This is a genomic window from Nonomuraea sp. NPDC050404, from assembly GCF_040655495.1.
Lineage (GTDB): Bacteria > Actinomycetota > Actinomycetes > Streptosporangiales > Streptosporangiaceae > Nonomuraea.
The window spans coordinates 171,667-228,114 of record NZ_JBFAKB010000015.1 but is presented as its reverse complement, the minus strand read 5'-3'; the positions used below and the strand labels follow the sequence as shown (position 1 = coordinate 228,114).

Sequence of the window (56,448 nt, the reverse complement as noted above, 5' to 3'; positions counted from 1 at the left end):
GGCTTCGTGGCCGGAGCCTCCCGCGTGGTCATCCATCGAGCCCCTGGTCGCTCACGATAAAGGTTCGCGATGAAGGCTCGCGTCCAAGATTCGCGGCCAAGGTTCGCGGTGAAGGAGCAGCCGGGCGGCGCCGCCCGGGAGACGGGCAGGGCCACCCGGGGGACGGGCAGGGCCGCTGCGTGGGCCTGCCCGTCCGGGTGGTTCCCGTCAGAGGAAGAGCTCGATCACCGGCACCGCCACGTCCGGGCGCTGCACCGGCAGTTGCAGGGTGAGGGTGCCGGGCGGCAGGGCGCCCAGCTTCGTGTTGCCGGTGTCCCTGGCCGGGTCGGGGTTCAGGGGGCGGATCTCGGAGGCGTCGTTCAGCAGTTGCGCGTAACGCACCTTCCCGGCCAGCCCCGGCAGGTGCAGGTGCCGGTACGGCCAGGCGTACAGGTGCACGTAGAGCCGGTCGCCGCGCTGGGTGTAGCGGCAGTCCTGCGGCGCCTCGTACGTGCTGGGCCCGGCGCCGTAGATGGAACGGCCGTGCAGCCGCATCCACTCCCCGATGCCCCGCAGCGTCTCCAGCGCTCGCGGGTCGAGTTCGCCGCGCCCGTTGGGCCCCACGTTGAGCAGCAGGTTGCCGTTCTTGGAGACGGTGTCGACCAGCATGCGCACGAGCAGGTCCACGGACTTGTAGTCGAGGTTGTCCCGGTCGTAGCCCCAGCTTCCGTTGAGCGTCTGGCACGCCTCCCACACCTCGGCCGGCGGGGTGGGCGGCTGGTACTGCTCCGGCGTGACGAAGTCGCCCGGGATCTCCAGGCGATTGTTGATCAGCGCGTCCGGCTGCAGCCGGCGGACCAGCGCGGCCAGCTCTTCGGAGCGCCAGTCGGCCGCGCCCTTGCCACCGGGCGTGAGCTTGCCGTCCCTGATCCTGGTGGAGTAGGAGAAGTCAAACCACATGGTGTCGATCCGGCCGTAGCGGGTCAGCAGCTCTTCGACCTGGCCGTGCAGATACGCCCGGTAGACCTCGATGTTCCGGCCGTCCTCGGGCAACTCCCCGGTGAACGCCGGGTGCAGGCCGTCGATCGGGAAGTCGGGGTGGTGCCAGTCGATCAGGGAGTGGTAGAAGCCCACCCCCAGCCCGCGTGCCTTGAACGCGTCGACGATCGGCCCGACCAGGTCCTTGCCGTGCGGCGTGTTCGCGACCGAGTAGTCGGTCAGGGCCGAGTCCCACAGGCAGAACCCGTCGTGGTGCTTGGTGGTCAGGACCATGTACCGCATCCCGGCGTCCGAGGCTGCCCGCGCCCAGGCGTCCGGGTCGAACAGGTCGGGGTCGAAGTTGTCGAAGTAGGGCTGGTACTGCTCGTCGGTGAGGAGCTCGCGCTGCTTGACCCACTCGTGGCGGGCGGCGAGCGCGTACAGCCCCCAGTGGATGAACAGACCGAACCTTTGTTCCCGGAACTCGGTGAGTCGTGCGGCAGAGATCGGATGAATCGCCGAAGCTTGGGGCATGGCCGTACCGTAAACCGGACATTTATCTTCGTCAAGAATTGAATTGCGATGGCCACCCACCTAGGCTCAAGGCACTCCTAGGACAGCCGGGCACCGATTCGCAGACCTTGCCGTCGTCGGCACCGGGGACGCGAATTCCTCCTACCTCTTGGATGCAAGGAGGCAGTGAATTGGCACACGACCTCAGCAGGCGCGCGTTACTCGCGGACGGTGGAGCCCTGGCGCTGGCGGCGACCGCCGGCCCGGTGGGTGCGACGCCCGGCTGGCAGTCCCGGCTGGTGCACTACGACCGGCGCGGGCGGCTGGTCTACGAGCAGGACGCCGAGGGCAACCGCGTCCCCGACTTCAGCCACGCCGGATACCACAACGGCGAGCGGCCGATCCCGCACGTCCGCGTGGTCACGACGCTGCGGCCGGTCGAGGGCGACAACACCGCGCACACCCAGGCGGCACTGGACGCCGTCGGCGCGCTGCCCCGCGCGCGGCGCGGGGCCCTGCTCCTGCTGCCCGGCGTCTATCCGGTCGCGGGCACCCTGTACGTCCGCGCGAGCGGCACCGTCCTGCGGGGTTCCGGCGACGGCGCGGACCCGGCGCGCGACACCATCATCAAGGCGACCGGCAACAACCCGAAGGACCGCGACGTGATCGTGGCCGGCGGCGCGGCCGGGGGCGGCTGGACGGGCGAGGTGCCCGGCACCCGTACCGACATCACCACCGAGTTCGTGCAGGTGGGGTCGCGGCAGTTCGCGGTGGCGAACCCGGGCGCGCTGCGGCCGGGCGACAACATCGTCATCCGGCACCCCTGTACGGAGGAGTGGCTCAGGGCCATCGACTACGGCGGCCACGACGTGGGGCCGCCGTGGCGGGTGGACGAGCAGCCCATCAGCTACAACCGCTACATACGCGATATTTCGGGGAATGTCGTGAAGATCGATGTGCCGGTCTTCAACCACCTCAACCGCGCCCACTCCCCTTCCTTCCTCTACAAGTGGGACCGGGCCGGGCTCGTCACCGAGGTCGGCGTGGAACGATTGCGGGTGGACATCGAGTACCACGGCGATCCGGATCAGGACGAGGACCACGCCTACAACGCGATCGTGCTGCTGCGGACCGAGGACTCCTGGGTACGGGACTGCACCCTGCTGCACTTCACCCAGGCCGGGGTGGCCACCCAGGAGACCACCCGCGCCACGGTGCGGAACTGCCGCGCGATCGACCCGGTCAGCCTCGTCACGGGCAGCCGGCGCTACAACTTCAACACCTACACCTACTCCCAGCAGGTCCTCTTCCGCGACTGCCACGCCTACAAGGCCAGGCACGCGTTCGTCTCCAACGGCCACAGCACCGTGTCGGGGATCGTCTTCCTGCGCGGCACCGCGGAATACGCGCTCAACTCCAGCGAGGGCCATCGCCGCTGGTCACAGGGGCTGCTGTTCGACGGCCACAGGGACATCGACCCGCACTACGACTACACCCTGGGCCTGTACAACCGGGGCCGCTACGGCACCTCGCACGGCTGGTCCGCGGCCCACTCGGTGGCCTGGAACTGCGACGTGTCGACCAGCCGGCTCATCGTGCAGAAGCCGCCGACCGCGCAGAACTACGCCATCGGCTGCCACGGCACGGTGACCGGCGACGGCCCCTTCCAGCAGCCCACGGGCTACATCGAGGGGACCGGCCAGGCGGGCCTGCTGCCACCCTCGCTCTACCAGGCCCAGCTCCTGGACCGGCTGCGCGACGGGGCGGAAGCGCCGGCCCGGTGAAAACATTTCCAAGATCTCGTGCGTCTGAGTGACTATGAGGTCACTATCCGAACGTACGAGCAGCCGATACGCCATCCGGGCCGGCGCCGCCGCCCTGACCGCCGCCCTGACGACGGTCCTGACCGGAGGCGTCGCCGCCGCGGGCGCCGCGACCGACTGGGCGTCCGTGGTGGAACCGGAGCTGGGCTGCCTCGAACCCCGGCCGGGTGACGACTGGTACGTCGTGCGCGCCCGCGTCGCTGCCACCGGCGATCTCACCGGCGACGGCCGGCGCGAGACCGTCGTCGTGTCGTCGTGCCCGAGCCCGACGTCGAGCAACCCCCTGATCGCCTTCGTCTACGACGGAGCCGCCAAGTCCCCGGAGCCCCGCCTGCTCGGCAAGCTCGGCGAGAACCGCTACTTCAAGTCCATGAAGGTCACGCTCGGCGGCGGGCAGGTTCGCCTGCACGGCAAGGTGGTCAGCGACCGCGCCCCCAACTGCTGTCCCGATCTGACCGTCGAGCAGACCTACCGGTGGGACCGCGCCAAGTTCCGCATGACGGCGGAGCGGACGGCGTGAGCACCCGGCCTATCCGGACGCCCCCCCGGACGCCCGCCCCCGTCACTGGACGAGGTCGCACAGGAACGGCGTCAGCACGGCGGCGCCCGCGGCCGGCCCAGCCCAGCGGCGGGATCGGGCTGAGGGCGAGCAGCGCGCCGAGTGGCGGCGCCAGCGTGACCAGCGCCTGCAACGCGGCGGTGCCGGCGACGGCGAGCAGCACCGCCCGGCCCCGCCACCAGCCGCGCTCGAAGGTCCACCGCCGGGCCCTGGCCACGTAGGCGAGGGTGAGCCGGGCGAACACGAGGGTCAGCACGGCCGTCTCGTCCACCCGGGCGTCGGCGGGCACCCGGTCGCCCGCCGCCACCTCGATCACGTCTCCCGGCACCACCTCGGCCGCCGGGATCCGGTGCACGGCACCGCCGCGGCGGACCTTCGGCCCAACCCGGTGTCAAGGAGCCATGAGTGGCCGCTCGTACGGAAATAAGCTCATGGGCATGGCCGAATGCATTCTCGTACTCAACACGGGCTCCTCTTCCATCAAGTACGAGCTCGTGGACCCGCACACCCGTGAACGCTCGGCCAAGGGCCTGATCGAACGCATCGGGCAGGAGCAGGGGCGGCTCACGCACCACAGCGGCGACGAGCCGCCGTACGTCCGCGACCGGCCCTTCCCCGGCCACGGCGAGGGGCTGGCGGCGATGATGGAGGCGTTCGGCACGGCGGGACCGGAACTGGCCCCGGCCGCGGTCGGGCACCGGGTGGTGCACGGCGGCACGAGATTCACCGAGGCCGTGCTCATCGACGACGGGGTCATCGCCGCCATCGAGGAGCTGGCGCCGCTCGCGCCCCTGCACAACCCGGTCAACCTGACCGGGATCAGGCTCGCGCGCGAAGCGTTTCCCGGGGTGCCGCAGGTGGCCGTGTTCGACACCGCGTTCCACCGTACGCTGCCGCCCGAGGCGTACACGTACGCGGTGCCGCGCGAGTGGCGCGAGCTGGGCGTGCGGCGCTTCGGCTTCCACGGGACCTCGTGCGCCTACGTCTCCCGCCGCGCCGCGGCCGTCCTGGGCCGCGATCTGGCCGGGCTGAACCTGATCGTGCTGCACCTGGGCAACGGCGCCAGCGCCACCGCCGTCTCGGGCGGGCGCAGCGTGGACACCTCCATGGGCATGACGCCGCTGGAGGGGCTCGTCATGGGCACCCGCTCCGGCGACGTCGATCCCGCCATCGCCGGCTACCTCGGCCGCGCCGACGGCCTGGACGCCCAGCAGGTGGAGCACGCGCTCAGTCATCGGGGCGGCCTGCTCGCGCTGACGGGGTCGAGCGACATGCGCGAGGTACGCGGGCGCGACGACGATGAGGCCCGGCTGGCGCTGGCCGTCTACACGCGGCGGATCCGCAAGTACGTCGGCGCCTACTACGCGCTGCTCGGGCGGGTGGACGCGATCGTGTTCACCGGCGGGGTGGGCGAGCACGACGCCGCCACCCGAGCCGCCGCCCTGGCCGGCCTCGACCGGCTCGGCATCGTCGTGGACCCGGCACTCAACGAGAGCACTCCGGCCGAGACGCTCGACGAGAACTCGCCGGCCGACGCGCTCAACGAGAGCTCTCCGGCCGGGACGCCCAACGAGCACCCCCCGGCCAAGGCGCTCAACGGGAGCGCCTTGGCCGGGGAGCGCGCGGTGTCTCCTTCCGGCGCCGAGGTACCCGTCCTGGTCATCCCCACCGACGAGGAGTGGGAGATCGCCCGCGAAACCCTCCTGCTGCTCTGACCTAGCTCCGCGCCGTCTCCAGCAGCGTCTCGTCGAGGGGCGTCGGCTCGTCGTGCGCCTGCGCGGCCGTGACGGCGACGGTGGTGACGATGTCGGCCACGGTGGCGCCACGGGACAGGTCGTTGACCGGTTTGCGCAGCCCCTGCAGCACCGGCCCCACCGCGACCGCGCCCGCGCTGCGCTGGACGGCCTTGTACAGGTTGTTGCCGGTGTTCAGGTCGGGCACCACGAAGACGGTGGCGCGCCCGGCCACCTGGCTGCCGGGCATCTTGGTCCTGGCCACGGCGGGGTCCACCGCGGCGTCGTACTGGATCGGTCCTTCCACCTGCAGGCCGGGACGGAGCTCGCGGACCAGGTCGGTGGCGGCGCGTACCTTGTCGACGTCGTCGCCGGCGCCGGAGGAGCCGGTCGAGTACGACAACATGGCGATCCTGGGCTGGACGCCGAACCGCGCCGCGGTGCCGGCCGAGGCGATCGCGATGTCGGCGAGCTGCTCGGCGCTCGGGTCGGGGTTGACCGCGCAGTCGCCGTACACCAGCACCCGATCGGCCAGGCACATGAAGAACACGCTGGAGACCAGGCCCAGGCGCAGGATCTCGAACGCCGGCCTGATCGTGTGCGCGGTGGTGTGCGCCGCGCCCGAGACCATGCCGTCGGCCAGGCCGGTGTGCACCATCAGCGTGCCGAAGTAGGAGACGTCGGTGACGGTGTCGCGGGCCAGTTCGACGGTCATGCCGCGGTGCGCGCGGACACTGGCGTACTCGCGGGCGAACCGCTCGCGCAGCTCCGGGTCGAACGGGCTGAGCACCCTGGCCTCCGCCAGGTCCAGGCCGAGCTGCGCGGCCTGCACCCGGATGCGCTCCTCGTCGCCGAGCAGGGTGAGCTCGGCCACCCCGCGGCGCAGCAGGATGTCGGCCGCGCGCAGGATGCGCGGCTCCTCACCTTCGGGCAGTACGATGTGCCGGCGGCGGGCGCGGGCCCGGTCCAGCAGCTCGTACTCGAACATGAGCGGCGTGACGACGTCGGTCTTGGCGATGTCCAGCCGCTCCAGCAGCGTCCGGCCGTCCACGTGCTCGGCGAACAGCCGCAACGCCGTGTCGATCTTCCCGCCCGCCTCGGGCGTGAACCGGCCCTCCACCTGCGACAGGCGCATAGCGGTGGCGAAGGTGTCGTGGTCGGTGGCGATCACCGGCAGCGGGATCTCCATGCCGCGCAACAGCCGCTCCACCGGAGCCGGGAGATCCGTCCCCCCGGTCACCACCACCGCCGACAGGGCCGGGAAGGACGGCGACGAGTGCGCGGCGATCAGGCCGGGCAGCAGCGCGGCGGCCCGGTCGAACGGGATGATCACGGCGGCGCCCTCGGTGAGGCGGTCGAGGATGCCGGGCAGCGACATGGCTCCCACCATCAGCGCGCCGGCCTCCCGGCCGAACCCGTCGCGTTCGCCCAGGAAGAACCGGCCGTCGCACGCGTCAAGCAGGTCGGCCACGGTCGGTGCGCGCAGGGAGGGGGTCTCCGGCAACACGAACACCGGTGTCGGGTGCGCGTTCGTGAACGGCTCGGCGGCCCGGGTGACCACGACCGCGAGCTCGCGGGCATGATGCTGGGCCAGCTCCCTGGAGGACAGCTCGACCGCGGCGGCGACCTGTGACGCCGTCCTTTCCCTCCCGCTCACCACGTTGATCACGGGCGTGCCCAGGTCGGCCGCCAGCCGGGCGTTGAACCCGAACTCCGTCGGCGCCCCCACGTCCGTGTAGTCGGTGCCGATCACCACCACCGCGTCACACCGCGCGGCCAGGGCGCGGTAGCGGGCCACCACGTCCCCGGCCGCGCGCTCCACGTCGGTGTGCACCTCGTCATAGGTGACACCCGCGCAGGCTTCGTAGGGCAGGGCGAGCTGGAACCTGCTCCGGATAGTGTCGATCAGGGCGTCCTGCCGGCCCGCCCGCACCACCGGCCGGAACACCCCCACGGTCTCCACCTGCCGGGACAGCAGTTCCACCAGGCCCAGGGCTACCGTCGCCTTGTTGCTTCTCGCCTCACCTGCGGCGACGTACACAGCACGCGTCATACCCCCATTGTGGTCAGGCCACCGGGGTGGTCTGTGCCAGCGCGATCCGCCAGTCGCCGTCCTCCTTGACCAGCGCGAACGTCAGCGCTCCCGTCCGCCCGTCGTTGACGTGCTTGATCAGGTGGGCCAGCGCCACGTCCGGCCGCAGGAACGTCACGCCGAGCAGCTCGTTCCTGGTCAGCACGTCCTTCAGCGGGGTGCGCAGGGCCTTGGCCATCACCTCCTTGACCTGCTCACGGCCGCGCAACCGGATCCCGGTGAAGTTGACCAGCGCCACCTCCTCGGTCAGCAGCCCGGTGAAGCCGGCCACGTCGTTCTGCAGGTCCTCGGCGTCGCGGACGACCTGCTCGATCGCCTCGATGTCCGCGTTCATGTGCTTCTCCTTCATTAGCGGAGCGATTCGCTCCGCCAGAAACGTAACACCGGAGCGTTTCGCTCCGCAACTGGTAGGTTTGTGGCGATGAGCACTAGAAAAGACATCGCAGAACGCAACGACCGCGCGTTGCTCCAGGCCGCACGCGACGTGCTCGCCGAGGACGGCGTGCACGCCTCCGTCGCCGCCATCGCGGCCAGGGCGGGCGTCGGCATCGGCAGCCTCTACCGCCGCTACCAGACGAAGGAGGAGTTGTTCCAGCGGCTCAGCCTGCTCTCCCTCGACCACTGGAACGAGGCCGCCGAGCAGGGCCTGGCCGATCCGGACCCGTGGGCCGGGCTGGCCGGGTTCGTCCGCGGCTGCATCGAGTTCGGGCAGGGCTCACTGGGGCCCATCGCCGGCGCCATCGAGGTGACCGAGGAGATGAGCACGAAGTCCCGCCGCGGCGACGAACTCCTCGATGCGCTGGTACGGCGGGCGCACGAGTCCGGCGTCCTGCGCGCCGATGTGACCGCGCTGGACATCTCGCTGCTCATCGAGCAACTGGGGCGCTCCCCCGTGGTCGACCAGCTTCGCAAGCAGGGCAGGGACGACCTGCTTCCCGCCGCCGCCGGGGCCCGCCGGCGGCTGATCGCGATAGCGCTCGACGGGCTGCGACCGGGCCCAGGCCCGCTGCCCGGCGCGCCGCCGGACGAAATCCTCTTCACGGGCCGCTGGACGGATCGGCCGGACGCTTGAACAACAACCAATACATCTGTATAGACTGCTGAACGTGCGACCAATCACTGAAGAGGATCTGACAACGCGCGCCCGCATCCGCGACGCCGCGATGGCGCTGTTCGCCGAGCAGGGTGTCAAGGCCACCACGATCCGCGGGATCGCCGAGGCCGCCAAGGTCTCGCCCGGGCTGGTGCAGCACCACTTCGGCACCAAGGAGGCGCTGCGACAGTCCTGCGACGAGTACGTCCTCAGCTACCTGCGCGAGCAGGTCACCCTGGGCGTCACCGACCACAACCTGGGCAAGCCCGAATTCATCGAGAACGTCCAGCGAACCGCGCCGCCCCTGATGAAGTACCTCGGCCGCGCGCTCGTGGACGGCTCCCCCGCCGCCGCCGCGATGTTCGACGAACTGGTCAGGGTCACGGAGCAACATCTCGCCGACGACGAAGGCTCGGAGGCCGATCACCGCGCCCGCGCGACCGTGCTGACGGCCATGAAGCTGGGCATCACGGTGCTGCACGAGCACGTCTCCCGCGCGCTCGGCACGGACCTCTACGCCGCACAGGGCGCGACGCGCGTCGGCAGGGCCCAGCTCGACCTGATCAGACCCGAGTTCCTCGGCCGTGAGCTGTTCGACGAGGCGCGGACGGGCCTGGCGAAGGTGGAGGAGCGCCGATGAGCGCCGCGGTGCACGCCGACGGCCTGGTCAAGACCTTCGGCCGGACCAGGGCCCTGGACGGGCTCGACCTCACCGTCAGGGCGGGCGAGGTGCACGGCTTCCTCGGCCCCAACGGCGCGGGCAAGACCACTACGATCCGCATCCTGCTGGGCCAGATGCGCGCCGACGGCGGCCGGATCTCGTTACTGGGCGGCGACCCCTGGAACGAGGCCACCGAGCTGCACCGCAGGCTCGCCTACGTGCCCGGCGACGTGACCCTGTGGCCGTCGCTGACCGGCGGCGAGGTCATCGACCTGATGGGCAGGGTACGCGGCGGCCTGGACCCCGCCCGGCGCGCCGAGCTGCTCGAACGCTTCGAGCTCGACCCGCGCAAGAAGTGCCGCACCTACTCCAAGGGCAACCGGCAGAAGGTGGCGCTGGTGGCCGCCTTCGCCTCCGACGTCGAACTGCTGGTGCTGGACGAGCCGACCTCGGGCCTGGACCCGCTGATGGAGGCGGTCTTCAACGAGTGCGTCCTGCGGGAGAAGCGCGACGGCCGCACCGTGCTGCTGTCCAGCCACATCCTGTCGGAGGTGGAGACGTTGTGCGACCGCGTCAGCATCATCCGCGCCGGCCGTACCGTCGAGTCCGGCAGCCTGGCCGACCTGCGTCACCTCACCCGCACCTCGGTGAGCGCCGAGCTGATCGGGCCCGCGCCCGGCCTGGCCACGCTGCCCGGCGTGCACGACCTGACCACGGACGGCACGCGGGTGCGCTGCCAGGTGGACGCCGGCACGCTCACCGCGGTGCTCGCCGAGCTGGCCGGGGCGGGCGTGCGCACGCTGACCACGCAGCCGCCGACGCTGGAGGAGCTGTTCCTGCGCCACTACGAGGGGGCCGCCTGATGACCGGCACCTGGACACTCGTCCGGCTCATCCTGCGCAGGGACCGCGTGCTGCTGCCGGTGTGGATCGCGATCACCGCGTTCCTGCCGTCGAGCATCGCCTCCGCCACCGCCGGCCTGTACTCCGACCAGGCCGCCCGCGACGCCTTCGCGGCGGTCTCGGCGAGCAACCCCGCGCAGCTGGCCATGCGCGGCGCCATCTACGACGCGAGCGTCGGCGGCCTGACCGCCTGGACGCTCGGCTCGTCCCTCGCGCTGATCGGCGGGCTGATCAGCATCCTGCTGGTGATCAGGCACACCAGGGCCGAGGAGGAGACCGGCCGGCGCGAGCTGCTGGCCTCGGGCGTCATCGGCCGTCACGCCCCGCTGGCCGCCGCGCTCGCGGTCGTGCTGGCCGCCAACCTGCTGCTGGGCCTGCTGTCGGTGCCCGCCCTGGTCGCGGGTGGCCTGCCCGCGGGGTCCTCGCTGCTGTTCGGGTTGTCCACCGCCGCGGGCGGCTGGTCGTTCGCGGCCGTGGCCGCCGTCGCCGCGCAGCTCACCGCCTCATCCGGTACGGCGCGCGGGCTGGCCGTCGGCGCCGGCGGGCTGCTGTTCGCGGTGCGGGCGCTGGCCGACGCCGGCGGCATCGGCTGGGCGGCGTGGTTGTCGCCGTTCGGCTGGGTCCGGCTGACCAGGCCCTACGCCGGCGACCATTGGTGGGTGCTGGGGCTGAGCGTGGCATTCGTCGCCGCTCTGGCGGCGGCCGCGTTCGCGCTGTCCACGCGGCGTGATGTGGCCGGCGCTCTGACGCCCGCCCGTCCGGGACCCGCCGGCGGGACGCTGACGGGCCCCTTCGGCCTGGCCGCCCGCCTGCACCGGGGCACGCTCGCGGGCTTCGCGATCGGTTTCGGCTTCGTGGGCGCCCTGCTGGGCGTGGCCGCGCGCGGGCTGGACGCCCAGGTGGACACGCCGCAGTTCCGGGAACTGGCCGCGACCATCGGCGGCGCCGACGCCCGGATCTCCGACGTGTTCTTCACCTTCGTGATGTACGTGCTCAGCCAGCTCGTCGCCGGGGCGGCCCTCGTGTCGGCGCTGCGCGCCCGTGGCGAGGAGGGGGCGGGCCGGGCCGAGCTGCTGCTGTCCGCCCCTGTCGGCCGGCTGCGCTGGGCGCTGGGTCACCTGGTGTTCGCCATCGTGAGCCCGGCGCTGCTGCTGGCCGTGCTGGGCGCGGCGGCGGGGCTCACCTACGACGGCGACGTGGCCCGCGTCGTCGGGGCCACGCTGGCCTACCTGCCCGCGGTCTGGATCGTGGTCGGGATCGCGACGCTGCTGTTCGGGCTGCTGCCCCGGCTGGCGGCGGCCGTGAGCTGGACCGCGCTTGGCCTCTTCCTGGTCGTGGACCTGCTGGCGGAGTTCAAGCTGGCCACGGGGGCCGTCCTGGACCTTTCGCCGTTCGTGCACGTGCCGGCGCTGCTGCTGGGCGGCGGCGCCTCGTCGCCGGTCTTGCCGCTGCTGGGGCTGACCTTGGTGGCCGCCGTCCTGGCCGTGGCGGGGCTGGCGTCGCTGCGCCGCCGCGACCTGATGCCCTCTGCCTGAAACGGCCCGTCCCGATGGGGACATCACGGAGAATGGGAGGTATGGGGCAGGAGGGCGCGGGTGGGCTCCGGCAGGCGCTGACCTGGTTGCGGGCGCAGGCGGCGGGCAGGCCGCGGCGGTCGTCGCGAGATCGGGGCGAAGGGTGCCCGTACCAGGGGCTGCTGCCGTACGAGAGCGACCGGCACGAGCTGTTCTTCGGCCGCCGCCGGGCGGTACGGAACCTGCTGGACCGCCTCGAGCCGCGACTGGTGGACCATGGGTGCGTCCTGCTCGTGTCGGGCGCGTCCGGCGTGGGCAAGTCGTCGTTGTTGCGGGCCGGGCTGATACCGGCGCTGGAGGCGGGCCTGTTACCGATGGCCGGCTCGCGGGCGTGGCCGCGGCTGCTGCTCACGCCGACCGCCGACCCCCTGGGCGCGCTGGCCGGGGCGTGGGCGCGGGAGCACGGCGGCCAGGTGGAGACGGTGCGGGAGACGCTGCGTGACGACCCGGCGGCGGCGCTGGCGGGGGTCGGCCGGTTCGTCCTGGTGGTGGACCAGTTCGAGGAGTTATTCACGCTCGTGACCGACGAGCGGGAGCGCCAGGCGTACGTACGGGCCCTGCGGGCGATGGCCGAGGGGCCGCCGCGCGCGGCGGTGGTCATCGGGGTGCGCGCGGACTACTGGGACCGTTGCGCCGCCTACCCGCAGTTCGCCGAGGCCATCCAGGACGGCCAGGTGATCGTCGAGCCGATGACGGAGCCGGACCTGCGGCTGGCGATCACCGGCCCCGCCTCCGCGGCGGGGCTGGAGGTCGAACCCGGCCTGGTGGAGATCATCCTGAGTGATCTGCGCGCCGGCGACGGGTTCGAGCCCGCCGCGTTGCCGCTGCTGTCGCAGGCCCTGCTCAACACCTGGGAGTGGCGCGAGAACGGCCGGCTGACCATCCGCGGCTACGAGGAGTCCGGCCGGGTGCACGACTCCGTGTCGCGTACCGCCGACGAGGTGCTCGACGGGTTGACGCCGGAGGACCGCAAGGCCGCGCTGCGGATCTTCCGGCGGATGACGCTGATCACGGCGGGCGGCCGGCTGGCGCGGCGCAGGGTGACGGCGGCCGGGATCCACGCCGCCGCCTCCGCGCGGACGGCCGAGCGGCGCGCGCAGATCGAGGAGTTGCTGTCGGCGTTCGCCGATCGGCGGCTGCTCACCCTGCACGAGGACAGCGCCGAGATCGCCCACGACGCCCTGCTGACGGCCTGGCCCACGCTGCGGCAGTGGCTCGAACCCGACCTGTCGGCGCAGGTGGTGTACGACCAGGTCGTCGAGGACGCCGAGCGGTGGCTCGCGAACCATCGCGATCGTGCCTTCCTCTACCGCGGCGCCCGGCTGCTGGCCGTCCAGGACAGCCAATCCCGCTGGGACCGCGATCCCGGCAGCTTCCCGCCCCCGGGCCCCACGGTGACGGGGTTCGTCGCCGCGTCGGCCCGGGCGGCGCGGCGGGCCGGCCGCCGCAACGCCCTGGTCATGGCCGGTCTGGCGACGTTGTCGGTGCTCGCGCTGGTCGGCGCGGTAACCGCCGTCAACGCGGCCCGCAACGCCGACGACCAGCGGCGGCAGGTGCTCTCGCGCCATCTGGCCACCCAGAGCGGGATCGCCGACGACCCGGTGATGTCCGCGCTGCTGGCCGTGGCCGCCCAACGGATCCATGACACGCCCGACGCCAGGCTCCGCCTGCTGAACGCGGCGGCGAGCGCGGACCGGGGGGTCTTCTCCGCGCAGGACGGCGATTTCGCCGAGCTGCGGTTCAGCCCCGATGGCTCGACCCTCGCGACCGGGAGCACCGACGGCGTCGTGCGGCTGTGGGACAGGGCGTCCCGGCGGCAGCTCGGCGCCCCGATCAAGCATCCCGAGCTGTTGTGCGTCCTCGGCTTCCAGGCGGCCTTCAGCCCGGACGGCAAGGTCCTGGCCACGGCGTGCATCAAGCAGGTCGTGTTCTGGGACCTCGCCACCCGCCGGCGGCTGGGCTCCCCGACGGACGTCAAGGACGGGGTGGCGGCGATGGCCTTCAGCCCCGACGGCAGGACCTTCGCGACGTCCTCCACCGCCGGCACCGTACAGCTGTGGGACACCGCCACCCGCCGCCGGGCCGGCGGCGTCATCGGCCGGGCCGACCACAAGTCAATCCGCCGCCCCATCAAGGAGTTGGCCTTCACCCCGGACGGAAAGCACCTGATCACCGCCGGGGCGGGGGACACCGTGCGGATCTGGGACACCGCCACCCACCGCCAGGTCGGAAAGCCGCTCACCGGGCACACCGGCGACATCAACGGCATGTCCCTCAGCCCGGACGGAACGACGCTCGCGACGGTGAGCGCGGACAACACCATGCGGTTGTGGAACCTCGCCGACCACGAGCAGATCGGCGACGCGCTGCAGGCCCACGACATCGCCGCGGGGCTGGCGAGCGTCGCCTTCAGCCCCGACGGGAAGAGGTTCGCCACCGCCGGACGGGACGGTCTGACCAGGTTGTGGGACACCGCCACCCGCACTCTGGTGGGCGCCCCGCTGACGGGCAGGCGTTCAAGTGTGCGGAAGGTGGCGTTCAGCCCGGACGGGAGCACTCTCGCGGCCGGCGACATCGACGGCAGGGTCTGGCTGTGGGACCCGCGGGTGCACCAGCAGATCGGTCCCGCGCTGCCCTCCACGTACGACGTCGCCTTCAGCCCCGACGGCAGAACCCTGGCCTCCACCGATGGCGAGGTCGCCTTCAAGACCGGCGAGCCGGATACCGCCGTCCGGTTCTGGGACGTGGCCACCCAGCGCGAAGCCGCTCCCAGCCTGCGCCCCAAGGACGATCCGGCCCCCGACGACTTCGCCGCGGTCCGCCTGATCAGATACAGCCGTGACGGGAGGACGCTCACGACGGCGAGCACCGACGGCTCCGTGCGGCAGTGGGACACCGCCACCCGCCGGCAGATCGGCTCCTCGGCGATCCTCTCCGCGAGCGCGGAGCTGAGCTCCGACGGCATGCTCCTCACCGCCTGGGTGAAGGGCGGCTCCATGGGGATCTGGGACGTCGCCGGCCACCGTGAGGCCGGAGCCCGCATGAGGGTGCCCGGCCATACCGACTACGTTCCGGCGAAGTTGTTCAGCCCTCGGGGCGACATCCTCGCCGTGGCGGGCACCAACCGTACGGTGCGGCTCTTCGACCTGCGCACGCGGCGCCCGATCGGTGTTCCGCTGTCCGCCGACCTGGAGGGCAGGTCCGGCACTCTGGCCTTCAGCCCCGACGGCGGGACGCTCGCCACCTCGGGGGACGACAGCGTGGTGCAGTTGTGGAACGTCGCGGACCAGCGCCCGATCGGCGCGATCCCGACCGGCCACACCGACGCCGTCACCGCCATGGCCTTCAGCCCTGACGGGAAGTCCCTGGTCACCGGCTCCTGGGACCGCACTCTGCGGCTCTGGGACGTGCCCACCCTCCGGCAGATCGGCGCGCCGCTGACGGGCCACACGCAGGCGGTGGCCAGGATCGTCTACAGCCCCGACGGAACCATGATCGCCACGACGGGCGGCGACAAGACGCTGCGGTTGTGGGACGTCGCCCGCCCCGCCGACCCCGCCGCCACGGTGTGCGCCAACGCGGGCCGCTCCCTGACCCGCGCCGAGTGGCAACGCTACGTGTACGGGGAGGAGTACCGGCAGATCTGCCCATGACCCGGCGTGGAAATTTCATCGCGCGCTGGCCGACGAAAAGATCGTCCGGCCAGCTCAGCGTGCACGCGAGGGGTTCCGCCGGGGCGGCGCGGCTCGGACTGACTGTACGGGTGCCGCGGCTCTGCCTACATTTTCTCAAATGAGATCCGTGCCCTGGTTCGCCGCGGCCGGCGCCGCGCTGGTCGCCTCAGCCGTGTTGGTGTACGCCGTCATGCTCACCGGGATCCGGCCCGCGCACGCCGCCGTGGGGCTGCGCGTCAGCGGCACGGACATCGTCGAGGCCAACGGCCAGAAGTTCGTCATGCGCGGCGTCAACCACCCGCACGTCTGGTACACCGGCCAGACCGGCTCCTTCGCCGACATCAAGGCGCTCGGGGCCAACACCGTGCGCGTGGTGCTGGGCAGCGGCAAGCGGTGGGGCCCGTCCAATGACGTCGCCCAGGTGATCTCCCTGTGCAAGCAGAACCGGCTGATCTGCGTCCTTGAGGTGCACGACACCACCGGGTACGGCGAGGAGGGCGCCGCCGCGTCGCTGGACGAGGCGGTCAACTACTGGATCGGCCAGAAGAGCGCGCTCGTCGGCCAGGAGAACCACGTCGTCATCAACATCGGCAACGAACCGATCGGCAACACCAACGCCGGCCAGTGGACCGGCGCGACCACCGCCGCCATCCAGAAGATGCGCGCCAACGGCTTCGAGCACCTGCTCATGGTCGACGCGCCGAACTGGGGCCAGGACTGGCAGTACGTCATGCGGGACAACGCCCAGACCATCCTGAACGCCGACAGCCGGCGCAACACGGTGTTGTCCATCCACATGTACGCCGTGTTCAACACCGCCACGGCCATCACCGACTACCTCAACCGCTTCCGGGCCAACGGGTGGCCGCTGGTCATCGGCGAGTTCGGCTGGCGGTTCAACACCGGCGAGGTCGACCACGACACGCTGCTGTCCGAGGCGGACTCCCGGGGTCTCGGCTACCTCGGCTGGTCGTGGAGCGGCAACACCGACCCGATACTGGACATGGCCACGAGCTTCGACCGCACCCGGCTGACCACCTGGGGACAGCGGATCTTCAACGGCGCCAACGGCATCAAGGCCACGGCGCGGGAGGCCACCATCTACGGCGGCCCCACTCCTACCGTCACGCCCACCGTCACCCCCACCGTGACGCCGACGATCACGCCCACGCCTTCCGGCGGGTGCCGCGTGACGTACGAGATGAACGCCTGGAACAGCGGCTTCACCACGAACATCACGATCACCAACACCGGCGCGGCGGCGACCAGCGGGTGGCGGCTGGCGTTCGCGCTGCCCGCCGGTCAGGTCATCACCGGCGGCTGGGGCGCCACGTACACGCCGGCCAGTGGGCAGGTCACCGCCACCAACGCCGCCTGGAACGGCAATCTGGCGCCGGGCGGCTCGACCAGCGTGGGCTTCCAGGCCACCCACACCGGCAACACCGCCGAACCCGCCGCCTTCACCCTCAACGGAGCCGCCTGCCAGGTGGCCTGACCGTCAGAGCACCCTGCGGGCGCCCGGCAGGGCGCGCACCGCGTACGCCGCCGCCCAGCACAGCGGCAGCGCGAGGGCGGTGAGCAGCGCGGCCTTCGCGATCGCGGGCGCCTGCACGCCGCTGAGCGCGTGGTTCAGTGCGACCACCACGACCGGGTGGATGACGTAGACGGTGTAGGCGTGCGCCGACAGGAAGCGGCGGCGGGGTCCCTGGTGGCCGAAGCGCGCCCGGAAGAACGTCAGCAGGCCGAGGATGATGCCGACGGCGAACGCCGACTCGCAGATCGCCAGCAGCAGGGACGGCAGGGTTCCCCCGCCCAGGGCCGCCTCTTCGGCGGAGCCCACGACGAGCAGGAGCGCGACCGCGGCGACGGCCGCGATGCCGGACCCGACACGGCCGGCCGTCCTGGACAGGCCCTGTAGCCAGCCGCGCCGGGCCGCGATCAGGCCGACCGTGAACAGCGCCGCGTACTGCGGCAGGTAGGCGGGGCTGGGCAGGCCCAGCAACGATTCCCCCATCGGCACCGCGATGCGCCACAGATAGGTGACCAGGGCCAGCCCGGCGGTGAACCCGACGATCGCGACAGCGCCGGGCGCCCGGCCCGTGGCCGGAGGCGATACGACCGTGCGCCGGCCGTTGACGGGCAGGAGCCGCCAGAGCACGTAGAGCGCGCTGAAGACGAACAACACCTCGACGAACCACATCGGCCCCGGCGTGAACGACTGCAGGTAGAACTGCCAGTAGGGCAGCTCGGTCCCCTCCGCCGCGGCGGTGTACCTGCCGATGGTCACCAGGGGGCGGAGCAGCAGCAGCCAGAGCAGCAGCGGGACTCCCAGGCGCAGCAGCCGCTCGCGCAGGAACGGCCCGGCGCCCTTGCGGTCGTAGGAGCCCGGCACGAAGAGTGCCGAGATGAGGAAGAAGGCTCCCATGAAGAACGCCTGGTTGAACACGAGTAAGAGGTCCAGGATCGTCGCCGAGGAGTCGGCCGGCGGCTCGATGTAGTACCAGCTGGGAACGTTGCTGTAGGCGATCACGGAGTGGTGGATCACCACGAGCGCCATCAGGACGGTGCGCAGGTTGTCGACGTGCAGGAGCCGAGAGGACGTGGTGGGCGCCGCGGTCAGCTCGTTGGTGGATGGGGTCATCGCTCTGCCGTTTCTCCAGGGTGTCCGGTCCGGGCGGCGTGCTCGAACAGGTCCGCGAGCTCGTCCGCGTGCGCTTCCAGGTCGTGGTCGGGGTTGGCCACCCAGTAGGCGAACATGCCGTCGATCGCGGACTGCACGGCGACGGACATCACGCGAGGATTAAAGGAACGGAACTCGCCCTCCTGCTGGCCGCGCCGGAACAACTCCTCCCGCGCCTGATAGATCGGCTCGTTGAAGTCGACGCCGTAGCGCGGCTTGCCGTCGGGGGTACGGAAGTTGTTCCTGATCTCTCGCAGGGCGAGCAGCTGGGCGCGGCGGCCCCGCATGTACGCGGCGACCGCGCGGATGTTGGCCCGCAGCGAGCCGGCCGCCGTGCTCTCCTTCTCCGTCCGCGTGACGACGTACTGGGCGATGTCGAGGTAGATCTGCTCGACGATCCGCTCCACCAGCTCGTTCTTGTCGCCGAAGTGGTAGAGGATCACGCCCTTGCTGGTGCCGGCCCGCTCGGCGATGCGCGCCAGCGAGGCGCCGGCGTAGCCCATCTCCGTGAGCGTCTCGATGGCGCTCTCGATGATCTGGGTACGCCGGGCCTCCTCGATGAACGATCGCTTCTGACCATCCGGGCCGCTTTCTGACCGCATGGTAAAAAAATAATGCGACCGGTCAGAAATTCGCAACCCCTGCTAACCGGCGTCCATGGAACGAATGCTGGCGAAGCGCTCCAGGGCCTGCTCGAAGGCGGCGGGCGAGATCGTGACACCGCCACTGAACGGGAAGTCGAGCTGGTAGACCAGGAACAGCACCATGCCCACGAGCCCGCCGACCACGGCCGCCATGGTGATGTGCGCCCTGCGGACCGGGCCGCCGCACACGACCGCCGGCAGCACCGCGATGAGCCCGCACCCGGCCAGGGCGATCCACAACAGCGGCGGCACGCCGGTGTCGGCCATCTGCGCCCTGGCCCTGCGGGCGTCGAGCACGGCCTGCATGCGGCTCATGGCCTGGCCGTAGCGGGTGGAGGCGGCGCTGGTGGCCGGCTCGATGGTCTGGAAGAAGGCGCGCAACTGCTCACTCGAACGCCAGGCCGCCTGCGACAACGTGTGCTGCTCTGCCATGAGCGGCCATTCCTGGCGGATCACCGTATTGGCGTACTCGTCGGCCACGCGCCGCAGCGTCTCGCGTTGCGCCTCGGGCAGGCTGCGGGAGTACCAGTAGACGTCGGTCAGGTTGCTGGCCTCGGTGGAGGTGGTCTGGGTGGCCGAATTGACCTGATTCCAGGCGGCGACGACCACGAGGCCGACGCTGATCGCGAACAGCGTGCCGACGATGCCGTTCACCAGGCCGCTGCCCTCGCGGAAGTCCTGCCGGACCTGCGGGGAGATGAACCGGCCCGCCAGGTGGGCGGCCAGGCCCGCGACGATGGCCGCGACCAGCGCCACGACGACGCCCATTATGCCGATGAACACGAGATCCCTACTTTCTGCGACGGAAACAATGCAGAGAGTAGCGAAAGGGAGGCGTGCGCGTCACCAGGGGCGCCCACCGGCGGACGCGCGTACTTCGTCGCGCAGGGCCCGCCGCAGCCCGGGATCCGGCGGCCGCTCGTCCCGGATCGACGGCACGGACGCCACGAGCAGGCGGGTGTAGGGGTGCCGCGGCGCCAGGAAGATCTCCTCGACGGTGCCCGTCTCCACCACCCGCCCGTGGTAGAGCACGACGACGCGGTCCGCCACGCCGCCGAGCGAGCCGAGGTCGTGCGTGATCAGCAGCACACCGAGGCCGCGGGATTCACGCAGGCGCAGCAGCAGTTCGAGGATCGTGATGCGCGTCGAGGCGTCAAGGGCGCTGACCGGCTCGTCGCAGATCAGCAGGCGCGGGTCCACCGCGATCGCGCGCCCGATCGCGACCCGCTGCCGCTGGCCGCCGGACAACTCGCCGGGATGTCTGGGCAGCAGGCCGAGCGGCAGCGAGACGAGCCGCGCGACCTGCTCCGCGGCCTCCCGCAGCCCGGCGCGATCGTGCCCGCCGCGCACGGCGAGCCCCTCGACGAGGGTGTCGAGCACGGTGCGTTCGGGGTCGAGGCTGCGCAGCGGGTCCTGGAAGACGTACTGCACGGCGCCGCCGCGGCGCGACGCCCGCAACGCGCCGCCGCGCAGCCCGCCGACCTGCCGCCCGTCGATCGCGACGGTGCCGCTACCGGCCCGCACCAGCCCGAGCACGGCCCGTGCGAGCGTGGTCTTGCCCGAGCCGGTCTCACCGATCAGCCCGACGATCTCACCGGACGCCACCGTGAGGTCGACGCCGTGCAGGATCCCGGTGCGCTTTCGGCCGTGGCCGAGCGCGACGTGCAGCCCGGAGACGTCGAGCAGCGTGGTCATCGCCCGCTCCCCTGTTCACGCACCCGGTCGATCCCGAAGCGCTCGTGGTTGCCGATCAGTTCACGCGTGTACGGATGACGCGGCGCGCGCAACACCCGCCGGGTGGGCCCCGCCTCGACGATGCCGCCGTCGCGGAACACGTACACCGTGTCGCACGTCTGCGAGATCACGGCCAGGTCGTGGGAGACGACGACGAGGGTGAGCCCCCTGTCGCGGCGCAGGTCGTTCAGCAGCTCCAGCACCTCGGCCTGCACGGTCACGTCCAGAGCCGTGGTCGCCTCGTCGGCGATCAGCAGCTCGGGCCCGGCGCTGATCGACATCGCGATCAGCACCCGCTGCAACATCCCGCCCGACAACTCGAAGGGATGTTGCGCGTAGACGTGCTCGGGGCGGTGCAGCCCCATGGCCTGCAGCAGCTCGACGGCCCGCTGTCGCGCCGCCCGGCGGCCCAGCCCGGCCTTGACCCGGAGCACCTCGGCGAGCTGCGCCCCGACGGTGATCGACGGGTTCAGGTAGGAGGCGGGATCCTGGAACACGGCCGCGAGCTCGGTGCCGCGCAGCCGCGCCCGCGCGGCGGCCGGCAACGCGGTCAGGTCGGTGCCCCTCAGCCTGATCTCTCCGCCGGTGACCTCGACGCCGACGGGCAGCAGCCCCAGAACGGCGCGGCAAGTAAGCGTCTTGCCGCTGCCGGACTCGCCGACCAGCCCGACGGCCGAGCCGCGCGGGATGTCGAGATCCACGCCGTGCACGACCTCGGAGCCATCGGCGACGCCGACGCGCAACCCGCGTACGGACAACAACACCTCGTCGCGGACGGCTCGCGCGGGCGCGCGAACCGCCGTCGCGGCGTCAGGTGAGACGGACACGGCGTGCTCCCGTTCTGCTCAGCGCCCGCGCGCGCCCGTGATCGCCGCTCGTGTCCCTGATCGCGTCGGCGAGCAGGTTGAGCGCGCCGACGGTCGCCATGATGAACAACGAGGGGAACACCGGCCCGTACGGCACCTGCGCCAGGTAGCCCAGCCCGCTCGCGACGATGCCGCCCCAGGTGGGCTCGGGCGGCACCACGCCGATGCCGAGGAAGGTCAGCGACGAGACGATCAGCAGGCCGCCGGCGGTGGCGTTGGCGGTGGCGACGACGAGCGCCGGCAGGATCTTCGACCACACGTGCGTGCGCAGCACCCACCACGTCGAGGCCCCGAAAAGCCGCGCGGCGGTCACGTACTGCGCGTTCGCGTGGCTGAGCGCGGCCGCCCTGGTGACGCGGTAGAACGACGGCGCGAGCAGGATGCCGACGGCGATCATCGCCTGGTGTACGGCGTTGCCGAGCAGCGCGGCCACCGCGATCGCGAAGATCAGGAAGGGCAGCGCGATGAGCCCGTCCATGATCCGCAGCGTGATCCATTCGTAGGCGCGCCCGAGGTACACGGAGGTGACGCCGGGCACGACGCCGATGACAAGACCGATGCCGACGGCCTCGAAGGCGGTGAACACCGAGGTCGGCGCGCCGGCCAGGACGCGGCTCAGCACGTCGCGGCCGAGGTAGTCGGTGCCGAACCAGTGCGCCGCGCCCGGCGGCCGGAGGATCTCGGCGCTGTTCTCCAGCGGGTCGTACGGCGCGAGGAAAGGTCCGGAAACCGCGAGCAGGAGCACGGCCGCCAGCACGGTCGCCGCGATGACGCCCGCGCGGGTGCGCAGGGCGCCGGTGATGGTCGTCATATCTCCCTCCGGGCGGCGGGGCGCAGCTTGACCAGCAGGACGTTGACGAGCGCGGAGGAGATCAGCACGACGCCGATCGTCACGAGCAGGGCCCCTTGCACGACAGGCACGTCACCGCCGAGCGCCGCGGTCTTGGTCAGTTCGCCGACGCCGGGCAGCGCGAACACGGTCTCGACGATGACGGCCCCGCCGATGAGCCGCGGCACGTGCATGCCGAGCACGGCGACCGCGGGGCCGGCGCCGTTGCGGAGCGCGTGGACGAGCACGACGCGCCACCCCGGCAGGCCCCGTACCCGCGCCCCCACGATGTAGTTCTCGTGCAGGGTGTCGGCCATGCCGGTGCGCAACTGGCGGGCGACGTCCGCCGCGGCGTCCAGGCTCAGCGCCACGCTCGGCAGCAGCAGGAAGCTCGCCCAGGTCAGCAGCCCGGCGGACGGGGGCGCCCAGCCGCCCGACGGCAACACCGGCACCAGCAGCGAGAACACCGTGATGAGGGCGATCGCGGCGACGAATCCTGGCACGGTCGCCAGTACGGAGGTGACGACCGTGACGGCGCGGTCCAGCCGGCCGCCCTGCCTGACGGCGGCCAGGACGCCGGAGACGCCGCCGAGCACGACGGCGATGAGCAGCGCCCCGGCGGCCACGGACAGGCTCACCGGCAGGCGCTCGGCGATGCTCTGCGCCACGGGGATCTTGGTGAACCACGAGGCGCCGAGGTCGCCGTGCAGGGCGTTCCACAACCACAGCAGGTAGCGCGACAGCAGCGGCTGGTCGAGCCCGAACGCCGCGCGCATCCTGGCCACGTCGGCGGGGGTGGCGGAGTCGCCGAGCACGACCGAGGCGGGGTCCTGGTCCGTCAGCCCGCCGAGCATGAAGGTGACGAAGGTGGACACGAGCACCACGGGGACCGCGATCAGCAGGGCGCGGCCGGCTGCCGCGGCCACGCGGTGGGGCGAGAGGACGCCGGTACGCACGTTCAGCGTGGTCACTTCTCCACCCGAACGCCCTCGAAGCGCTGGATGTCCACCCAGTTCCGCAGGCCGTGCACCTTGGGGGTGTGCGCCGTGAAGCGGGTCACCGTGAACAGGAACACGTTCGGCATGTTCGTCACCGCGATCCTGGTGGCGGCCTGGATCGCCGCCGGGTAGGCGGGGTCGGTCAGCGGATATCCGCTCGCCCTGGCGACCGCCGCGGGCAGCCCGGCGGGGGTGGTCTTGCCGAGGTTCATCAGGCCCTGCGCTCCGAACAGCACCTGCAGCGCCTGCACCGGCGACTGGCGGGCGTTGAACTGGTCGAGCACGAACGGGTACCTGCGCGTGATGTAGTTGTTGACGCCCGGCGTCTGCACGGTGAGCGTCGTGCGGATGCCGGCGGCGTTCAGCTGCCGCTGGATCAGCTCACCGACGGGATCCTCCGCCTTGCCCAGCGCGAGCTGGATGTCGATGCCGTCCGGGTGTCCCGCCTCGGCCAGCAGCCGCTTCGCCTTGGCCACGTCGTGCGGGTAGAGGTTGTCCAGCTCCGGGTCGTGGGCGACGTAACCCTCGGGGAACGGCTGCCAGACCGGCCGGCCGTGGCCGAAGTTGGCCGTCCTGACCAGCGCCTGCCGGTCGATCGCCGTACTGATCGCCCGGACGACCTTGGGGTTGTCGAACGGCTTCACCGTGTTGTTCACGTCGAGGACGCGGACCGGCAGCACCTCGGTCGTCCCGACCGGGAACCCGGCGGCCTTGACCCCGCCGACCTGCGACGCGGTGAGGTCCGCGACGTCGAACTGGCCCGATTGGAGGCCCGCGACCGCGACGGACGGGTCAGGGGCCGGCTTGAGGACGAAGTTCGTGACGTGGATCTGGTCCGCGTTCCAGAACGTGGGGTTCTTCACCAGCGTCGCCTGCGACCCGGGCACGTAGCTCTTCAGGACGAAGGGCCCGGCGCCGACCGGCCGGGTGGCCAGCCCGGTGGCGTCCTTCGCCGCCGCCGGGCTGACGACCTGCCCGGTCTTGCCCGACAACAACAACGGGATCTGGTAGTCCACCTGGCTGAGACGCAGTGTCACGTCGGTGGTGCTGTCGGCGGTGATGCTCTCGACGGTGGTCAGTTGCGGTGCGACCGTCGAGTCCTTCGCGCCCTTGCCGCGTTCCAGGCTCGCCTTGACGGCGGCCGCGTCGAGTTTCGTGCCGTCGGAGAAGGTCAGGCCCGGCCGCAGGTGGAAGGTGACCGAGCGGCCGTCCTTGGCGTACGTCCACGACCGCGCGAGGCCGGGCCTGGCCTCGCCCTTCTCGTCCGTCTCGGTGATCCCCTCGTAGACGAGGGTCAGCGCGTGCACGTCGTTGCCGACCGCGGAGGTCACCGGGTCCCAGGTGGAAGGCAGCGACCATCCCCAGGTCAGGGTGTCGCCGCGGTCGCCGGCGGCGGACATGTTGCCGACCGAGGTCTGGGAGGCGCAGCCGGTGAGCACGAGCGCCGCGACCGCGAGGACGTTCTTGAGTGCCTTACCCGCTCTCATCACCTACTGTCCCGCCCCGATGAGGGCCCGCGCGCGGGCGGTCGCGCCGGCGCGCAGCAGCGGGACGAGCTCCTTACCCCACTCGCGCACGTCACGCAGCGGGTCGAAGCCGCGGATCAGGAAGGTCCCGATGCCGAGGTCGTAGTACTTCAGCAGCGCGTCGGCGACCTGCCGCGGCGTGCCGACCAGGGCGGTGGAGTTGCCGCCGCCGTCGGTCAGCCGGGTGACGCCGAACCAGAGCCGCTCGTCGTGCACGAGCTTCTGCTCCGCCTCCTCCTTCAGCCGTTTCGCGCCGACCGCCGTATTCTCGCCGCGGCCGATCCGCCACTTCCCCGCGCCGCCCTGGGCGAGGTCGTTCTCGAAGGCGCGGCGGATCGCGTCGGCCTTCTCCCAGGCCGCGTCCTCCGTCTCGGCCACGATCGGGCGTACGGACAGGGAGAATTCGATCTGGCGGCCGTGCCGTGCGGCCTCGGCGCGGATCAGTTCGACGCGTTCGCGCGTCTGCGCCAGGGGCTCGCCCCACAGGGCGTAGACGTCGGCCCACCGGCCGCCCACCCGGATCGCGTCGTCGGACTGCCCGCCGAAGAAGATCGGCACCGGCCCGTGCGGCTTGACCGAGCTGAACGCGCCCTCGAAGCGGTAGAACTCCCCCTCGTGGTCGAAGGGCTCGTCCGAGGTGAGGGTGCGCCGCAGCACGTCGATGAACTCCGCGGTACGCCGGTAGCGCGCGGCCTTGTTCTCGAAGTCCCCGTCGCGCCGCTGGTCGGTGTCGCTGCCGCCGGTGATGTGGTGGATCGCCACGCGGCCGGCGCCGGTGAGGTTGTCCAGCGTCGCCAGCTTGCGCGCGGTCAGGGTGGGCTGGATGAATCCGGGCCGCTGGGCGATGAGGACGCGGAGCCGTTCGGTGTTGTAGAGCACGTGGGCGGCCGCGGCGAAGCCCTCGGGCGAGCTGGCGCTGTGGGCGACGAGCGCGCGGTCGAAACCGGCCTCCTCATGGGCGCGGGCGAAGTCGGCGAGGTAACCGGGATCGACGACCGGTCCCCGCCAACCGGCGCTTTCCGAGCCGTAGGTGGTCGAGACCATCCCCAGGATCTGGATCGGCAATGTGGGTGACTGGTTCACATCCAGCAGCCTGCGGTCTTGCCCGCCGGAGTGTCCAACGACGCTTTCTAATCACGGCCGATCACCTCCCGTGATAAATACCCTTACATCAGGTAGGAATAATGGGTATGATGTGGGCATGAACCGTACGCTGGACATCGCCCCGTTGCGCAGCTTCGTCGCTGTCGCCGACGCCGGCGGCTTCCAGCGCGCCGCCGACGCCCTGCACCTCAGCCAGGGGGCGGTGAGCCAGCACGTGCGCCGGCTGGAGTCCGCGATCGGCCGCCCGCTGGTGGAGCGCCGCGGCCGGGGTTCGAGGTTCACCGCCGACGGCGAGAAGCTGCTGAGCCTGGCGCGAGGTCTTCTGGCGCTGCACGACGAGGTGCTGCAGAGCTTCGGCGACGAGGCCAGGGGCACGGTCGTCATCGGCTCGACCGAGCATGCGGCGGCCCAGTTGCTGCCGTCCCTGGCGAGCACCCTCGACGGGTCGGCGCCCCGCTACTCGGTCAGGTTCAGGATCGACCGCGCCAGCAAACTCCGTGAGAGTTTCGCGACCGGACGCGTCGACCTGGCCCTGCTGCTCGGCCCCGCCGACGACCCGCGCGCCACCCCGGTCGGCGACCTGAACCTCGCCTGGTACTCCGCGCCCGGATGGAGGCCGCCGAGGGCACGCGAGCCGCTTCCCATCGTCGCCTTCGACAATCCCTGCGCGCTTCGTGATCGCGCCCTCGCGACCCTGTCGCACCACTCGATCCCGGTCGCCATCGCCGCGGAGGCCAACCAGCTGGCCGGCGTGCAGGCGGCCGTCAGCGCGGGTGCGGGCGTGGCGCTGCTGGCGACGCTCGGGCAGACCCCGGAGGGTCTCGTGGCCCGCGACGATCTGCCGCGGCCCAATCCCCTGCCGCTGGCGTTGTGGACCCGCCAGGGTGTCGCGCCCGCGGTCTCCGAGCGGGTGTCGGCCGCGCTGCGCCGCCTTCTGACGGCCCCGGTCCTGGCCGGGGTGCCACCGCACGAACTCGTACTCGCCAGAGGAGCCTGATGCCTGTTCAGCCAGCCGACGCGGCCGGTGAGGGATTTGTCCGTACGCGCAGCGGCGTCCTCGTGCCCGCCGGCATCGACCCGTTCCACCGGACCCTGCACCATGTCGCCCCGAGCGGCCTGATCGGCCAGACGTCGCAGACCTCGGGGATGACGCGGGTCGAGGCCATCAGCGGCAAGACGGTCGGCGCGGGGAACCTCTGGATGGGCCAGACCCATGTCGCCGCCTCGACAACGTCGGGCAACCACCACCACGGGGCGTCCGAGACCGCGATCTATGTCGTGTCCGGGCACCCGGCCTTCGTGTTCCTGGACGTCGAGGGCGACGAACCGGTGGAACGCCGGATACAGACCAGTCCCGGCGACTACATCTTCGTACCGCCGTACATCCCGCATCGCGAGGAGAACCCCGACCCGGAGACCGAGGCCGTCGTCGTCATCGCCCGCACGACCCAGGAGGCGATCGTGGTGAACCTCGACGGCCTCGACTGGTCCACGGCCGGGATCCGCTCAATCTAAGGAGCCGATTAGGGCACATGCCGGATCCCGGCACTCCCGCACCCTTGCCAGGCTCAGCCTGTTATCGGAACGGGCAAGGGATCGGTGGATGCGGCGTCGCAAGTTTGCCGGTACGCCATGGTGATCAGCACGCGCGTGCTCCGCAGCCGCCGGACCAGGAAGCCGATCAGCTCGCGGGTGGAGCGGTCGGACCAGTGCAGGTCGTCGATGACGAGGGCCAGGGTGCCTTCCCGTCCGAGGCGTTCAAACAGGGCGCCGAACAGCTCGAACAGCCGTGCCTGCCCGCCGTACCCGAGGTCGAGGTCGCCGCCGGACTCGGGCAGCAACGCGATCAGCTCCTTGCCGGCCGGGGCGAGTCCTGACGGGGTGAGTCCGGGCGGCGTGCCGTCGCCGGCCTGGCGGATCAGGTCGCGCAGCAGCGCGGAGAACGGGGCCAGCGGCAGGCCCTCGGTGCCGAGTTCGACGCACGAGCCCCGCAGCACCCGCACGCCGGCCTCCTCCAGGCGTCCGGCCAGGTGCTCCATGAGGTAGGTCTTGCCGATGCCGGCCTCACCGCCGAGGACCACGAAAACGGGCTCGCCGGCGTGCGCCGTCCGGAGCGCCTCGTCCAGGAGTGCGAGTTGTTCACGTCGCCCGATGAGCTCCATGGCTGTCCCCTGTGGCTGCGACTGTGACTACGACGGTGACTACGACGGTGTGGTCGTCCGGTTGCGCTGGTAGTGGCGGGCGGCCTTGGTGCGGCTGCCGCAGCCCTCCATGGAGCACCAGCGCCTGGCGCCGTTGCGTGAGGTGTCGTAGAAGTACAGGACGCAGGCCGGATGCGCGCAGTGGCGGATGCGTGAGGGTTGCTGCCGCAGCAGTTCCAGGTAGTTGCCGGCCGCCCGCCAGGCCGGCAGCCAGCCGTCCTCGGCGTGGACCTCTTCGCGGGGCATGCCCTGGCGCAGGACGTGCCGCACCGCGCCACGGGCGAGGACGGCGTTGAGCTCCTCCTCGGCGCGTTCGTCGCCGCGTTCGAGTATGCCGCGCAGCGCCGCGCGGGCCTGCCGCAAGGGAGTTTCGGCCGGGCCGGCCGGGCCGGGCAGGTGGTGTTCGGCGAGCCAGGCGGCGACGCCGCCCGGCTCGTCGAACAGGTCGTGGTCGCGGCCCCGGTCCACCCACTGCGTGTTCACGAGGTCGAGGGCGAGAGGCTCGCCGACCAGCGGTCGCTGCATCATCCACTGATCTTACCCCCGTCGGCGGCTTGACAGGTAAGAGACCGCGTTCTAGCTTTCTAACCATCAAACAGATTTACGCTGGTTAGAAAATCGGAGAACGTCATGAGCGACACCGCATCAGCCACCACCGTCGACCAGCGTGCCGTGCGGCACCGCACCGCCACCGTCGACGGCCGCACCGTGTTCTACCGGGAGGCGGGTGACCCGGCGGCGCCGAGCCTCGTGCTGCTGCACGGGTTCCCGACGTCCTCGCACATGTTCCGCGCGCTGATGAGCGACCTCGCCGACCGGTTCCACCTCATCGCCCCCGACCACATCGGCTTCGGCTACTCCGACGCCCCGGCCGTCACCGACTTCGACTACTCCTTCGACAACCTCGCGGCCGTCACCACGGGCCTGCTCGACCGGCTCGGCCTGGACCGCTTCGCGCTCTACGTCATGGACTACGGCGCGCCGATCGGGTTGCGCATCGCCTCCCGGCAACCGCACCGGATCACCGGCCTGATCGTGCAGTCGGGCAACGCCTACAACGAGGGCTTCACCCCGTTCTGGGAGGGTTTGTTCGCCTACGCCCGGGATCGTGCCGCGCACGAACCGGCCATGCGCAAGATGCTGGAACCGGAGGCGACGCGGTGGCAGTACACCCACGGCGTGCCCGCCGACCGGCTGGACCGGCTCACCCCGGACACCTGGACGCTCGACCAGGCTCTACTGGAACGGCCCGGCAACAAGGAGGTGCAGCTGCAGCTCTTCTTCGACTACCAGACGAACCTGCCGCTGTACGCGACGTTCCAGGAGTACTTCCGTACGCATCGGCCGCCCATGCTGATCACCTGGGGCGAGCACGACGAGATCTTCGGCGCCGACGGCGCCCGCGCGTACACCCGTGACCTGCCCGACGCGGAGCTTCACCTGCTGGACGCGGGGCACTTCGCGCTGGAGACCCACGGCGAGGAGATCGCCGGGCTGATCCGCGACTTCCTCGGCCGGATCCGGCACTGAGCCGCCGGCGGTCACACGTCCCAGGCGACCGGAATGCTCTTGACCCCGTAGATGTCGGCGACCTCGGGGTGCAGGGCGACCTCATCGGCCGGCACGGCCAGCCGCAGCGCCGGGAAGCGGCCGAGCAGCGCGGGCAGCGCGACCCGCATCTCGACGCGGGCCAGCTGCTGGCCCAGGCACTGGTGGATGCCGTGGCCGAAGCCCAGGTGGCCGCCTTCCCGACGCTGGAGGTCGAGGGTGTGCGGGTCGGTGAAGCGCTCGGCGTCGCGGTTGGCGGTGTTCATCGACACGATGACCGTCGTACCGGCCTTGACGGTGTGGCCGCCCAGCTCGATGTCCTCCAGCGCGACCCGCGCGAACGTCTTGGCGACGGTCAGGTACCGCATCAGCTCCTCGTCGGTCAGGTCGCCGTCGGTGAGTTCGCTGAGCACGTCGTCGGTCGGGTTGGCACGCTTGGCGGTCACCAGCTCGGCGAGGTACTGCTGGACCGCGAGGTAGGCGGCGATCAGCTCCTCGTCGCTGGTCTCGCCGCCCATGAACTTGTCGATGTTGTCCTGGAAGGAGACAGGATCTTCACGGCGGTGGTCTTGCCCGCCCCGTTCGAGCCGAGCAGCGCGAAGATGCCGCCCCGCGCCACCGCGAAGTCCACCCCGCGCAGCACCCGAAGCTCCTTGTAGGACTTCTCCAGGCCCCGCACCTCGATCACCGTCATCAGAGCGTCCCGTCTTCCTTCTCGGGGTCCTCGCCGGCGGCGCGCGCGACGGCGTCGGTGAAGCGCTCCCGCTCCCGGCCGATCCACCGCCCGACCGAGTAGTTGCGTACGAACGCCTCGACGAACTCCACGGGGTCCTGTCCGAAGATCTCGCGGATCGGGGTCCCGTCCGCCGCGGCCTGCTCGAACAGATCGGCCAGGTCCTCGTGCATCGAGGCCGCGTCGGCGCCGTCCCCCGGCCCGAAGTGCATCAGGTAGCGCTCCATCGCCTCGACCGCCGTGCGGTAGTTCTCGGGAAGCTTCTTGACCCGCGCCTTGTACTGCCGCCAGCGCCTCTTGTCCTCCAGCGACCCGGTGACCACCTCCAGGTACTGCAGGTAGCGCTTCTTCGGTTCGTTCGGTTCTGTGCCCATGCCCAGCCCTTGCTACTAAGTGGCGATGACTACCGGTACAAAGTAACACCGACTACTGGTACATAGCAACACTAGATAGCTCGTCAAGATCGCGATGGTGGGCGTCGAGTCCGCGTAGAGGTTCCGTCAGTACGGGGCCGCTCCGGGGCGTTCCGCTGCCAGGCTGAGGTGATCACTCACGCACGGACGAAAGCCGCACCAAGCACATGAACCCGCATCCCCGGACACCTGCCGGCCCGAACGAGATCGAGATCGAACGGTCCCGGATCAGGGAGATCAGGTCCCGCCTGCCCGAAGCCGCCAGGCAGCTGGACGGCGTGCTGCCCAGGCTGGTCTCGCTCGCCGTGGCCGAGTCGGCGTTCACCTCGTTCACCTACTCGCTGGCGCTGGCCTACAACGAGGCCGAGGCGTACACGCTGGCGGAGGTGCGCCGTCGCGTCGATGACACGGTACGCATCCAGGACGGGGTGACCGCTTCCCTCGGCGCCTGGCAGGACGCCGAGGCCGCGAGCACGGTGAGGACGGCGTGAACGCCGCCGAACTGGCGCGAAGCGGCCTGGCCATGGGCACGGCCGCGGCGGTGACGCTGGCCGCGCTCGGCGTGCCGGCGGCCTGGCCGTTCGTCGGAAAGATGTACATCCACCAGTACGACCCGCGGACGTTCTTCGACGGCGCGCGGACCTGGCTGGCGGTGCACGACGACGTGGCGGCCACCCGGCTGAACGTCGGGAGCCTGGTCGGCGAGGTGGCCACGACGGGCTGGCGGAGCGAGGACGGCCGCGCCTTCGAGCGCCACCTGGACGCCTACCTGGCCGGCCTGCGCTCGATCGAGATCCGCGCCATCGTCACCGCCCTGACGCTGTACACGGCCGGTGCGGCGCTCGTCGCGATGGTGCTGCTGCAGTTCCTGGTCGCGGCGGCGATGGCGGCGCTGGCGCTCTGGGTGCTGATCACGGCGGTGACCCCGCTCGGCCTGGCCGCCGCCCGCGTGGCGGCCACGCGCTGCCTGACCAGCCTGTACGGGGGTTACGTGGCGGTGGAGTCGGCACTCAACGCGCTGCTGCACGGCTGCGCCGCCGCCCTGACCGCGACCGTCGGCGTGGACGTCGGCGTCAAGGCGGCCCGTGGCGACGACAGCGGGTTGCGTGATCTGGCGTCGGCCACCTTCGCCCAGGGCCCGATGCTGGTCTGGGGCACCGCGAACCGGATCGAGCGCGACCTGACCGCGCACGGCCTCGCCGGCCGCCATCCGCGTACGGGTGCGCCACTCCCCCAGGGCGTGCCGCAGGCGGCGGGCGCCAAAGCACTGAACGACGTCATGGGCGGCAGCCAGACGATCACCGGCCGGTACGTGCCCGAACAGGCCGCCGACGGCTCCTACACCTTCCCCTGGGAGTGACCAGCATGGATTTCGAGCAGGCGCTCGGCCTGGACCCCGAACGGCTCGCGGCCGACGCCGACCACCTCTTCAGCCGGCTGAGCCGGTTGCCCGACGAGCCCGCGACGGCCCGCGCCGAGTCGCCGGACGGCTGGGTGAGGGTCACCTACGACTCGCGCTCCGGCGTACGGGACCTGCGTCTCGACCCGCGCGCCATGCGCCTGGAGTCGGCGAAGCTGGCCGAGACCATCCTCGACCTGATCCAGCGGGCCAGGCAGCAGGCCGAGACCGAAGCCCGCGACCAGGCCGAGCACTTCGTGGGCCGGGGCAACAGCCTGCTCACCGACCGCCACCTCATCGCCGACCGGCTCGGCGAGGCCACCGGCACGATCTTGGCGAACCTGGAGCAGGCGAACACGACGATCGACCGGGTACGCGCCCTGCTCCTTCACGCAAGGCATCGATGAATCACCAGAAACGTTCGCGGACGCCCTAGGACCGTACGACCCGGGCCGGGTCCCAGCCGGGCCGCGGCACCGCGTCGAGCAGCAGCCGCGTGTACGGATGCTCCGGTTCGGCCAGCACCCGCTCCACCGGCCCTCGCTCCACCACCACCCCGTGGTGCAGCACCAGCGTCTGTTCGCACAGGTGCCGCACCACGGCCAGGTCGTGGCTGACGAACAGCAGCGCGACGCCGGCCTCGCGCCGCACCCGGCCGAGCAGTTCGAGGATCTGCGCCTGGATCGACACGTCGAGCGCGGCCACCGCCTCGTCCAGCACCAGCACCGACGGCTCCACCGCCAGCGCCCTGGCGATCGCCAGCCGCTGGCGCTGGCCGCCGCTGAGCTGATGCGGCCGGGCCCCGGCCTCCCGGGTGCCAAGCCCGACCTGTTCGAGCAGTTCGGGGGCGCGAGAGAGGGGCCGGCCGTGCAGCTTGAGCGCCGTGTGCAGGCACTGGACGGCACTCAGCCGGGGGTCGAGCGAGATGTACGGATCCTGGAACACCATCTGGATCTCCCTGGCCCTGCGCAACCGGGCGACCCTGCCGCGTTCACGCGAGAGGCGTTCACGCCCGTTCACCGTGATCGTGCCCGAGTCGGGGGCGACGAGGCCGACGAGCATGCGGGCGATCGTGGTCTTGCCGGAGCCGGACTCCCCCACCAGGCCGAGCGAGCCACCGGCGGCCAGGTCGAAGGAGACCGCGTCGGCGGCGGTCGTGGGGCCGTAGGTCTTGCACAGGTCGCGTACGGCGAGCATCAGGCCTCCACCAGGCGGCAGGCGGCGGAACCGCCGGATACGGTCACGGGCTCGGGCAGCCACCGCTCGCACGCGTCGGTGGCGTGCGGGCAGCGCGGCGCGAAGGGGCAGCCGGTGAAGGCGTCGTCGAGGGACGGCGGCCGGCCCGGGATGGGGCGGATGGGGCGCGGGTCGCCGAGCTCGGGCGTGCAGGCCAGCAGCCCGGCCGTGTACGGATGCCGCGGATCCTCGAACAGTTCCTTGGCCGGTCGCGACTCCACCACCGTGCCCGCGTAGAGCACGTGCACCCGATCGCAGAACGCCGCCGCGAGCTGCAGGTCGTGCGTGATGAACAACATGCCGAGCTGCCGTTCCGCCTGCACCCGGCGCAGCAGCGCGAGCGTCTCGGCCTGCGTGGTGACGTCGAGCGCGCTCGTCGCCTCGTCGGCCAGCAGCAGCGCCGGGTCGGCGGCCAGCGCGGCGGCGATGACCACGCGCTGGAGCATGCCGCCGGACAACTCGTGCGGATACTGCCGCATGCGCAGTTCGGGATCGCGCATGCCGACCGCGGCCAGCAGTTCCAGGGCCCGCGCGCGGGCCTCGGCCTTGGGGCGGCCCAATGTGAGCACCATGCGCTCGGTCAGGAAGTCGCCGATCCTGCGCACCGGGTTGAGCGACGAGCGCGGATCCTGATAAATCATCGCAACCTGGGAGGCTCGCAGGTCGCGCAGCGCGGCCGGGGACATGGTGAGCACGTCGTCGCCGGACACCGCCACCCGCCCCGACGCCCGCGCGCCGGCCGGCAGCAGCCGCAGCACCGAGCGGGCGATCGTGGACTTGCCCGACCCGGACTCGCCCACCAGGCCCACGATCTCGCCCTTGCCCACCGTGAGCGACACCTCGCGCAGGATCGGCCGCCGGCCGCCCGCCTCGATCGTCAGCCCTTCCACCGAGAGCAGCATCACGTCCCCTTCACGCCCATGCGGTCGTCCACGCGCCCGCCGATCACGCTTTCACGCCCATGCGGTCGGCCACGCGCACGCCGATCACGTTGAACGACACGACCACCAGCGCGATGGCCGCGCCCGGCACCAGCACCGGCAGGAACGCCCCCTGCACGATCGCCGGCTGCCCCTCCTTGACCATGAGCCCCCAGTCGGAGGACGGCGGCTGCGCCCCGAACCCGAGGAAGCTCAGCGTGGCCAGGCTCATCAGCCCCTCACCGAACAGCACGACCAGGTAGCCGACGAGCGAGCGCGCCATGTTCGGCACCAGATGCCGCACGCAGATCGTGAACCCGCCCATGCCCTGCACCCGGTAGGCGTCGATGTACGGCTTGGCGCACTCCGCCAGCGCGACGCTCCTGGTGTACTTGGCGATCGTCGGCGTGTACGCCAGCCCGAGCGCCACCACCGCCGTCGTCATCCCGTTGCCGAACACCGCCACGATCAGCACCACGAACAGCAGCCCGGGGAAGGCGTACATGACGTCGGTCAGCCGGGACACCACGGCGTCCACCCAGCCCCGGTGCCAGGCGGCCAGCGTGCCGAGCGCGACGCCGAGCACCGAGGCGATGGCCAGTAGCACCAGGGGGCCGATCAGGGAGGTGCGGGCGCCGTACAGGATCCTGGTGAACAGGTCGCGGCCCGACTGGTCGGCGCCGAGCAGGTGCTCGGGGGACATCGGCGCGAGCGTGGCGGCGAAGTCGACCGCGTCGGGCTGGTAGGGGGCCACCAGCGGGGCCAGCGCCGCCGCCGTCACGACCAGCGCGAGGAAGGCCGAGGACAACCAGTAGCCGAGGGGCCGCGCGGTCTTCGGGGACAGCGTGGCGATCGCGGTGGTCATGCCCGCCTCCTCACTCTGGGGTCGATCAGCGGCTGGACGAGGTCGACCAGCGTGGTCACGGCGATGTAGGCGGCAACCATGAGTAGCAGCACCGCCTGCGTCACGGGGAAGTCGTGGGTGTTGATCGCGTGCACCAGCAGCGAGCCGATGCCGTTGAGCCCGAACGCGGTCTCCACGGTCACCGTCCCCGCCAGCATCCCGGCCGTGACGAGCCCGCACATGGTCACGATGGGCCCGAGCGCTCCCCGCAGCACGTGCCTGACCACGATCAGCCGCTCGGGCAGGCCGGAGGCGCGGGCCACGCTCACGTGGTCGAGTTCGCGCTGCTCGATCATGGCCTGCCTGGTCACCCGGCTGATGATGGCCAGCGCGCCGAGCGCCAGCGTCACGGCGGGCAGCGTCAGATGCCACAGCGAGCCGCCGCCCATGACCGGGAACCAGCCGAGCTGCACGCCGAACAGCGAGATCAGCGCGGTGGCGATGACGAACGGCGGCACCGAAGTGGCGAACGTGGTGCCCGCGACGACGGCCGCGTCGGTGCGCCCGCCGCGCACCGCGGCCAGCACCCCGAGCGCGATCCCGAACACCACGAACAGCACCGCCGCGTACGCGACCAGCCCGAACGTGCTCGGCAGCCGGGCCAGCAGCAGGTCGAACACCTGGTCGTTGTACTGCGTGGAGCGGCCGAGGTCGCCGGTCACCGCGTCGCCGAGCCAGCGCCCGTACTGGACCAGGAACGGGTCGTCCAGGTGGTATTGGGCGCGAATGGCCGCCAGGTACTCGGGGGTCAGGTTCTCCTTGCCGCCCGCCAGGAACGTCACCGGATCGCCCGGGGCCGCGTAGGACGCCCCGAAGATCACGAATGAGGTGGCGAGCAGCGTGGCGACCAGCCCGGCCAGCTTGCGGACCACTGGCCTCAGCCCTTGGCCCCGAGATCGGCCGCCCACGGATAGCCCATATGGACCTGGGAGGCGGGCGGTCCCGTCACCTTGCCGCCGAGCACGACCGCGTTGGGCACCTCGACCAGCGAGATCCACACCATGTCGGCGGTGAAGAGCCGCTGCAGCTCGATGACGTCCTTGGCGCGGGCCGCGTCGTCGGTGGTCGCCAGCGCCTTGGCCACGAGCTTGTCGTATGCGGGCGAGCTGAAGCCGACCCAGTTGTTGGCCGAGCCGGTCAGGCCGTTGTCGTAGAAGCCGACGGGGTCGGACTTGGTGATGTACCAGTCGTCGGGCACGAGGTCGACCTGCGCGCGGAGCGATTTGTCGGTATAGAAGCTGCCGAACTCTGACGCCGGGACGGTCTTGATCTGCGCGTTCAGCCCGATCTTCTTGGCCGCGTCCACGACGGCGTTGGCGATCACCGTGCGGGACTGCTCGCCGTTGGTCGCCACGATGATCGGCTCCTTCGGCGACCCGGCCTCCCGCACCAGCTTCTTGGCCTCTTCGACCTGCGGCGACTCGGGCGCGCCCGGCAACTCGTCGTACGCCTTCTGGAACGCCTCCTTCTCGTACGACCAGGCCCCGGCTCCGACCGGCACCTTCCACGGCCTGGCCAGCCCCGCGAACCCGGACTTGGCGATACCCGCCCGGTCCACGGCCAGCGACAACGCCCGCCGGACCTTCGCGTCCTTCAGCACCCCGCGATCGGTCGGCAGCAGCACGAACACCCGCGTGGTCGCGCCGTAGGCCACACTGACCCCCTGGTTGGCCTGCAGCGCCACCGCGGGCCCGGGGTCGGACAGGTAGGCCCCCTGCGCCGACCCCGTGACCAGGCTGTTGACCAGCGCCGTCTCATCGGCCCACTGGAAGGTGACGCTCTTGGTGAGCGGCTTGACGGCCTTGTTCCAGTACGCGTCGTACCGCTCGATCGTGATCTTCGACCCGGACGCCCACTCCTTCAGCCGGTACGGCCCGCTGCAGGCGTCCTCCTTGCCCGGCGTGCCGAAGTCCTTGCCGAGCCGCTCCACGACCTTCTTGTTCAGCACGATCCCGGCGCCACCCGCGATGGCCTGCACGAACAGCGAGTTGGGCCGCTTGAAGGCGATCGTGACCTCGTGCTCGCCGGTCTTGGCGACCGACTCGACGTCCTCGAACTCGTCGGACTCGTCCCTGCCCTCTTCCGCGTGCCGCTTCAGGCTCCACACCACGTCGTCGGCCGTGACCGGCGAGCCGTCGTGGAACGTGGCGTCCCGGCGCAGCGTGAGCACCATGGTCTTCGGGTCAGACTGCTCGGCCTTCTCCGCCAGCCACGGCTTGACCGTCATGTCGGGCTGGGTCTGCATGAGCCGCTCGCAGACGTTGGCCATGACCGTGCGGTTGGGGGTGCCGCCGTCGAGGTCGAGGTCGAGGGTGCCGGGCTCCTCGGTGAGCAGCCACACGGCATTGTCGACCGGCCCCGTCGCCTTGGCGGTGCGTTCGACGAGTGTGAGCTTGGCGGGGTCGGGGCCCTTGGTCGTGGCGGCGGGGCCGCCGCAGGCGGCGACCAGCGCGGCCAGCCCGATCAGGGGGATGAGTCTTCTCACGGGGTCACCACTCCATGCGGTCCGTCGTAGAGGTTCCAGGGCACGCGCTCGTACTCGTGGTCGCAGGGCGTGCCGGCCGCGATCAAGTAGTCGCCCGTGGTGAGGTCGACGCAGCTCGACAGCAGGGTCGCCCACCGCTTGACGGCGGGCTGGTTCTCGTCGGGGTGGGTGCAGAGCGACTCGGGGTAGCCCAGGTGGTCGGACATGGCGAGCCTGATGCGCTTGCGGGCCTCGTCGGTGCCGGACGCCTCGCGTACCGTACGCAGCCCTTCCTCGGCCCTCGGCACCCTGAACAACGAGTCGGCCGAGCCGGGCCGGTAGGACGCGGCGAGTTGCGGCGGCACGAACGCCTGGTAGTGGTTGCCGTGCACGAGCAGCCCGCCGGTCGGATACATCCAGCCGACCGCGCCCGGCGTGGTCTCCAGGTCGATCGCGAACCCGGCGCGGTGTGTGACCAGCGCGTTGCTGGCGATGTGGGCCCGCGACTTGGTCAGCGCCTCCAGCGCGGAGTTGAGGTCGCCGCTGTCCAGCACCCGCCGCCTGACCAGGGTCTGCGGCACGCCCACCGAGTCGTCGAAACGGCCGCCGAGCCCGTTGGCGTTGAGTGCGATGCCCGCCGAGTTGGCCCCCTGCCGCCCGACCTGCCCCGCCTCGACATGCATGATCACCGTGGGCTTGCCGGGCTGGACCACCCGCAGCACCATCAGCGTGTCACGGACGCCGTCGCGCCAGTCCCAGTTCTGGCCCGCGTAGACGTGCCCGTCGCCGGACGCCTCGCCCAGCAGCGCGAACGAGGTGCACCCGTCGGGCTCCATGGAGCTGAAGGTGGTGTCGTAGATGATTTCGCCACGGGCGTTGAGCGCGAGCACGTCGAGGAAGCCGATGCCCGCGCCCTCGGCGATGCCCTCCATCTCCTCGACCAGGTCGGGCGCGAACGCCCTGCTCGGCTCGGCCCAGCGCGCCGCGCGTTCGACGACCTGCTCCCACGCCAGGCCGCTGGAGTGCGCGAACGCCTCGGCGTAGTAGGTCAGCGCCCGCTCGATGCGCACACGCGCCTGCTCGCCGTACTGCCGTCCGCGCTCGCGTGGAGCGCCGGAGATCTCGACGAGGGGCAGGGAAGTGAGACTCAATGGTGCTCCTTGGACCGGCCGGAACCCTGTAACGTTCATTTCAGGGGACGGCGGACTCTGTAGCGGCTGTTTCCAAGCAAGAGTAATGAGCGCTACACGGGAGTCAAGAGCCGTAATGGAAAATACACACAGTCCGATCGAGCAGCTCAGGGTGCAGGTCAGACAGCTCTGGGAGGAGCTGTCGCCCGCCGAGCGGGCGGTGTGTCACTACTTGATCTCCGCCTCGCCGGAGCAGATCCTGTTCGCCAGCGCCCAGGAGCTGGGCGCCGCGACGGGCACGAGCAACGCCACCGTCGTACGCACGATGCAGCGGCTCGGCTTCGGCGGCCTGCCGGGGCTCAAGCGTGCCCTGGCGGCCGAGTTCACTTCTGCCGTGCCCCCCGACGTGCGGCTCAAGCAGCGCATCAGCCATGTCGGCCAGGACCTGCCGGGCATCTGGGAGCGGGTGTTCGACGAGGCCCGTGAGCGCGTCGAGCACTGCAGCAGGCTGCTCGACGCGGAGGCGTTCAAGAAGGCGGTGGAGCTGCTGGTCAACGCGCCCGGCGTGTTCGTCTACGGCGCGGGGGCCTCCGAGCCGGCCGCCCACCACCTGGCGCTCAAGCTCAACCGGCGCGGCCATCGGGCCCGCGCCGTGTCGGCGACCGGCTTCGCCCTGGCCGACGACCTGCTCCTGCTCTCGCACGGCGAGGTGCTGGTGATCTTCCAGCCCGGCCGCCGGCTCAAGGAGATCACCGTGCTGATCGACCGGGCGCACGCGGTGGGGGCGGGCATCGTGCTGATCTCCGACGAGCTCGGCGGCTCGTTCGCCGACCGCGTGGACGCGACCCTGGCGGCCCCGCACACCCCCACGGGCATCACGGCCGAGCCGCTGACCGGCATCATCGTGGCCGACGCGCTGCTGCTGGCGCTCAACTCGCTCGACGAGTCCCGCTCGGTCGAGCACTCCCACCAGCTCAGCGCCTTACGCGAACAACTCCTCGGCCCCCGCCCCACCAGCAAGTGACCCCCCGCGTTCACCCCCTCGCACCGGCTCACTGGGGGAGGTCGACGACCTCGTGCATGCGCAGCCAGCGGTTGAACCGGCCGGCCACCCGTACCACGGCGGTGCGTGGCAGCAGGCGTGCGGGCCAGGTCAGGGCCCGGTTCAAGGCCCGGCCCGGGTAGGAGACCGCGCGCCGCCTGGCGTAGTCGTCCAGCGTGTTCGCCGCGATTCTGGCCGGCGTGTCGGCGGCCCTGGGGTCGATCGTGGCCGTGGTGCCGTCGAAGAAGCCGGTCGCGATCGCGCCGGGGTGCGCGGCCATGACGTGGACGCCGGTGCCGCGCAGCTCCTCGGCCAGCGCCTCGGTGAAGGAGAGCACGAAAGCCTTGGTCGCGGCGTAGCTGGCCTGGTAGGGCATGGGCTGGAAGGCCGCGGTGGAGGAGACGTTGATGATGCCGCCGGTGCCGCGGGCGACCAGCTCGTTCCCGATCGCGTGGGTCAGCGCGAGCAGGCCACTGACGTTGAGCCCGACGGAGAGCAGCTGCGGCTCCAGGGGACGGCCGAGGAACGGTCCCGCGCTGCCCATGCCGGCGTTGTTGAGCAGCAGATCGACGGTCAGGCCACGATCGCGCAACTCCCGCAGGATCCGCTCAGGACCGTCCGGCGCGGCAAGATCCCCAACGATCACCTCGGCGTCCGGCGCGGCGAGGCGCTCGACGACCGCCCCGGCGTCCCGTCCGGCCGGGTCACCGGCGGCCGCATCGGCGGCCGGCCTGCCGTGGTGCTCGCGAATCTGGGCGGCGAGTTCGCGCAGGTCACCCTCCGAGCGGGCCAGCAGGATCACCCGCGCTCCCCTGCGCGCCAGCTCCAGCGCGTACGCCCGCCCCAGCCCTTTGGACGCGCCGGTGACGAGCGCGGTGATACCTCGGAAGTCGTCTCTCACAAGATCCTCCTTTGTTTCGAGTCTCGAAGCATTGAAGCTAGCACGATCCTTCGAGTCTCGAAACGTCGATATAGTGGGCGCATGACCGCGCCCGAGCTGACCGCAGTGGTCGCCGCGACCCACGAGATCTGGATGCGGACCAACGACCTGATCATGCAGGCGCTGTCCGGCCACCAGCTGACACCGGCGACGTTCCAGGCGTTGTGGGCCATCGACCCGGACGAGCCGCCACCCTCGATGAAGGTGATGGCCGAACGCCTCTACTGCAACGCCCCCAACCTGACCTTCATCACCAACCAGCTCACCGACCGGGGCCTGGTGGAGCGCGCCGTGGACCCGGCCGACCGCCGCTCCCGCGTCCTGGTCCTGACCGACAAGGGCCGCCAGGTGCGCGACGAGCTGGTACGGACGACGCTGGAGAAGACCCCGCTGGCGGCACTGACCGACAGCGAGCTACGGCAGCTCATGGGCCTGCTGAATCGCGTCGTCCGCCCCGGCTGAGGGAAGTCCGACCCGGATGAGGGGGTCAGCGGTTCCGCTGTGCCACGCTCAGGTGCGGGTCCCGCCGGGCTCAGGTGCGGGTCCCGCCGGGCTCAGGTGCGGGTCCCGCCGAGCTCAGGTGCGGGGGCCCGCTGGGCCGGAGGAGTCGCGGAGTACCAGTTCGGTGGGCAGGCGGATCGCCTCGCCCGCGCGTTGTGACCGTGCGCCGAGCTGCTCGATCAGCAGCTCCACCGCGAGCCGGCCGGCGTGCGACCCCGGCCCGGCCAGGGTGCTCAGCGAGGGATGCACGAAGTCGGCGGCGAAGATGTCGTCGAACCCGATCACGCTGACGTCGTCAGGAACCCGGACACCGCGCTGGGCCAGGCGCCGGATGATGCCGATCGCCAGGAGGTCGTTGTGCGCGACGACCGCCGTCACCCCGGTGCGCAGCGCTCCGTCGGCGGCGGCCCCGCCGCTGGAGACGTGCGGGACGTACGGACCGATCCGGTGCGCCGTCAGACCGCGCGCCTCGGCCCCGGAGCTCAGCGCCGCCCAGCGCGCCGCGCCCATCCAGGAACCGGGCGGCCCGGCGCAGTAGGCGAAGCCCTGGTGCCCGAGCGAGGCCAGGTGTTCCAGGATCTGGTGGCAACCGGCGACGGTGTCGAACGTCACGCTGGTCAAGCCGGGCAGCTCCCGGTTGAACAGGACGATCCGGTGCAGCCTGGCGAGGTCGCGCAGGACGTCGTCGTCGAGCCGGCTGGAGGCCAGCACGAACCCGTCCACGCCGGCGGCCAGATCGCGGATCTGGTTCTCCTCGATGCGCCGGGACTCCTCGGCGTTGACGATCACCAGGGTGACGTCGGACGCCTTCGCACGCTGCTCAGCGCCGCGGATCAGCTCGAAGAAGTGCGGATTGGTGATGTCGGAGAGCACCAGGGCGACGGTGCGGTGACGCAGGCCGGGAAGGGCGCGGTTCTGCGGCCGGTGCCGGTAGCCGAGCCGTGCGGCGGCGGCGACTATCCGCTGCCGCGTCGCCTCGTTGACCCGGCCGGGCTTGTTGAACGCCCTGGAGACCGTCGAGGCGGCCACGCCGGCGGCCTGCGCGACGTCGAAGATGGTGGGCCCCACGAACGCATCTAGCCACGAAAATGGAAATTTTGGCAACACCTTGCAGAAGTTGTCGCGCCTACTTACTTTGCGATCATGCCGGCCCACACGATGACGTGTCGGACCAGACGATCGAGGGGTGTCGCAGCCCGGGCAAAGAGGTCGAGATGTGCAGCACGACGAGCGCAAAATCGCGAGGTCGGGCCAGACGGTGGTTATCGGCCGTGACGACCGGCACCCTGCTGGCCGCGTTACTGGCGGCGACGGGTGTGACGCCCGCGCAGGCGGCGCCGGCCGGCTTCACCATCTTCAACGGTCGCACGACCGCGCCGATCCTGATCGACCCGTCCTACGGCGGCGATCACGGCGGCCGGGACTACACGCAGGTCCGCCGCGCGGTCCAGGACCTGCGCCAGGATGTGGCCATGGTGACCGGGGCGATCGACCCCGGTGAGGTGCAGAGCCTGTTCGCCGACGACGAGGCGGCCAAGCAGGCGCGGCTGGCGGAGGCCGACCAGCGCAGGCTGCCTGCCCTGCTGACCGAGGCCGCGGGCCAGAAGAGCGCGATCATCGTCGGCCAGCTCGGCCGGAGCCGGCTGATCGACGGGATCGTCGCGGCCGGCAAGTTCGACGAGGCCGCCGGGATCAAGGGCAAGTGGGAGGCGTACGCCACCAAGACCGTCAGGAACCCGCTCCCGGGGGTCGGCAGCGCGCTGGTGATCGCGGGCAGCGACGCCCGCGGGACGATCTACGGGCTCTACTCGATCTCCGAGGAGATCGGCGTCTCGCCGTGGTACTGGTACAGCGACGTGCCGGTCAGGCGGCGCGACGCCATCGAGGTCGACGGCAGGGCGCGGGTGGACGACGGGCCGGACGTCAAGTACCGCGGGATCTTCGTCAACGACGAGGAACGCACCGTCGCGTGGGCGAAGAAGAAGTTCCCCACCGGCGACGGCACGCCCGACGTCAACTACTACCGGCACGTCTTCGAGCTGATGTTGCGGCTCAGGCTGAACACGGTGTGGCCGGCCATGCACCTGGCCTCGACGGCCTTCAACGCGGTCACCGACACCGGCAAGTACGACAACGGGACGCCGATCAACGCCCGCGAGGCGGCGGCGTACGGCGTGGTGGCCTCCTCCTCGCACGCGGAGCTGATGCTGCGCAACAACGAGGGTGAGTGGCGGCAGTGGTACGCCCGCAACAAGGACGCGCTCGACATCAAGGGCCCGGACGCCGTGGCGGCCTTCAACTACTCGATCAACAAGCCCGCGATCCTGGAGTACTGGCGTCAGCGGGTGGCGGCCAACGCCGAGTTCGAGAACATCCTCGCGCTGGGCATCCGCGGTGTGCACGACAGCGATCCGGTGTTCACGCCCGGCAACCCGTACGGGTTCAAGGACAAGGTGGACATGCTGGCCGACGTGATCCGCGAGCAGCGCAAGCTGATCGCGGCGATCCACGGCAGCCCCGACGCGGTGCCGCAGGTGTTCATCCCGTACAAGGAGATGAACGATCTCTACAACGCGGGGCTGAAGGACCACATCCCCGCCGACGTGAACCTCATGTGGGCCGAGGACAACCAGGGCTATCTACGCCAGATGCCCACGCGGGCCGAGGCCGCCCGGTCCGGCGGGAACGGCGTCTACTACCACATCTCCTACTGGGGTGAGCCGAAGAGCTACCTCTGGCTGAACTCGACGCCGATGTCCCTGATGGTGCAGCAGCTGCGGCGAGCGTGGAACTCGGGCGCGGGGCGCTACTGGGTCCTCAACGTCGGGGACATCAAGCCCGGTGAGATCAAGCTCGACCTGTTCGCCAAGCTCGCGTGGGACGTCAAGGGCCACGACGACACCAACATCGGCAGTAAGTTCCTCACCGGGCACCTGCAGCGCGACTTCCGGCTGAAGGGCCGCGACGCCGCCGTGGTCACCGACGCGCTGCGGAGGTTCGACGTGCTGGAGAACACCAAGCGCGCCGAGTTCTGGGGCGAGATCAACTCCTCCAACGCGAACTCGGGAAGGATCCACAACGGCCAGGTCTTCCCGTTCAGCGCCACCTCGCACGGGGATGAGCTGCAGCGCTACATCAACGAGGCCAACGAGCTGGTGAAGACGCTCAAGGGCGTCTCCGCCAGGCTCGACCCGCGCTACCGCGCCGCCTTCCACCAGCAGGTGCTGCACCGGGTGCAGTCCTACCGCAACATGGCCGAGCAGATCGGCTACTACTGGAAGAACCGGTTCGCCGCCGCCCAGGGCCGCTACGCCGGCGCGGGCAGCTACGAACTGCTCTCGAAGCAGGCCCGGGAGCGCATCTTCACCGACGAGGAGCACTGGAACACGATCAGCGGCGGCAAGTGGGACGACGCCATCGGCCACAGCCATCCGGAAGGCTTCCCGAACGAGGGCGCCGTCATGCTCACCAACGACCGGTATGCCCGGGTCGCCACCCCGGCCGACTCGGTGGGCGCCGCAGCGGAGGGGAGCAAGGAGCCCGGCGGCGGCACGCTGACGTTCAACTCTGCGGCGGCGTCCGACCAGCGGTTCTTCGACGTGTTCTCGCGGGCCGACGTGGCCGACCCGCAGGAGTGGGTCGCCGAGGCGGACGCCCGGTGGATCACCCTGTCCCGGCGCTCGGGCACGACCGCGACCGAACAGCGGGTCACGGTGACGGTCGCCGGGAACCATCCGGCCGCGACCGGGACGATCCGGGTCTACAACGCCGTGGACGGCGCCAAGACCGGCGACCCGGTAGCGACGTTCACGGTGGACGCGCAGCGGGCGGCCGTGGACCTGCGCCGCGTCGCCGAGCCCTCCCACCTGGAGGCGGGCGGCTACGTGGCCCTGGAGGCCGAGCACTTCGCCGAGAACGTGCCCGGCGCCGACGGGAGCCGGTGGGCCCCTCTTGAGGGCGTGGGCCAGCGCGGGGCGTCGATGGGCGGCTTCCCGGAGATCGCGCGCCGGGTCGACTCCGGCTTCGACACGACCGCCCGCCTGAAGTACCGGGTCCACTTCACCTCCACGGGGAAGTTCACCGGCACCTTCTACCGGATTCCGACGCTGAACGAAGGCACCGAGGACGACGGCACGCCGCGTACCGCGCGCACGGCGATCGGGCTCGACGGCCAGGCCCCCAGCCTGCTGCGCGGCAACTCGGTCGCGGGCACGAGCACCAGCCCCTGGGGATTCAACGTCATGCACGGCATCGAACCCCTGAGCTTCACCGTCGAGGTGACCGAGCCGGGCTGGCACGACCTCGTGGTCTACCGCTCGGACGCGGCGATCCTCTTCGACCGGATCATCATCGAGACGCGCGCCGGCGCGGCCGGCGACGGCCTCGTGGGCCCGCCCGAGAGCCCGAACAACATCGCCGCACCCCAGCGGGCCACCGTGGCGCCTCTCCCCGAGACGATGCCGGAGCTGCGCAGGTTGCCCGCGATCCGGACGTCGGTGGGCGAGACGACCACGGTCGAAGGCGTACGGGAGGTCACGGCCGCGGAGTCCGACAACCGGACCGCCGCGTCGGTCGCGGTGCGGGACGGCCAGGTGAGCGTCACCGGGCACCGGGCCGGGAAGGCCGAGCTCTCCATCACCGCCGGCGGCGAGGTCTGGGTGGCGCCCGTCACGGTGGGCCGCGCAGAGGGGGCTCCGGTCGGCCCCTACCAGGAGCGGGACGGTTCCGCCGTCATCGACGCGGCCGACGCGCTGGAGAAGAGCGCTTCCGCGAACGCGGCCGAGAGCAACAACGGCACGCACGGCTGGGCGCTGGCCCGAAACGGCCTCCAGGTCGTCCCGCCGGCCGACGCCAGTGCGAAGGCGCAGTGGCTGGCGACCACGGCGGCGGAGGCCGAGGCGCTGTTCAAGGCCGGCCCGACGCAGAAGGTCAACGGGAGCACCGCGGCGGGCGCACCACCGCGGCTCGACTTCACCGTGAACGTCCGGACGGGCGGCACGTACTACCTGTTCGTCAACTCGAGCAACCCCAACCCCGACGCCGACTCCTATCACGTGCTGGTGGACGGGCAGTGGCGGTACCAGTCGAGCAAGTCCGGGCCGGAGACCGGGACCGAGACCTGGTACGGCAGCACGAGCGTCCCCGCCGCCGCGCTGGCGCTCCAGCCGGGCGAGCACAAGATCTCGCTGGCGCCTCGCGAGGCCGGGCTGGTGCTCAACCAGATCGCCCTCACCACGGACAACACGCCCGGCTTCACCGGCTTCCAGACCCCGAGCGAACGGAGTGCCACCACGTCATGAGCCCTTGATCTTCGGCGGGTTGAATGGCGGTCATGGATCACCTATCGGTCTTGCCGGTCGGCACCCTCTTCGGGGTGCCCGCCGGCCACGATCTGTCCGCCGGCAAGCTCGCGGTGCTGGGAGTGCCGTTCGACATGGGGTACCACCCCACCCGCATCGGCGCGCGGTCCGGCCCCGCGCACGTGCGGGCGCACTCGGCGCTCGTCGCCGAGCACCTCGACGGGTTCGGGGTGGACCTGCTGGAGAAACTCGGCGCGGTCGACCTGGGCGACGTCGAGGTACGGCCGGGAGACGTCGGCGAGAGCTTCCCGGCCATCCAGGCCGCGCTCTCCCGCGTCCTCGCGGCGGGCGCGGTGCCGCTCACCCTCGGCGGCGACGGGGCGGTCACCCTCCCTCAGTTGCGCGCGCTGAAGAGTCACCGTGACGGCTTCGCCGTCCTGCACTTCGACGCGCACACCGATGCCTACGAGGGCATTTACCCCTACGAGTACAACAACGCCAACACCTTCGTGCACGCCGTCACCGAGGGCCTGATCGATCCCGCGAGATCCCTGCACGTGGGGATGCGCGACACGGACTATCAGGGTCATCCGGGCGTCGTGGGTGTGGCCCGCGACCTCGGCTACGAGGTCATCACGATGAACGAGTTCACGGCCATGGGCGTGCCCGCGCTCGTCGGGCACATCCGGGACCGGTTCGCCGGCGTGCCCATCTACCTGTGCTGGGACATGGACGTCTTCGACCCTTCCGCGGCGCCCGGCGTGGTCACGCCGTCCTGGGGCGGGATCTCGGTCCGTGAGGGGCTGGCCATCCTGCGCGGGATGCGCGGGCTCGACTTCGCCGCCTTCGACATCAACACCGTCAGCCCTCCACATGATCACGCCGGTCTGACCGGCAGCCTCGCGGCCCAGGTCGCGATGGAATGCGTGTTCCTCCGCCACGAATCCGGCCAGTAGCACTCGGGGCGCGCGGATGCGACCGTCCGCGCGCCCTCCCCGATTCGCTTAACCGAGTTATCTCTGAGCATGGCAGAGTTAACCAGTTGATTTCCAGGCATTGACACGGTTCGGATGGGCGATCTAAGGTGCGCTCACTTATCCGGTAAAGCAACCGTTCAAGGTGCCGCCATGCCATCCCCCCGATGGGCGAGTCTTGCCGCAGCCTTCCTGGTTCTCTCCTTGGCCCCGCTCGCCGGCACGCTCACCATCGACGACGTCGCCGCCTACCCCGCCGCATGACCCTCACGGAGAAAGGAACGCCTTCCATGCGCACCCCCCAGCGCCTCGCGTCGGCCGCCGTACTGGCGCTCATCTGCGTCGCGGCCCTCATCTCGCCCGCCCACGCCTTCCCCGCCGCCTCCCGGGCCGACCTGATCAACTTCCTGGCCAGGATCTCCGGCACCTCCACCCTGTCCGGCCAGCACAACCGCGAGCCCAACAGCGACCCCACCCGCTACACCCGCGTCGCCCAGGGCATCACCGGCCAGACGCCGGGCTTGTGGGGCGGCGACTTCCTGTTCGCCTCCGCCGACGTCGCGAGCCGCCAGACCATGGTCAACGAGGCCATCCGGCAGTGGCAGGGCGGCTCGGTCGTCTCGCTGACCTGGCACATGTGCCCGCCCACCACCGGCCCCACCTGCGGCTGGAACTCCAGTGGCGTGCTCGGCCACCTGTCCGACACCCAGTGGAGCCAGCTCGTCACCAACGGCACCGCCCTGAACAACGCCTACAAGAACCGGCTCGCCGAAGCCCTGCCCTACCTGCGCCAGCTCCAGAACGCCGGCGTGCCGGTGTTGTGGCGGCCGATCCACGAGATGAACGACGGCTGGTCCTGGTGGGGCGGCCGGCCGGGCGCGAACGGCAGCAGGAGGCTCTACCAGATCACCTACGACTACTTCACGGCCCAGGGCCTGAACAACCTCGTCTGGGTGTGGAACGTCAAGGACGTCAACATGGGCTCCATCGGCCAGTACTGGCCCGGCGGCTCGTACGCGGACGTGGCCTCCCTGGACGTGTGGGTGAAGATGGAGCCGTCCTCCTCCGACTACCAGGCGATGCTCAACGTGGCCGGCGGCAAGCCGATCGCGCTGGCCGAGGTGGGCCGCGTGGCCAGCCCCGCCCTGCTCAACGCCCAGCCGCGGTGGACCTGGTTCATGGTGTGGGCCGAGTGGCTGACCAACCCCTCGTACAACAACAACGCCAGTGTGCAGGCCAGTTACTTCGGGCCGCGCGTGCTCAACAGGGGCGAGTTCACCATCACCGGCGGCGGCTCCGGCTCCCCGGCGGGGAAGATCAGGGGCATCGGCGGCAAGTGCGTGGACGTCGCCGCCGCCAACCCGGCCAACGGCACGCAGGTGCAGCTGTACACGTGCGACGCCGGCGGCACCGCGCAGTCCTGGACGGCCGGCGCCGACGGCACGCTGCGCGCCCTCGGCAAGTGCCTGGACGTGCGCGACGGCGTGAACGCCGACGGCACCAGGACGCAGATCTGGGACTGCGCGGCCGGCAGCCCCAACCAGCGGTGGACCTACGACGCCGCCACCCAGCGCCTGGTCAACCCGGCCACCGGCAGGTGCCTGGACGCCACCGGGCAGAGCTCGGCCGACGGCACGCCGCTGCAGATCTGGACCTGCACCACCAACGCCAACCAGAAGTGGACCCTGCCTGCATGAGCGAGCGGTCAGGTCGGGCCGGGCAGCGCTTTGTCGTGCAGCCAGGCCGACAGCAGCGGCCCGACCTGCCGCGGGGTGTGCCGCTGGACGTGCCCGGCGAACTCCCTGGTGGTGACGGTCCCGTGCCGGTGCTCGGCGGTCCAGGCGCGCAGCGCGGCGAAGAACGCCTCGTCGCCCATGGCGCCGCGCAGCGCGTGCAGGGTCATCGCGCCGCGCTTGTAGACACGGTCGTCGAACAACTTCGACGCGCCCGGGTCGGCCAGCACGAAGTCCTGCGGGAGCTGGGCGAGGCGCTGCCGCCACCGCTGGGCGTGGTCGCCGGCGGACGGGCCGCCCGACGCCTCGGACCAGAGCCACTCGGCGTAGGCCGCGAAGCCCTCCTGCAACCAGATGTCGCTCCAGCAGGCCACGGTGAGGCTGTTGCCGAACCACTGGTGCGCCAGCTCGTGCGCGACCAGCCGCTCGGAGCCGCGTCCGCCGTTGACGTGGTTCCTGCCGAAGATCGACATGCCCTGGGCCTCCACCGGGATCTCCAGGTCGTCGTCGGCCACCACGACGGTGTAGCCGGCGAACGGGTAGGGCCCGAACAGGTCGCCGAACAGCGCCATCATCTGGTCCTGCCGGGCGAAGTCGTAGCGCACGCGGGTGGCCAGCCGCGCCGGGTGGGCCAGCCGGGCGCCGCCGTACTCGGAGATCTGGTAGCGCCCGATCTGCACGCTGGCCAGGTAGCTGGCCGTGGGCTCGGCCTGGTCGTAGATCCACGTGGTGCTCCCGGCGCCGCGCCGCCTGGCCACCAGCACGCCGTTGGCGATCACCTGGTACGGCGACGCCGTCGTCACAGAGATCCGGTACGACGCCTTGTCCCCCGGCCGGTCGTTGCACGGGAACCAGGACGGCGCGCCGATCGGCTGGCCGGCGACGAGCGCGCCGTCGCTCAGCTCCTCCCAGCCCAGCCCGCCCCAGGGGCTCGCCACCGCGACGGGCTTGCCCGAGTAACGCACCTCCACGACGGCCTGCTCCCCCGCCGGCAGCGCCCTGGGCAGGGTCACGCGCAGCTTGCCCTGGCCGTGCACGTACCGGGCGAAGGAGCCGTCCACCGTGACGCCGGAGACCCGCAGCTTGCCGAAGTCCAGGTCCAGCACGCTGAGGGTCTGGGCGGCCGACACGGTCAGCCGGGCGGTGCCGTCGAGCCGGTTGGCCGGCACCCGGTAGGCCAGCCGGAGGTCGTAGTGCGTGACGCCGTAGCGGTGGTCGCCGTGCCCGGGGAAGTACGGCGTCATCGCCACGCCGAGATGGGATTGCCGAACCAGCGGGTGCGGCCCGGCACGTTCTCGCCCCGCATGACCAGGGAGGCCGGGCCGATCGTGGTGTCGGTGCCCACCCGCGCCGCGGGCAGCACCACGCCGTGCGGGCCCAGCGTCGCACCGGCCTCCAGTGTCACCGTGTCCATGCTCATGACCCGGTCGTGGAAGAGGTGTGTCTGCAGGACGCAACCCCGGTTGACGCACGCGCCGTCGCCCAGGGTCACCAGGTCCGCCTCGGGCAGCCAGTACGTGTCACACGTGACCCCATGCCCAATGCGTGCCCCGAGCGAGCGCAGCCACACGTTCAGCGGCGCGGTTCCCAGCCACGGCTGCGCGAACCAGGGCGCCGCCAGCACCTCGACGAAGTTGTCCGCCAGCTCGTTGCGCCACACGAACGAGCTCCACAGCGGCTGGTTGCCGACCCTGATCCGGCCGACCAGCAGCCACTTGGCGGCCGTTGCCACCGCCGCCGCGAGCACGCCCGCGGCCATCATGACCAGGCCGCTCAGCGCGATCGCCGGGGCGGGGCCGTACCGGGCGGCCAGGGCCGCGAACGCGGCGGCGGCCAGGACGGCGAGCGCGAGCGCGAGCATGGCGGGCACCACGCGGAACGCCTCGACGACGGCCCGTGCCGCCCGGTACCGCGCGGGCGGGTCGTAGGTGCGGTTCCTGTCGCCCTCCTCCGCGGTACGGCGCAGCTTCATGGGCGGCATGCCGACGTAGGACGAGCCCGACTTGGCCTTCTTCGGCGTCGCCGACAACACGCCGACGAGGCCGTCCTTGGGCACCTTGCGTCCCGGGGCGGTCATTCCCGAGTTGCCGAGGAAGGCCCGCTTGCCGATCCGCGCCGTGGCGATGCGCATCCAGCCGCCGTCGAGCTCGTACGGGGCGACCATCGTGTCGTCGGCCAGGAAGGCGCCGTCGCCGACGGAGGTCATCGTGGGCAGCGCGAGCACCGTGGACAGCTCCACGCCCCTGCCCACCTTCATGCCGAGCGCCCGCAGCCACGCGGGGGTCAGCACGCTGGCGTACAGGGGGAACAACCAGACGCGGGCCGAGGCCATCAGCCGGCCGGTCGCCCACGCCTGCCACGCCTGGCGGCTGTGCACCGCGTGTTGCCCGGCGTGCAGGCCCAGGCCGAGCAGCCGCACGCTGACCAGCGTGAGCAGGGCGAAGGCGGCCATGCCGGCGACGGTCGCGGCCGGCACGCCGGCCAGGGCGGCGACGAGCGCGTCGCCGAGCGTGCGGGTGTCGCGGGCGAACCAGGTCAGGACCGCGAGCGCGGCCCCAGCGGCGGCGACGGGGAGCAGGCTGAGCGCGAAGGCGGTCACGCCGTACAGCGCCGTCCAGAGGCCGGAGCGGGCGGCCCGCTCCCCCGGCTTGCGCGACTTGCCCTGACGGTAGGCCGGCACGCCGGCCCACAACTCGCCCGACGGCACCGTGCCGACGACCGCCGACCCGGGGGCGACCTGGGAGTTCTTCCCGATCTTCGTGCCCGGCAGCAGTGTCGAACGGGAGCCGACGGTGGCGCCCGCGCCGATGCGGATCTCGCCGATGTGCAGCACGTCGCCGTCGTACCAGTGGCCGCTGAGGTCCACCTCCTGCTCGACCGACGCGCCCCTGCCCACCTTGAGCAGGCCCGTGACGGGCGGCGGCGAGTGCAGGTCGGCGTCGGCGCCCACCTGTGCGCCGAGCAGCCGGGCGTACCAGGTCATCCAGGGCGCGCTGGCCAGGTCGGGGACGCCGAGCCTGGCCGCGAACTGCTCGGCGAACCACAACCTCAGATGTACGCCGCCGCCGCGCGGATGGCCGCCTGGCCGTACGCCGCGCAGCGACAGCCGGGCGACGGCCGCCGAAAGGCCCATCCTGCCCATGGGGGTGACGAACGCCAGCGCGCCCAGCGCCACCCACCACCAGGACACTGCCGGGGCCCACGGCGGCGCGAGCACGTTGCCGAGCGCGGCCAGGGGCACGATCCAGCGCATGGCGCCGACGGTGAGCAGCGGAATCATGAGTAACGCCTGGAGCAGCGCGGCCCGCCGTGGCATGGGTGTCACGGGTGGCCGGGTGGCCTCGGGCTCGCCCCTGTCGGTCAGGAGCCGGGCGAGGCCGGCCAGGGTCGGGTTCGCGTACACGTCGCCCACGGCCACGTCCGGGTAGTCGGGGCGCAGCACGGACACCAGCCTGGCCGCGGCGAGGCTGGTGCCTCCGCCGGCGAAGAAGTCCGCGTCGGGTCCTGCCGGGGCCTCGCCCAGGATGGCGGTCCACCGCCCGGCCAGCAGTTCCTCGGCCGGGCTCAGCTCGGCCGCGGGCTCGGTGGCGGCGGCGAGCGGCCAGGGCAGCGCGTCGCGGTCGATCTTGCCGGAGGTCCTGGTCGGGAGCGCCTCGATCGGCGCCAGGCGGGGCACCAGGGCGGCGGGCAGCGAGTCGGCGAGCAGTTCGCGCGCGATCGCGGCGTCGAAGTCGGGGCCGGTGACGACGTACCCGACGAGGACCTGGTGGCCGCCGCCCGCGGTGCGCACGGCGGCGGCTGCCCCGGTGACGCCGGGCAGCGCCTGCAGCGCGGCGTCCACCTCGCCGAGCTCGATCCTTCGCCCGCCCAGTTTCACCTGGTCATCGGCCCTGCCGACGAACACGAGGCCCTCGGGGTCGGCGCGTACCAGGTCACCGCTGCGGTAGGCGCGCTCCCAGCCGAGCGACGGCAGCGGCGCGTACTTCTCGGCGTCCTTGGCCGGGTCGAGGTAGCGGGCCAGGCCCACGCCCCCGATGACCAGCTCGCCGATCTCCCCCATCGCCACCGGCTCGCCCGCCTCGCCGACCACCGCCAGGTCCCACCCGTCCAGGGGCAGCCCGATGCGGACGGGCTGACCGCCGATGAGCGGCGCGGCGGTGGCCACCACCGTCGCCTCGGTGGGCCCGTAGGTGTTCCACACCTCCCGCTCCGGTACGGCCAGCCGCTCGGCCAGCTCGGGCGGGCACGCCTCGCCGCCGAAGATCAGCAGCCGGATCCCGGCGAGGTGCTCCACCGGCCACAGCGCGGCCAGCGTCGGCACGGTCGAGACGACCGTGATGTCCCGCTCCGCCAGCCAGGGTCCGAGGTCCATGCCCGTACGCACGAGGGCTCTGGGCGCGGGCACCAGGCAGGCGCCGTGCCGCCAGGCCAGCCACATCTCCTCGCACGAGGCGTCGAAGGCCACCGACAGCCCGGCCAGCACCCGGTCGCCGGGGCCCAGCGGCCTGTCCCGCAGGAACAGCCCCGCCTCGGCGTCGGCGAACGCCGCCGCGGACCGGTGCGTCACCGCGACGCCCTTCGGCTTGCCGGTGGACCCGGAGGTGAAGATGATCCACGCGTCGTCGTCCGGCGTGGGCGGGCCGCCGTCGTTCATCGCGCCCTCGTGCACGATCACCTTGTCGGTGATGACCGCGTGCACCCCGGCCTCGGTGAAGACCAGCTCGGCCCGCTCGTCGGGGTCATCGACGTCCACCGGCACGTACGCCGCGCCGGCCGCGAGCACGCCGAGGATGGACAGGTACAACTCGGCCGTCCCCGACGCGACGCGGACGCCCACCCTGGCGCCGCGGCCGACCCCCGCCTCCGCGAGCTCCACGGCCATGCGGTCCACCTCGGCGCGCAGCTCGCGGTAGGTGAGGCACACGGTGCCGTCGTCCAGCGCGGGCGCGTCCGGGTGCAGGCGCGTGGTCTCGTCGAGGATGTCGAGCAAGGTACGCGGAGCCGGTGCCAGCACGCCGGCGGGATAGATCGCCGACGCGGCCCTGGGACGTACATCGACCGAGTCGCTACGCAAACGCTGCTCCCTGCAGTCAGGCGGTCGGTGCCCTTGGCAGGCATATGCCGCGGCACCCGAATCATCCGCCACCTTCGTGGCGTTCGCGCCACCCAAGACCCAACAGCTCCCCCGGGCGAGCCTATTCCGGCCGGCCGTTCCAAACCCGCTGTTTCTCATTGAAAGAGGCTCATTCGGGCCGGGAAGGGGCCTTGCCAGGGTTAACCCTCAAGGAAAATACGGATCTTGAACGGCCGGCGGAACCTGCCGGAGTATCGAGCGGCCCCCCATCAACCGGAGTCGCTCATGCGCAAGTTTTTCGGCCATCCGCTTACCCAGGCGTTTGCCCTGCTGATCGTGGTGCTGGCCATCTTCTTCGTCCTTCAGGCCGCCCTGGCCGCCGCCTTACAGATCGGCCCCGATGGCCTCACCCCTGCCCTGGGGTTGTTGCTGGGCCTGACGGGAGTGGTGGCGGCGCTCGTGACCGTTCCGCTGGCCCGGCGCATGGAGGGCGAATCGCTCGCCGGCCTCGGTTTCCCGGCCGGAAACGCCGTCCGCCACCTGCTGGCCGGCGTGGCGGTCGGCGCGGTCGTCCAGGCCGCGGTGTTCGGGATCATGGCCCTGGCGGGCTGGTACAGCGTCTCCGCGGTCACGGTGGACGTCGGTTCCCTCCTCACCATGACGGCGCTCGCCGTGTGCGTCGCCTTCTGGGAGGAGTGGGCCTTCCGCGGCCTGCTGCTGCGGCTGCCGGAGAAGGCGCTGGGCTCCTGGTGGGCGCTGGTGCTCAGCGCCGTGGTCTTCGGGCTCATCCACGCGCCCAACGCCAACGCCACCGCCCTGACCCTGGTCGGCATCACCGTGGCGGGCGGGCTCGTGCTCGGCGGCGGTTTTCTGCTGACCCGCTCGTTGTGGCTGCCCATCGGCATCCACACCGGCTGGAACCTGTTCCAGAACTCGGTGTTCGGGGCGGGCTCGACCGGTGCGGGCGCCATCAGCGAGACCCCGCTGCTGCGCGGGCACGTCAACGGCCCGCAACTGTGGACCGGCGGGCCCGGCGATCCGGAGTCCGGGCTCGTCCTCATCCTGGTCGCCACGATCGTGGGAACCGTCATGCTCGTCCTGGCCGCGCGGGCGGGCCGGATCCGGCCGCCGCGCGGGAAGGCGGCGGCTACGGTGTGACCGTGCAGGTGATGATCGCCGACGACTCCGCGCTGTTCCGCGAGGGCCTGGCCGCCCTTCTGGAACGCGCGGGGTTCACCGTCACCGGCCTGGCCGGCGACGGGCAGACGCTGGCACGGCTGGTACGGGCCCGCCCGCCCGAGGTGGTGGTCGTGGACATCCGCATGCCGCCCACCCACACGGTCGAGGGGCTGGAGCTGGCCGTCCGGCTGCGCAGGGAGCATCCGTCCGTCGCGGTACTGCTCCTGTCCAACCACGTGGAGACCCACCATGCGGGAGAGCTCTTCGGCGATTCCCCACACGGGACGGGCTACCTGCTGAAGGATCGCGTGGGGGCGCCGGACGAACTCACCGACGCGCTGCGCCGCGTGGCGGCCGGCCAGACCGTGCTCGATCCCACCGTGGTCGCGCGGCTGGTCTCCCGGCCGCGCGAACCCGGCCCGCTCGACCGGCTCAGCCCCCGCGAGCGGGAGGTGCTCACGCTCCTCGCGGAGGGCAGATCGAACCAGGGCATCGCGGACCTGCTCGGGCTCACTCACAAGACGGTCGAGGGGTACGTCCGCACCATCTTCGGCAGACTCGGCCTAACGGACACGGCCGCCGACAACCGGCGGGTCCTGGCCGTCCTGCGATACCTGCGCGGGTAACACGGCCCGCACGGTGGTTCCCACCCCGGGCGGGCTGTGCAGGAAGAACTCTCCTCCGCACGCCTCCACCCTGTCGGCCAGACCGCGCAGACCCCCTCCCGGCACGGCGCCCCCGCACCCGTCATCGACCACCTCCACGGTCAGCAGCCCCTTCTCCAGCACGGCCGTG

The 56,448-nt window shown here is 71.4% G+C and carries 51 protein-coding genes and 2 pseudogenes (2 of these 53 cut by a window edge); 23 read left to right on the top strand and 30 right to left on the bottom strand.

Features of this window, described 5'->3' with window-relative positions; all coding sequences use genetic code 11:
• On the top strand, positions 1-73 hold the 3' end of the coding sequence (locus AB0I81_RS36780; protein WP_360666615.1) for a DUF2264 domain-containing protein. Its footprint begins 1,706 nt before the window's first position; only the last 73 of its 1,779 coding nucleotides appear in the window; its start codon lies beyond the left edge, outside the window; the stop codon is at positions 71-73.
• 134 nt (positions 74-207) lie between these two features.
• Here the strand turns inward: AB0I81_RS36780 and AB0I81_RS36775 are convergent, their stop codons facing one another.
• Complete coding sequence (locus tag AB0I81_RS36775) at positions 208-1,491, bottom strand: alpha-L-fucosidase (protein ID WP_360666613.1); 1,284 nt, start codon at positions 1,489-1,491, stop codon at positions 208-210.
• 170 nt (positions 1,492-1,661) lie between these two features.
• Between AB0I81_RS36775 and AB0I81_RS36770 the strand changes: the two genes are divergently transcribed.
• A complete protein-coding gene (locus AB0I81_RS36770; RefSeq protein ID WP_360666610.1) occupies positions 1,662-3,254 on the top strand; it encodes a hypothetical protein in 1,593 nt (530 codons plus the stop codon).
• Between the two features lie 34 nt (positions 3,255-3,288).
• Positions 3,289-3,813, top strand: a complete 525-nt coding sequence (locus tag AB0I81_RS36765) for a hypothetical protein (protein WP_360666607.1) — start codon at positions 3,289-3,291, stop codon at positions 3,811-3,813.
• On the opposite strand, the gene AB0I81_RS36760 is transcribed toward AB0I81_RS36765, so the two are convergent.
• The gene (locus tag AB0I81_RS36760; RefSeq protein WP_360666862.1) at positions 3,713-4,069 is read right to left on the bottom strand and encodes a hypothetical protein; all 357 of its coding nucleotides are present in this window, start codon (positions 4,067-4,069) and stop codon (positions 3,713-3,715) included. The two genes, AB0I81_RS36765 and AB0I81_RS36760, sit on opposite strands and share 101 nt — an antisense overlap.
• 54 nt (positions 4,070-4,123) lie before the next feature.
• A pseudogene (locus tag AB0I81_RS36755) lies at positions 4,124-4,216 on the bottom strand (hypothetical protein); the annotation flags it as partial.
• Between the two features lie 73 nt (positions 4,217-4,289).
• Between AB0I81_RS36755 and AB0I81_RS36750 the strand changes: the two are divergent.
• The gene (locus AB0I81_RS36750; RefSeq protein WP_360666605.1) at positions 4,290-5,567 is read left to right on the top strand and encodes an acetate kinase; all 1,278 of its coding nucleotides are present in this window, start codon (positions 4,290-4,292) and stop codon (positions 5,565-5,567) included.
• Position 5,568: 1 nt separating this feature from the next.
• Here the strand turns inward: AB0I81_RS36750 and pta are convergent, their stop codons facing one another.
• Both pta and AB0I81_RS36740 read right to left on the bottom strand, forming a co-directional pair.
• A complete protein-coding gene (gene pta / locus AB0I81_RS36745) occupies positions 5,569-7,638 on the bottom strand; it encodes a phosphate acetyltransferase (protein ID WP_360666602.1) in 2,070 nt (689 codons plus the stop codon).
• 13 nt (positions 7,639-7,651) lie between these two features.
• Positions 7,652-8,011, bottom strand: coding sequence for an SgcJ/EcaC family oxidoreductase (locus AB0I81_RS36740; protein ID WP_360666599.1), 360 nt, complete (start codon positions 8,009-8,011; stop codon positions 7,652-7,654).
• 87 nt (positions 8,012-8,098) lie between these two features.
• Here AB0I81_RS36740 and AB0I81_RS36735 point away from each other — a divergent pair, with 87 nt between their 5' ends.
• From AB0I81_RS36735 to AB0I81_RS36710, 6 genes are all read left to right on the top strand, one after another.
• Positions 8,099-8,749: a TetR/AcrR family transcriptional regulator gene (locus tag AB0I81_RS36735; protein WP_360666596.1), complete on the top strand. Its 651-nt coding sequence runs from the start codon at positions 8,099-8,101 to the stop codon at positions 8,747-8,749.
• Between the two features lie 34 nt (positions 8,750-8,783).
• Entirely contained in the window at positions 8,784-9,410 is a 627-nt protein-coding gene (locus tag AB0I81_RS36730; protein ID WP_360666594.1) for a TetR family transcriptional regulator, read from the top strand.
• On the top strand, positions 9,407-10,294 hold the full coding sequence (locus tag AB0I81_RS36725; RefSeq protein ID WP_360666591.1) for an ABC transporter ATP-binding protein: 888 nt from the start codon (positions 9,407-9,409) through the stop codon (positions 10,292-10,294). The genes AB0I81_RS36730 and AB0I81_RS36725 overlap by 4 nt, the downstream gene beginning before the upstream one ends.
• Positions 10,294-11,868 (top strand): ABC transporter permease, encoded by a 1,575-nt coding sequence (locus AB0I81_RS36720; RefSeq protein ID WP_360666588.1) that lies wholly within the window; start codon positions 10,294-10,296, stop codon positions 11,866-11,868. The genes AB0I81_RS36725 and AB0I81_RS36720 overlap by 1 nt, the downstream gene beginning before the upstream one ends.
• Before the next feature lie 41 nt (positions 11,869-11,909).
• On the top strand, positions 11,910-15,560 hold the full coding sequence (locus AB0I81_RS36715) for a hypothetical protein (protein WP_360666586.1): 3,651 nt from the start codon (positions 11,910-11,912) through the stop codon (positions 15,558-15,560).
• A 139-nt stretch (positions 15,561-15,699) separates the two neighbouring features.
• Positions 15,700-17,076: a cellulase family glycosylhydrolase gene (locus AB0I81_RS36710; RefSeq protein WP_360666583.1), complete on the top strand. Its 1,377-nt coding sequence runs from the start codon at positions 15,700-15,702 to the stop codon at positions 17,074-17,076.
• Between the two features lie 3 nt (positions 17,077-17,079).
• On the opposite strand, the gene AB0I81_RS36705 is transcribed toward AB0I81_RS36710, so the two are convergent.
• The 9 genes from AB0I81_RS36705 to AB0I81_RS36665 are packed head-to-tail and all read right to left on the bottom strand — an operon-like array spanning position 17,080 to position 25,941.
• Positions 17,080-18,222: an acyltransferase family protein gene (locus AB0I81_RS36705; protein ID WP_360666579.1), complete on the bottom strand. Its 1,143-nt coding sequence runs from the start codon at positions 18,220-18,222 to the stop codon at positions 17,080-17,082.
• Positions 18,219-18,863, bottom strand: a complete 645-nt coding sequence (locus tag AB0I81_RS36700) for a TetR/AcrR family transcriptional regulator (RefSeq protein ID WP_360666576.1) — start codon at positions 18,861-18,863, stop codon at positions 18,219-18,221. Before AB0I81_RS36700 ends, AB0I81_RS36705 begins: the two co-directional genes overlap by 4 nt.
• Positions 18,864-18,905: 42 nt before the next feature.
• Positions 18,906-19,688 carry a DUF4239 domain-containing protein gene (locus AB0I81_RS36695; protein ID WP_360666573.1) on the bottom strand — a complete coding sequence of 261 codons (783 nt, stop codon included), beginning with the start codon at positions 19,686-19,688 and terminating at the stop codon, positions 18,906-18,908.
• A gap of 60 nt (positions 19,689-19,748) precedes the next feature.
• Positions 19,749-20,600, bottom strand: coding sequence for an ATP-binding cassette domain-containing protein (locus AB0I81_RS36690; protein ID WP_360666571.1), 852 nt, complete (start codon positions 20,598-20,600; stop codon positions 19,749-19,751).
• Positions 20,597-21,466 (bottom strand): ABC transporter ATP-binding protein, encoded by an 870-nt coding sequence (locus tag AB0I81_RS36685; RefSeq protein WP_360666569.1) that lies wholly within the window; start codon positions 21,464-21,466, stop codon positions 20,597-20,599. The genes AB0I81_RS36690 and AB0I81_RS36685 overlap by 4 nt, the downstream gene beginning before the upstream one ends.
• Complete coding sequence (locus AB0I81_RS36680; RefSeq protein WP_360666566.1) at positions 21,450-22,316, bottom strand: ABC transporter permease; 867 nt, start codon at positions 22,314-22,316, stop codon at positions 21,450-21,452. Before AB0I81_RS36680 ends, AB0I81_RS36685 begins: the two co-directional genes overlap by 17 nt.
• Positions 22,313-23,305 carry an ABC transporter permease gene (locus AB0I81_RS36675; RefSeq protein WP_360666563.1) on the bottom strand — a complete coding sequence of 331 codons (993 nt, stop codon included), beginning with the start codon at positions 23,303-23,305 and terminating at the stop codon, positions 22,313-22,315. The genes AB0I81_RS36680 and AB0I81_RS36675 overlap by 4 nt, the downstream gene beginning before the upstream one ends.
• Complete coding sequence (locus tag AB0I81_RS36670; RefSeq protein ID WP_360666560.1) at positions 23,302-24,819, bottom strand: ABC transporter substrate-binding protein; 1,518 nt, start codon at positions 24,817-24,819, stop codon at positions 23,302-23,304. Before AB0I81_RS36670 ends, AB0I81_RS36675 begins: the two co-directional genes overlap by 4 nt.
• 3 nt (positions 24,820-24,822) lie before the next feature.
• Positions 24,823-25,941 (bottom strand): LLM class flavin-dependent oxidoreductase, encoded by a 1,119-nt coding sequence (locus AB0I81_RS36665; protein WP_360666558.1) that lies wholly within the window; start codon positions 25,939-25,941, stop codon positions 24,823-24,825.
• Positions 25,942-26,059: 118 nt separating this feature from the next.
• On the opposite strand from AB0I81_RS36665, the gene AB0I81_RS36660 reads away from it, so the two are divergent.
• Positions 26,060-26,959 (top strand): LysR substrate-binding domain-containing protein, encoded by a 900-nt coding sequence (locus tag AB0I81_RS36660; RefSeq protein WP_360666555.1) that lies wholly within the window; start codon positions 26,060-26,062, stop codon positions 26,957-26,959.
• Positions 26,959-27,477: a cupin domain-containing protein gene (locus AB0I81_RS36655; protein WP_360666552.1), complete on the top strand. Its 519-nt coding sequence runs from the start codon at positions 26,959-26,961 to the stop codon at positions 27,475-27,477. Before AB0I81_RS36660 ends, AB0I81_RS36655 begins: the two co-directional genes overlap by 1 nt.
• 53 nt (positions 27,478-27,530) lie before the next feature.
• Here AB0I81_RS36655 and AB0I81_RS36650 read toward each other — a convergent pair whose 3' ends face one another.
• Together AB0I81_RS36650 and AB0I81_RS36645 are read right to left on the bottom strand one after the other, a co-directional pair.
• Complete coding sequence (locus AB0I81_RS36650) at positions 27,531-28,124, bottom strand: ATP-binding protein (RefSeq protein WP_360666550.1); 594 nt, start codon at positions 28,122-28,124, stop codon at positions 27,531-27,533.
• A 39-nt stretch (positions 28,125-28,163) separates the two neighbouring features.
• Positions 28,164-28,691, bottom strand: coding sequence for a CGNR zinc finger domain-containing protein (locus AB0I81_RS36645; RefSeq protein WP_360666547.1), 528 nt, complete (start codon positions 28,689-28,691; stop codon positions 28,164-28,166).
• A gap of 102 nt (positions 28,692-28,793) precedes the next feature.
• Here AB0I81_RS36645 and AB0I81_RS36640 point away from each other — a divergent pair, with 102 nt between their 5' ends.
• Positions 28,794-29,693: an alpha/beta hydrolase gene (locus tag AB0I81_RS36640; protein WP_360666544.1), complete on the top strand. Its 900-nt coding sequence runs from the start codon at positions 28,794-28,796 to the stop codon at positions 29,691-29,693.
• Between the two features lie 11 nt (positions 29,694-29,704).
• Here AB0I81_RS36640 and AB0I81_RS36635 read toward each other — a convergent pair.
• The 3 genes and pseudogenes from AB0I81_RS36635 to AB0I81_RS36625 all read right to left on the bottom strand — a co-directional run.
• Positions 29,705-30,268, bottom strand: a pseudogene (locus tag AB0I81_RS36635) (cytochrome P450); the annotation flags it as partial.
• Positions 30,199-30,405 carry an ATP-binding cassette domain-containing protein gene (locus AB0I81_RS36630; RefSeq protein WP_360666541.1) on the bottom strand — a complete coding sequence of 69 codons (207 nt, stop codon included), beginning with the start codon at positions 30,403-30,405 and terminating at the stop codon, positions 30,199-30,201. The gene AB0I81_RS36630 and the pseudogene AB0I81_RS36635, both read right to left, overlap by 70 nt.
• A complete protein-coding gene (locus AB0I81_RS36625) occupies positions 30,405-30,818 on the bottom strand; it encodes a DUF1048 domain-containing protein (protein WP_360666538.1) in 414 nt (137 codons plus the stop codon). The genes AB0I81_RS36630 and AB0I81_RS36625 overlap by 1 nt, the downstream gene beginning before the upstream one ends.
• Before the next feature lie 206 nt (positions 30,819-31,024).
• Between AB0I81_RS36625 and AB0I81_RS36620 the strand changes: the two genes are divergently transcribed.
• Genes AB0I81_RS36620 through AB0I81_RS36610 form a run of 3 tightly spaced genes read left to right on the top strand, consistent with a single transcriptional unit; the run spans position 31,025 to position 32,663 of the window.
• Positions 31,025-31,348, top strand: coding sequence for a hypothetical protein (locus AB0I81_RS36620; protein WP_360666535.1), 324 nt, complete (start codon positions 31,025-31,027; stop codon positions 31,346-31,348).
• The gene (locus tag AB0I81_RS36615; protein WP_360666532.1) at positions 31,345-32,217 is read left to right on the top strand and encodes a hypothetical protein; all 873 of its coding nucleotides are present in this window, start codon (positions 31,345-31,347) and stop codon (positions 32,215-32,217) included. Before AB0I81_RS36620 ends, AB0I81_RS36615 begins: the two co-directional genes overlap by 4 nt.
• Positions 32,218-32,222: 5 nt before the next feature.
• Complete coding sequence (locus AB0I81_RS36610; protein WP_360666529.1) at positions 32,223-32,663, top strand: YbaB/EbfC family nucleoid-associated protein; 441 nt, start codon at positions 32,223-32,225, stop codon at positions 32,661-32,663.
• 25 nt (positions 32,664-32,688) lie between these two features.
• On the opposite strand, the gene AB0I81_RS36605 is transcribed toward AB0I81_RS36610, so the two are convergent.
• The 6 genes from AB0I81_RS36605 to AB0I81_RS36580 are packed head-to-tail and all read right to left on the bottom strand — an operon-like array spanning position 32,689 to position 38,931.
• Positions 32,689-33,453, bottom strand: coding sequence for an ABC transporter ATP-binding protein (locus tag AB0I81_RS36605; RefSeq protein ID WP_360666527.1), 765 nt, complete (start codon positions 33,451-33,453; stop codon positions 32,689-32,691).
• The gene (locus AB0I81_RS36600) at positions 33,453-34,394 is read right to left on the bottom strand and encodes an ABC transporter ATP-binding protein (RefSeq protein ID WP_360666524.1); all 942 of its coding nucleotides are present in this window, start codon (positions 34,392-34,394) and stop codon (positions 33,453-33,455) included. The genes AB0I81_RS36605 and AB0I81_RS36600 overlap by 1 nt, the downstream gene beginning before the upstream one ends.
• Before the next feature lie 43 nt (positions 34,395-34,437).
• Positions 34,438-35,277 (bottom strand): ABC transporter permease, encoded by an 840-nt coding sequence (locus tag AB0I81_RS36595; protein WP_360666521.1) that lies wholly within the window; start codon positions 35,275-35,277, stop codon positions 34,438-34,440.
• A complete protein-coding gene (locus AB0I81_RS36590; RefSeq protein ID WP_360666518.1) occupies positions 35,274-36,188 on the bottom strand; it encodes an ABC transporter permease in 915 nt (304 codons plus the stop codon). Before AB0I81_RS36590 ends, AB0I81_RS36595 begins: the two co-directional genes overlap by 4 nt.
• A 5-nt stretch (positions 36,189-36,193) precedes the next feature.
• Entirely contained in the window at positions 36,194-37,801 is a 1,608-nt protein-coding gene (locus AB0I81_RS36585) for an ABC transporter substrate-binding protein (RefSeq protein ID WP_360666515.1), read from the bottom strand.
• Positions 37,798-38,931: a C45 family peptidase gene (locus AB0I81_RS36580; protein ID WP_360666512.1), complete on the bottom strand. Its 1,134-nt coding sequence runs from the start codon at positions 38,929-38,931 to the stop codon at positions 37,798-37,800. Before AB0I81_RS36580 ends, AB0I81_RS36585 begins: the two co-directional genes overlap by 4 nt.
• Positions 38,932-39,046: 115 nt before the next feature.
• On the opposite strand from AB0I81_RS36580, the gene AB0I81_RS36575 reads away from it, so the two are divergent.
• The gene (locus tag AB0I81_RS36575) at positions 39,047-39,934 is read left to right on the top strand and encodes a MurR/RpiR family transcriptional regulator (protein ID WP_360666509.1); all 888 of its coding nucleotides are present in this window, start codon (positions 39,047-39,049) and stop codon (positions 39,932-39,934) included.
• A gap of 28 nt (positions 39,935-39,962) precedes the next feature.
• On the opposite strand, the gene AB0I81_RS36570 is transcribed toward AB0I81_RS36575, so the two are convergent.
• Positions 39,963-40,853 (bottom strand): SDR family NAD(P)-dependent oxidoreductase, encoded by an 891-nt coding sequence (locus AB0I81_RS36570; RefSeq protein WP_360666506.1) that lies wholly within the window; start codon positions 40,851-40,853, stop codon positions 39,963-39,965.
• 81 nt (positions 40,854-40,934) lie between these two features.
• Between AB0I81_RS36570 and AB0I81_RS36565 the strand changes: the two genes are divergently transcribed.
• On the top strand, positions 40,935-41,354 hold the full coding sequence (locus AB0I81_RS36565; protein ID WP_360666503.1) for a MarR family winged helix-turn-helix transcriptional regulator: 420 nt from the start codon (positions 40,935-40,937) through the stop codon (positions 41,352-41,354).
• 114 nt (positions 41,355-41,468) lie between these two features.
• Here the strand turns inward: AB0I81_RS36565 and AB0I81_RS36560 are convergent, their stop codons facing one another.
• Entirely contained in the window at positions 41,469-42,461 is a 993-nt protein-coding gene (locus tag AB0I81_RS36560) for a LacI family DNA-binding transcriptional regulator (RefSeq protein ID WP_360666500.1), read from the bottom strand.
• A 203-nt stretch (positions 42,462-42,664) separates the two neighbouring features.
• Here AB0I81_RS36560 and AB0I81_RS36555 point away from each other — a divergent pair, with 203 nt between their 5' ends.
• From AB0I81_RS36555 to AB0I81_RS36545, 3 genes are all read left to right on the top strand, one after another.
• A complete protein-coding gene (locus tag AB0I81_RS36555; protein WP_360666497.1) occupies positions 42,665-46,693 on the top strand; it encodes a glycosyl hydrolase 115 family protein in 4,029 nt (1,342 codons plus the stop codon).
• A 32-nt stretch (positions 46,694-46,725) separates the two neighbouring features.
• The gene (locus AB0I81_RS36550) at positions 46,726-47,649 is read left to right on the top strand and encodes an arginase family protein (RefSeq protein ID WP_360666495.1); all 924 of its coding nucleotides are present in this window, start codon (positions 46,726-46,728) and stop codon (positions 47,647-47,649) included.
• Positions 47,650-47,957: 308 nt separating this feature from the next.
• Complete coding sequence (locus AB0I81_RS36545; protein ID WP_360666492.1) at positions 47,958-49,364, top strand: glycosyl hydrolase; 1,407 nt, start codon at positions 47,958-47,960, stop codon at positions 49,362-49,364.
• An 8-nt stretch (positions 49,365-49,372) separates the two neighbouring features.
• Here AB0I81_RS36545 and AB0I81_RS36540 read toward each other — a convergent pair whose 3' ends face one another.
• Complete coding sequence (locus AB0I81_RS36540; protein WP_360666859.1) at positions 49,373-50,644, bottom strand: M1 family metallopeptidase; 1,272 nt, start codon at positions 50,642-50,644, stop codon at positions 49,373-49,375.
• Positions 50,641-54,474, bottom strand: a complete 3,834-nt coding sequence (locus tag AB0I81_RS36535) for a Pls/PosA family non-ribosomal peptide synthetase (RefSeq protein WP_360666490.1) — start codon at positions 54,472-54,474, stop codon at positions 50,641-50,643. Before AB0I81_RS36535 ends, AB0I81_RS36540 begins: the two co-directional genes overlap by 4 nt.
• 285 nt (positions 54,475-54,759) lie before the next feature.
• Between AB0I81_RS36535 and AB0I81_RS36530 the strand changes: the two genes are divergently transcribed.
• Both AB0I81_RS36530 and AB0I81_RS36525 read left to right on the top strand, forming a co-directional pair.
• On the top strand, positions 54,760-55,632 hold the full coding sequence (locus tag AB0I81_RS36530; RefSeq protein WP_360666487.1) for a type II CAAX endopeptidase family protein: 873 nt from the start codon (positions 54,760-54,762) through the stop codon (positions 55,630-55,632).
• 11 nt (positions 55,633-55,643) lie between these two features.
• On the top strand, positions 55,644-56,279 hold the full coding sequence (locus AB0I81_RS36525) for a response regulator transcription factor (RefSeq protein WP_360666856.1): 636 nt from the start codon (positions 55,644-55,646) through the stop codon (positions 56,277-56,279).
• Here the strand turns inward: AB0I81_RS36525 and AB0I81_RS36520 are convergent.
• Positions 56,217-56,448 carry the end of a histidine kinase gene (locus AB0I81_RS36520; RefSeq protein WP_360666484.1) on the bottom strand. The gene runs 1,115 nt beyond the window's last position, so 232 of the gene's 1,347 nt are visible here — the last part of the coding sequence; its start codon lies beyond the right edge, outside the window — the gene reads right to left on this strand; the stop codon is at positions 56,217-56,219. The genes AB0I81_RS36525 and AB0I81_RS36520 overlap by 63 nt on opposite strands.

Excerpts from the sequence above, each read along its gene's own strand:
- AB0I81_RS36775 (WP_360666613.1), bottom strand. The coding sequence starts at position 1,491 with ATGCCCCAAGCTTCGGCGATTCATCCGATCTCTGCCGCACGACTCACC.
- AB0I81_RS36765 (WP_360666607.1), top strand. The coding sequence starts at position 3,289 with ATGAGGTCACTATCCGAACGTACGAGCAGCCGATACGCCATCCGGGCC.
- AB0I81_RS36750 (WP_360666605.1), top strand. The coding sequence starts at position 4,290 with ATGGCCGAATGCATTCTCGTACTCAACACGGGCTCCTCTTCCATCAAG.
- pta (WP_360666602.1), bottom strand. The coding sequence starts at position 7,638 with ATGACGCGTGCTGTGTACGTCGCCGCAGGTGAGGCGAGAAGCAACAAG.
- AB0I81_RS36740 (WP_360666599.1), bottom strand. The coding sequence starts at position 8,011 with ATGAACGCGGACATCGAGGCGATCGAGCAGGTCGTCCGCGACGCCGAG.
- AB0I81_RS36735 (WP_360666596.1), top strand. The coding sequence starts at position 8,099 with ATGAGCACTAGAAAAGACATCGCAGAACGCAACGACCGCGCGTTGCTC.
- AB0I81_RS36725 (WP_360666591.1), top strand. The coding sequence starts at position 9,407 with ATGAGCGCCGCGGTGCACGCCGACGGCCTGGTCAAGACCTTCGGCCGG.
- AB0I81_RS36720 (WP_360666588.1), top strand. The coding sequence starts at position 10,294 with ATGACCGGCACCTGGACACTCGTCCGGCTCATCCTGCGCAGGGACCGC.
- AB0I81_RS36715 (WP_360666586.1), top strand. The coding sequence starts at position 11,910 with ATGGGGCAGGAGGGCGCGGGTGGGCTCCGGCAGGCGCTGACCTGGTTG.
- AB0I81_RS36710 (WP_360666583.1), top strand. The coding sequence starts at position 15,700 with ATGAGATCCGTGCCCTGGTTCGCCGCGGCCGGCGCCGCGCTGGTCGCC.
- AB0I81_RS36705 (WP_360666579.1), bottom strand. The coding sequence starts at position 18,222 with ATGACCCCATCCACCAACGAGCTGACCGCGGCGCCCACCACGTCCTCT.
- AB0I81_RS36700 (WP_360666576.1), bottom strand. The coding sequence starts at position 18,863 with ATGCGGTCAGAAAGCGGCCCGGATGGTCAGAAGCGATCGTTCATCGAG.
- AB0I81_RS36690 (WP_360666571.1), bottom strand. The coding sequence starts at position 20,600 with ATGACCACGCTGCTCGACGTCTCCGGGCTGCACGTCGCGCTCGGCCAC.
- AB0I81_RS36680 (WP_360666566.1), bottom strand. The coding sequence starts at position 22,316 with ATGACGACCATCACCGGCGCCCTGCGCACCCGCGCGGGCGTCATCGCG.
- AB0I81_RS36670 (WP_360666560.1), bottom strand. The coding sequence starts at position 24,819 with ATGAGAGCGGGTAAGGCACTCAAGAACGTCCTCGCGGTCGCGGCGCTC.
- AB0I81_RS36660 (WP_360666555.1), top strand. The coding sequence starts at position 26,060 with ATGAACCGTACGCTGGACATCGCCCCGTTGCGCAGCTTCGTCGCTGTC.
- AB0I81_RS36655 (WP_360666552.1), top strand. The coding sequence starts at position 26,959 with ATGCCTGTTCAGCCAGCCGACGCGGCCGGTGAGGGATTTGTCCGTACG.
- AB0I81_RS36650 (WP_360666550.1), bottom strand. The coding sequence starts at position 28,124 with ATGGAGCTCATCGGGCGACGTGAACAACTCGCACTCCTGGACGAGGCG.
- AB0I81_RS36645 (WP_360666547.1), bottom strand. The coding sequence starts at position 28,691 with ATGATGCAGCGACCGCTGGTCGGCGAGCCTCTCGCCCTCGACCTCGTG.
- AB0I81_RS36640 (WP_360666544.1), top strand. The coding sequence starts at position 28,794 with ATGAGCGACACCGCATCAGCCACCACCGTCGACCAGCGTGCCGTGCGG.
- AB0I81_RS36630 (WP_360666541.1), bottom strand. The coding sequence starts at position 30,405 with ATGACGGTGATCGAGGTGCGGGGCCTGGAGAAGTCCTACAAGGAGCTT.
- AB0I81_RS36625 (WP_360666538.1), bottom strand. The coding sequence starts at position 30,818 with ATGGGCACAGAACCGAACGAACCGAAGAAGCGCTACCTGCAGTACCTG.
- AB0I81_RS36620 (WP_360666535.1), top strand. The coding sequence starts at position 31,025 with ATGAACCCGCATCCCCGGACACCTGCCGGCCCGAACGAGATCGAGATC.
- AB0I81_RS36610 (WP_360666529.1), top strand. The coding sequence starts at position 32,223 with ATGGATTTCGAGCAGGCGCTCGGCCTGGACCCCGAACGGCTCGCGGCC.
- AB0I81_RS36605 (WP_360666527.1), bottom strand. The coding sequence starts at position 33,453 with ATGCTCGCCGTACGCGACCTGTGCAAGACCTACGGCCCCACGACCGCC.
- AB0I81_RS36600 (WP_360666524.1), bottom strand. The coding sequence starts at position 34,394 with ATGCTGCTCTCGGTGGAAGGGCTGACGATCGAGGCGGGCGGCCGGCGG.
- AB0I81_RS36595 (WP_360666521.1), bottom strand. The coding sequence starts at position 35,277 with ATGACCACCGCGATCGCCACGCTGTCCCCGAAGACCGCGCGGCCCCTC.
- AB0I81_RS36575 (WP_360666509.1), top strand. The coding sequence starts at position 39,047 with ATGGAAAATACACACAGTCCGATCGAGCAGCTCAGGGTGCAGGTCAGA.
- AB0I81_RS36565 (WP_360666503.1), top strand. The coding sequence starts at position 40,935 with ATGACCGCGCCCGAGCTGACCGCAGTGGTCGCCGCGACCCACGAGATC.
- AB0I81_RS36550 (WP_360666495.1), top strand. The coding sequence starts at position 46,726 with ATGGATCACCTATCGGTCTTGCCGGTCGGCACCCTCTTCGGGGTGCCC.
- AB0I81_RS36545 (WP_360666492.1), top strand. The coding sequence starts at position 47,958 with ATGCGCACCCCCCAGCGCCTCGCGTCGGCCGCCGTACTGGCGCTCATC.
- AB0I81_RS36540 (WP_360666859.1), bottom strand. The coding sequence starts at position 50,644 with ATGACGCCGTACTTCCCCGGGCACGGCGACCACCGCTACGGCGTCACG.
- AB0I81_RS36530 (WP_360666487.1), top strand. The coding sequence starts at position 54,760 with ATGCGCAAGTTTTTCGGCCATCCGCTTACCCAGGCGTTTGCCCTGCTG.
- AB0I81_RS36525 (WP_360666856.1), top strand. The coding sequence starts at position 55,644 with ATGATCGCCGACGACTCCGCGCTGTTCCGCGAGGGCCTGGCCGCCCTT.